This is a genomic window from Polaribacter glomeratus (assembly GCF_002954665.1).
Lineage (GTDB): Bacteria > Bacteroidota > Bacteroidia > Flavobacteriales > Flavobacteriaceae > Polaribacter > Polaribacter glomeratus.
In genome coordinates this window covers 344,767-402,437 of record NZ_MSCM01000002.1, presented here as the reverse complement: position 1 = coordinate 402,437, position 57,671 = coordinate 344,767, and the positions used below count along the sequence as shown (strand labels likewise).

Annotated in this window: 40 protein-coding genes (1 of these 40 running past the window's edge); 35 read left to right on the top strand and 5 right to left on the bottom strand. The window is 30.9% G+C overall.

The features are described 5' to 3' along the window. The 17 genes from BTO16_RS11825 to BTO16_RS11745 form a co-directional block, all read left to right on the top strand. Positions 1 to 509: the end of a SusC/RagA family TonB-linked outer membrane protein gene (locus BTO16_RS11825; RefSeq protein WP_170064463.1), read on the top strand. 2,617 nt of this gene lie to the left of the window's left edge; only the last 509 of its 3,126 coding nucleotides appear in the window; the start codon falls outside the window, past its left edge; the stop codon is at positions 507 to 509. Positions 510 to 538: 29 nt separating this feature from the next. After that, a complete protein-coding gene (locus BTO16_RS11820) occupies positions 539 to 2,044 on the top strand; it encodes a RagB/SusD family nutrient uptake outer membrane protein (RefSeq protein WP_170064462.1) in 1,506 nt (501 codons plus the stop codon). Between the two features lie 13 nt (positions 2,045 to 2,057). Next, on the top strand, positions 2,058 to 2,714 hold the full coding sequence (locus BTO16_RS11815) for a fasciclin domain-containing protein (RefSeq protein ID WP_146105399.1): 657 nt from the start codon (positions 2,058 to 2,060) through the stop codon (positions 2,712 to 2,714). A 139-nt stretch (positions 2,715 to 2,853) separates the two neighbouring features. Next, positions 2,854 to 4,218 carry a 3-keto-disaccharide hydrolase gene (locus BTO16_RS11810; protein ID WP_105021886.1) on the top strand — a complete coding sequence of 455 codons (1,365 nt, stop codon included), beginning with the start codon at positions 2,854 to 2,856 and terminating at the stop codon, positions 4,216 to 4,218. Positions 4,219 to 4,224: 6 nt separating this feature from the next. Continuing rightward, positions 4,225 to 5,559, top strand: coding sequence for a Gfo/Idh/MocA family protein (locus tag BTO16_RS11805; protein WP_105021885.1), 1,335 nt, complete (start codon positions 4,225 to 4,227; stop codon positions 5,557 to 5,559). A gap of 28 nt (positions 5,560 to 5,587) precedes the next feature. Next, entirely contained in the window at positions 5,588 to 6,775 is a 1,188-nt protein-coding gene (locus BTO16_RS11800; protein ID WP_105021884.1) for a Gfo/Idh/MocA family protein, read from the top strand. Between the two features lie 23 nt (positions 6,776 to 6,798). Further along, on the top strand, positions 6,799 to 8,517 hold the full coding sequence (locus BTO16_RS11795) for a sulfatase family protein (RefSeq protein WP_105021883.1): 1,719 nt from the start codon (positions 6,799 to 6,801) through the stop codon (positions 8,515 to 8,517). Between the two features lie 85 nt (positions 8,518 to 8,602). Then, positions 8,603 to 9,916: a family 43 glycosylhydrolase gene (locus BTO16_RS11790; protein ID WP_105021882.1), complete on the top strand. Its 1,314-nt coding sequence runs from the start codon at positions 8,603 to 8,605 to the stop codon at positions 9,914 to 9,916. Positions 9,917 to 10,016: 100 nt separating this feature from the next. Next, positions 10,017 to 12,569 carry a GH39 family glycosyl hydrolase gene (locus BTO16_RS11785; RefSeq protein ID WP_105021881.1) on the top strand — a complete coding sequence of 851 codons (2,553 nt, stop codon included), beginning with the start codon at positions 10,017 to 10,019 and terminating at the stop codon, positions 12,567 to 12,569. 7 nt (positions 12,570 to 12,576) lie between these two features. Further along, on the top strand, positions 12,577 to 14,922 hold the full coding sequence (locus BTO16_RS11780; protein WP_105021880.1) for an alpha-L-rhamnosidase-related protein: 2,346 nt from the start codon (positions 12,577 to 12,579) through the stop codon (positions 14,920 to 14,922). Positions 14,923 to 15,142: 220 nt separating this feature from the next. Then, the gene (locus BTO16_RS11775) at positions 15,143 to 16,522 is read left to right on the top strand and encodes a cellulase family glycosylhydrolase (protein ID WP_105021879.1); all 1,380 of its coding nucleotides are present in this window, start codon (positions 15,143 to 15,145) and stop codon (positions 16,520 to 16,522) included. 7 nt (positions 16,523 to 16,529) lie between these two features. Next, on the top strand, positions 16,530 to 17,837 hold the full coding sequence (locus tag BTO16_RS11770; protein WP_105022895.1) for a family 43 glycosylhydrolase: 1,308 nt from the start codon (positions 16,530 to 16,532) through the stop codon (positions 17,835 to 17,837). Positions 17,838 to 18,289: 452 nt separating this feature from the next. After that, positions 18,290 to 20,431 (top strand): beta-xylosidase, encoded by a 2,142-nt coding sequence (locus tag BTO16_RS11765; protein WP_105021878.1) that lies wholly within the window; start codon positions 18,290 to 18,292, stop codon positions 20,429 to 20,431. 11 nt (positions 20,432 to 20,442) lie between these two features. Beyond that, entirely contained in the window at positions 20,443 to 22,956 is a 2,514-nt protein-coding gene (locus BTO16_RS11760; RefSeq protein ID WP_105021877.1) for a carbohydrate-binding protein, read from the top strand. Positions 22,957 to 22,975: 19 nt separating this feature from the next. Next, complete coding sequence (locus BTO16_RS11755; RefSeq protein ID WP_105021876.1) at positions 22,976 to 24,166, top strand: outer membrane beta-barrel protein; 1,191 nt, start codon at positions 22,976 to 22,978, stop codon at positions 24,164 to 24,166. Between the two features lie 152 nt (positions 24,167 to 24,318). Next, complete coding sequence (locus tag BTO16_RS11750; protein ID WP_170064461.1) at positions 24,319 to 27,288, top strand: carbohydrate-binding protein; 2,970 nt, start codon at positions 24,319 to 24,321, stop codon at positions 27,286 to 27,288. A gap of 195 nt (positions 27,289 to 27,483) precedes the next feature. Further along, positions 27,484 to 31,011: a sulfatase-like hydrolase/transferase gene (locus BTO16_RS11745; RefSeq protein WP_105021874.1), complete on the top strand. Its 3,528-nt coding sequence runs from the start codon at positions 27,484 to 27,486 to the stop codon at positions 31,009 to 31,011. 217 nt (positions 31,012 to 31,228) lie between these two features. Here the strand turns inward: BTO16_RS11745 and BTO16_RS11740 are convergent, their stop codons facing one another. Further along, positions 31,229 to 31,927: a hypothetical protein gene (locus tag BTO16_RS11740; RefSeq protein WP_105021873.1), complete on the bottom strand. Its 699-nt coding sequence runs from the start codon at positions 31,925 to 31,927 to the stop codon at positions 31,229 to 31,231. A 575-nt stretch (positions 31,928 to 32,502) separates the two neighbouring features. Here BTO16_RS11740 and BTO16_RS11735 point away from each other — a divergent pair. The 3 genes from BTO16_RS11735 (at position 32,503) to BTO16_RS11730 (ending at position 35,913) form a co-directional block, all read left to right on the top strand. After that, entirely contained in the window at positions 32,503 to 34,959 is a 2,457-nt protein-coding gene (locus BTO16_RS11735; RefSeq protein ID WP_105021872.1) for a BNR-4 repeat-containing protein, read from the top strand. A gap of 105 nt (positions 34,960 to 35,064) precedes the next feature. After that, a complete protein-coding gene (locus tag BTO16_RS17740) occupies positions 35,065 to 35,301 on the top strand; it encodes a hypothetical protein (protein ID WP_211298231.1) in 237 nt (78 codons plus the stop codon). Between the two features lie 30 nt (positions 35,302 to 35,331). Further along, complete coding sequence (locus BTO16_RS11730; protein ID WP_211298230.1) at positions 35,332 to 35,913, top strand: hypothetical protein; 582 nt, start codon at positions 35,332 to 35,334, stop codon at positions 35,911 to 35,913. A gap of 34 nt (positions 35,914 to 35,947) precedes the next feature. Here BTO16_RS11730 and BTO16_RS11725 read toward each other — a convergent pair whose 3' ends face one another. Next, positions 35,948 to 36,988 carry a GntR family transcriptional regulator gene (locus BTO16_RS11725; RefSeq protein ID WP_105021871.1) on the bottom strand — a complete coding sequence of 347 codons (1,041 nt, stop codon included), beginning with the start codon at positions 36,986 to 36,988 and terminating at the stop codon, positions 35,948 to 35,950. Positions 36,989 to 37,374: 386 nt separating this feature from the next. Here BTO16_RS11725 and BTO16_RS11720 point away from each other — a divergent pair, with 386 nt between their 5' ends. The 8 genes from BTO16_RS11720 to BTO16_RS11685 all read left to right on the top strand — a co-directional run bounded on the left by BTO16_RS11720 (position 37,375) and on the right by BTO16_RS11685 (position 48,353). Next, positions 37,375 to 39,480 (top strand): bifunctional aldolase/short-chain dehydrogenase, encoded by a 2,106-nt coding sequence (locus tag BTO16_RS11720; RefSeq protein ID WP_105021870.1) that lies wholly within the window; start codon positions 37,375 to 37,377, stop codon positions 39,478 to 39,480. 115 nt (positions 39,481 to 39,595) lie between these two features. Continuing rightward, entirely contained in the window at positions 39,596 to 40,876 is a 1,281-nt protein-coding gene (locus BTO16_RS11715; RefSeq protein WP_105021869.1) for a sugar isomerase, read from the top strand. 8 nt (positions 40,877 to 40,884) lie between these two features. Then, positions 40,885 to 42,258: an FGGY-family carbohydrate kinase gene (locus BTO16_RS11710; RefSeq protein ID WP_105021868.1), complete on the top strand. Its 1,374-nt coding sequence runs from the start codon at positions 40,885 to 40,887 to the stop codon at positions 42,256 to 42,258. 3 nt (positions 42,259 to 42,261) lie between these two features. Beyond that, positions 42,262 to 43,407, top strand: coding sequence for an alpha-hydroxy acid oxidase (locus BTO16_RS11705; protein WP_105021867.1), 1,146 nt, complete (start codon positions 42,262 to 42,264; stop codon positions 43,405 to 43,407). Positions 43,408 to 43,429: 22 nt separating this feature from the next. Beyond that, a complete protein-coding gene (locus BTO16_RS11700) occupies positions 43,430 to 44,839 on the top strand; it encodes a purine-cytosine permease family protein (RefSeq protein WP_105021866.1) in 1,410 nt (469 codons plus the stop codon). Between the two features lie 206 nt (positions 44,840 to 45,045). Next, the gene (locus BTO16_RS11695) at positions 45,046 to 45,801 is read left to right on the top strand and encodes a hypothetical protein (protein ID WP_146105398.1); all 756 of its coding nucleotides are present in this window, start codon (positions 45,046 to 45,048) and stop codon (positions 45,799 to 45,801) included. Between the two features lie 79 nt (positions 45,802 to 45,880). Beyond that, positions 45,881 to 46,615: a hypothetical protein gene (locus tag BTO16_RS11690; protein ID WP_105021864.1), complete on the top strand. Its 735-nt coding sequence runs from the start codon at positions 45,881 to 45,883 to the stop codon at positions 46,613 to 46,615. A 151-nt stretch (positions 46,616 to 46,766) separates the two neighbouring features. Further along, positions 46,767 to 48,353 carry an anti-phage dCTP deaminase gene (locus BTO16_RS11685; protein WP_146105397.1) on the top strand — a complete coding sequence of 529 codons (1,587 nt, stop codon included), beginning with the start codon at positions 46,767 to 46,769 and terminating at the stop codon, positions 48,351 to 48,353. 292 nt (positions 48,354 to 48,645) lie between these two features. Here BTO16_RS11685 and BTO16_RS11675 read toward each other — a convergent pair whose 3' ends face one another. Genes BTO16_RS11675 through BTO16_RS11665 form a run of 3 tightly spaced genes read right to left on the bottom strand, consistent with a single transcriptional unit; the run spans position 48,646 to position 51,320 of the window. Further along, the gene (locus BTO16_RS11675) at positions 48,646 to 48,993 is read right to left on the bottom strand and encodes a DUF6527 family protein (RefSeq protein WP_105021861.1); all 348 of its coding nucleotides are present in this window, start codon (positions 48,991 to 48,993) and stop codon (positions 48,646 to 48,648) included. Beyond that, the gene (locus BTO16_RS11670; protein ID WP_105021860.1) at positions 48,971 to 50,374 is read right to left on the bottom strand and encodes a ThiF family adenylyltransferase; all 1,404 of its coding nucleotides are present in this window, start codon (positions 50,372 to 50,374) and stop codon (positions 48,971 to 48,973) included. Before BTO16_RS11670 ends, BTO16_RS11675 begins: the two co-directional genes overlap by 23 nt. Beyond that, entirely contained in the window at positions 50,361 to 51,320 is a 960-nt protein-coding gene (locus BTO16_RS11665; protein WP_105021859.1) for an E2/UBC family protein, read from the bottom strand. The genes BTO16_RS11670 and BTO16_RS11665 overlap by 14 nt, the downstream gene beginning before the upstream one ends. Before the next feature lie 437 nt (positions 51,321 to 51,757). On the opposite strand from BTO16_RS11665, the gene BTO16_RS11660 reads away from it, so the two are divergent. The 7 genes from BTO16_RS11660 (at position 51,758) to BTO16_RS11630 (ending at position 57,563) form a co-directional block, all read left to right on the top strand. Next, positions 51,758 to 52,132 (top strand): helix-turn-helix domain-containing protein, encoded by a 375-nt coding sequence (locus BTO16_RS11660; protein WP_105021858.1) that lies wholly within the window; start codon positions 51,758 to 51,760, stop codon positions 52,130 to 52,132. Next, positions 52,122 to 52,649 carry an ImmA/IrrE family metallo-endopeptidase gene (locus tag BTO16_RS11655; protein WP_105021857.1) on the top strand — a complete coding sequence of 176 codons (528 nt, stop codon included), beginning with the start codon at positions 52,122 to 52,124 and terminating at the stop codon, positions 52,647 to 52,649. Before BTO16_RS11660 ends, BTO16_RS11655 begins: the two co-directional genes overlap by 11 nt. Before the next feature lie 84 nt (positions 52,650 to 52,733). Next, on the top strand, positions 52,734 to 53,222 hold the full coding sequence (locus BTO16_RS11650) for an XF1762 family protein (RefSeq protein WP_105021856.1): 489 nt from the start codon (positions 52,734 to 52,736) through the stop codon (positions 53,220 to 53,222). Positions 53,223 to 53,228: 6 nt separating this feature from the next. Next, positions 53,229 to 54,254, top strand: a complete 1,026-nt coding sequence (locus BTO16_RS11645) for a hypothetical protein (RefSeq protein WP_146105396.1) — start codon at positions 53,229 to 53,231, stop codon at positions 54,252 to 54,254. A gap of 147 nt (positions 54,255 to 54,401) precedes the next feature. Further along, positions 54,402 to 55,085: a recombinase family protein gene (locus BTO16_RS11640; RefSeq protein ID WP_105022894.1), complete on the top strand. Its 684-nt coding sequence runs from the start codon at positions 54,402 to 54,404 to the stop codon at positions 55,083 to 55,085. A gap of 291 nt (positions 55,086 to 55,376) precedes the next feature. After that, positions 55,377 to 56,600 (top strand): OB-fold protein, encoded by a 1,224-nt coding sequence (locus tag BTO16_RS11635; RefSeq protein WP_105021854.1) that lies wholly within the window; start codon positions 55,377 to 55,379, stop codon positions 56,598 to 56,600. Positions 56,601 to 56,774: 174 nt separating this feature from the next. After that, a complete protein-coding gene (locus BTO16_RS11630) occupies positions 56,775 to 57,563 on the top strand; it encodes a hypothetical protein (protein ID WP_105021853.1) in 789 nt (262 codons plus the stop codon). The last annotated feature ends 108 nt before the right edge of the window (positions 57,564 to 57,671 follow it).

Here is a 57,671-nt window from a genome sequence, read left to right as displayed (position 1 = left end):
TAGCCGAATTTGTAGGTGGATGGAATAATAATTTTAGCTACAGAGATATATCGCTATCATTCTTATTTAATTTTTCTTTTGGGAACGATATTTATAGAGGATATGACCACACAAGAAACAAGGCAAGCAACTCTGTATACACACCAGGACCAGATAGAATTGAAGATGCTTGGGTTAAACAAGGGGATATAACTAGATTCCCAAGTTTAGAGTCTTCTAGAATTCAAAATAGAACAGGTTTTGATTCTGATTATGTAAGCAAAGGAGATTTTATAAGACTTCAAACGATTAGATTAAACTATAATTTTCCTAAAAAAGTTTTAGAGAAAGTAAAAATATTTAACGACCTTTCATTAAGTGTTGTTGCAAATGATGTTTTAACTTTTACGAATTACGAAGGTTATAATCCAGAATTAGGTAACAGAGGAAACCCTTTAGAACCAGGTTGGGATAATTTAAGGTACCCAAATAAAACAAGTATAATTTTTAGTTTGAACGCTCAATTTTAAAAGCTATGTTGTCAATAAAAAACAAAAAAATGAAAAAAAGTAAATATATTTTATCATCATTAGTAGCTGTCTTTTTGCTTTTAGCAAGTTCATGTGAGAATGTTTTAGATCTTGAACCTATAAGTCAAATTCCAGATTCTAAATTTTGGAAAACAAATGCAGATGCAGAGTTAGGAGTAATAGCTATATATGATGCAATGCAAAGTACTTACAGGGTTAAACACTTTCTATGGGGAGATTTTAGATCAGATAATTATGTCTCATCAACGCAACCAAATGCAGATACAGAATCTTTAATTTTGAATCAGTTAGATCCAGAACAATCAGATTATGCAAGCTGGGGTGATTTATATAGAATGATTTTTAGAGCAAATTTAGCCATTGCAAAAATTCCAGAGATTCCACTATATAATAAGAATTTGTTAGGAGAAGCTTATGCGTTACGTGCCTATGCCTATTTTGATGCGTATAGAATTTGGGGTGGTGTTCCACTTTTTAAAGATGCAGCTTTAACTTTTGATGAAAGCTCTTTTAAGGCAAGATCTACAGCCAAAGAAGTATTAGACTTAGCACTTGCAGATTTAGCTGAGGCAGAAAAGTTAATAAATTCGCAATCAGGACCAAATGCAACAAGATTTTCAGTAGGAGCTATGCTTGCATTTAAAGCAAAAGTATTAATGTTTTTAAATAAGCCAGCAGAGGCAAATATTGTACTTCAAGAATTAATAGATACAAAATTATATTCGCTTACGATAGATAGAACATCTTGGGGAGATTTATTTTTAAATGATATTGCTTTTCCAGATAGAGGTCAAAAAGGAACAGAATTAATTATGTCTCTTAGATATGAGCAAGCAGAAGACGGTAATAGAGCTTCTGGTGTATATCAATTACATTTTCCAGGTGTTCCAGGATATTGGATATCTCCTAAAGTTCAACAAAAATGGGTGCAAAAATTTCCAACAAACGAATTAAGTTGGAGCGAAAAATACCCAGGTGTACCACCACCAATAAAGGATGTAGACCCAATAACTGGGCTTCCACTCATTTATGGAGATTACAGATATTATGAAACAATTACACAAGTTGGTAGCGTGCAAGATTTAAGAGTTTCTAAATATGCCAAAACAAACTATAGCCCAAGAGATGACGATACTAATATTGTTTTATTTCGTTACGCAGATATGTTATTGTTAAAAGCAGAAGCAGAAAATCAACTAGATAACCCACAAGGTGCTGTAGATTTATTAGATAGAGTTAGAGTTGCACGTGGATTGCCAAAAGTAAATTCTGGTACTTTTCCAGATATTGTAAACATTAACGATAAAGCGGCTTTAGAAAATTTTATTTTAGATGAAAGACAACTAGAATTATTTGCAGAAGGAACTCGTTGGTGGGATCTAGTTAGAACAGGTAAAGCTGTAGAAGTTATGGGTCCAATTAATGGGCAAACAGAAGCTAGAATAACTTGGCCAATTTATTTCATTCATTTAATAGATAATCCTAAGTTAGAACAAAATGAAGCTTATAAATAAAATCATGAAAAAAATGAAAAAAACAATAAAACAAAGTATCTATACTTTTTTATTAATATGCACCACTTTAGTGTTTACAGGGTGCGATTTAGAAGTTCAAGAATCTTTTGTATTTGACCCGCAAACAAAACCTCAATTTACTTTTGGCGCAACAACGCCATGGGAATGGTTGCAAACAAATCCTAAAGGAGAGTATAGTTATATGATTAAAGCTATAAAACATGCAGGTTTAGAAGCAGAGTTTAGCAATACAACAGATAAAAGAACCTATTTTTTGCTTAAGGATTCAGGTTGGTCTGATGCAAGTAAAGTAAATACTGTTTTAAACAGAGAATTTGGGAGCCAAACAATTTTGATAGAAGATACAGACCCAGTAAAACTAAGAAATATTTTAATGTATTATATTTTACCAGTTTATGTAGATCAAGGCCCAGGTAATTTGAAAACTTTAGATGCCTTTTATGAATTTAAAACTTTATCGAGTGATCCAGGAAATACATATTTGACTTTAGATAGAGACTGGAATTATTCAATTGGTATTAACTATGCACCAGGTTTATCCCCAAATGCACTAGGAACTCGTTGTAAATTGCACAACTATATTTTTTCTAATGGAAATTCTGTAGCACATATAATCGAAACTCACACAAGATTAGAGATTTTTAAATAACATAAACTAAATAATTAAAAAACTTCTCTAGAAAAATGTTTTAGAGAAGTTTTTTTGTTTGTAAACTATACTATAATGCAGTATAGTGCAGGACAGAGAAATCAATAAAAAAGGGTTTATTTGAGTTAAAATATATTTTATGATTAAAAATTCAATCATTCTTATTTTTGCTACAATTATATCTTTAAGTTGTAAAAAAACACATAACGATAAAGTTCCTTGGGAATCTTTAATTGAAGGTAATTCTTTAAAAGGCTGGTCTGTAAAAGGAGGAGAAGCCACATTTAGTATTTTAAATGGAGTTATTACGGGAGCAACTGTAAAAAATACGCCCAATACTTTTTTAACTACAGACAAAAATTATAGTAATTTTATACTAGAACTCGATTTTAAAGTAGATTCGAGTATGAATTCTGGAATTCAAATACGAAGCAACAGTTTTCCCTATTACAGAAATGGTCGGGTTCATGGATATCAAATAGAAATAGATCCTTCTAAACGAGCTTGGAGCGCTGGTATTTATGATGAATCTAGACGCAAATGGTTGTATCCTATTGCAGATGAAAATGCACCATCAAAAAAAGTATTTAATCAAAATAATTGGAACCATTATAGAATTGAAGTAATAAAAGATACCATTAAAACTTGGATTAACGGAGTTGCTGCAGCCAATTTAATTGATGATAAAACAGCATCTGGCTTTATTGGCTTGCAAGTACATAGTATTCATAGCGATCAAAAAGAAGGAACTACTATTTCTTGGAAGAATATTAAAATCCTTACACAAGAATTAGAAAAGTATACTAAAAAAACGACAGCGAAACCTGTTCATACTAAAAATACTCTTACTGATGATGAAACGAAACAAGGTTGGAAAATGCTTTGGGATGGTAATACAACTAATGGATGGAGAGGCGCAAAATTAGATAAGTTTCCAGAAAAAGGTTGGGAAATTAATGATGGAGAATTAGTTGTATTGTCTTCTGGAGGTGCAGAAGCTGCAACTGGTGGAGATATTGTAACTGAAGAATTATATGGAGATTTTGAGTTAAAAGTCGATTTTAAATTAACAGCAGGCGCAAATAGTGGAATTAAATATTATGTTGACACTAATATTAACAAAGGCGAAGGTTCATCGATAGGGTTAGAATATCAAATTTTAGATGATGCGCTTCATCCTGATGCAAAATTAGGAAACCATAAAGGAAGCAGAACGGTGTGTTCTTTATATGATTTAATTGAAGCAAATACAGCAAAACCAATGAAGGTAATTGGCGAATGGAATTCGGCATACATCATCTCAAAAAACAACCATGTAGAACATTGGTTAAATGATATGAAAGTATTAGAATATGAAAGAGGAAGTAAAGATTTCTTGAAAATTGTTTCAGAAAGCAAATATGCGAAATGGCCAAATTTTGGATTGCTAGAAAAAGGACAAATTCTTTTACAAGATCATGGAGATAAAGTCTCATTTAAAAACATTAAAATTAAAGAACTTTAAAAGATAATGACTTCTAGAAGAAATTTTATAAAAAAAACAGCTTTAGCTGGTGCAGGTATAACAGTGGCAAGTTCAGCTATGGCAATGTCTGCAAAGAGTTATAATAATATAATTGGTTCAAATGATCGTTTAAATGTTGCAATAGCTGGTTTAGGGAGAAGATTAGGTGCTTTTAAAGATCCAATTGCAACAAAAGAAAGCAATGTAAAATTGTTGTATTTATGTGATGTAATGGAAAGTCAGCGTTTAAAAGGCTTAAAGGAATTTAGACAACATATTAATTACAATCCAAATTTGGAGAATGATATCAGAAAAGTTTTGGATGATAAAAATGTAGATGTTTTAATTAATGCTACACCAGATCATTGGCATACTCCTGGTTCAATTATGGCCATGAAAGCGGGTAAGCATGTTTATGTAGAAAAACCATGTAGCCATAATATGTATGAAAACGAGCAACTTGTAAAAGCATCAAAAGCCTACAGTAAAGTGGTGCAAATGGGAAATCAGCAACGTTCTTCTGGGCATACAATAGAAATTATTAATGAAATTCATAACGGAATAATTGGTACTCCGTATAAAGCTGTAGCTTTTTACAGTAACGGAAGAGGTGAAGCGCCTTTGCAAAAAAGTGCTCCAATTCCTGCTGGTTTAGATTGGGATTTATGGCAAGGTCCAGCACCAAGAAGAGCCTACACTTCTGAAACTTGGAACTATAACTGGCATTGGTATGGCTGGGATTATGGAACGGCAGAAGCTGGTAATAATGGTACACATGAATTAGATGTTGCAAGATGGGCACTACAAGTAAATTATCCAAAGCAGGTGTATGTTGAAGCAGAAAAGCGTCAATTTTTAAATGACGGTTGGGAAATGTATGATGATATGGAAGCTACCTTTAAATTTGCAGATAATAAAGTAATTAAATGGAATGGAAAATCACGTAATAACTACACTACTTATGGAGCAGGAAGAGGTACAATTATTTATGGATCAGAAGGTTCTGTATTTGTAGATAGAGGGAAGTATATTTTATATGATCGAAATGGAAAACTAATTAGAGATAGTAAAACTACTTCAAACGAATCTGGAACCGCACTTGGCGGTGGTGGGGATACATCAACCAAACATGTACAGAATCTTTTTGACACCATTCGTGGTAAAGCCGTTTTAACAGCACCAATTGATGATGCTAGCAAAAGTATGGCAATGGTTCATTATGCTAATATTGCTTTCAGAATAAATAGTGGTTTTGATGTTGATGATACAACGGGCGTGATTTATAATCGTGAAGCCATGAAATTATGGTCACGTACGTATGAACCAGGTTGGGAAATATAAAAAATTGATAACCATTAATTAAACAATATTGAAAAGAAGAGAATTTATAAAAAAAAGTAGTTTGGCAACAGGAATCTTAGCTTCTTCTTCTGTTCTGGGTAGTGTTGGATACAATCTATTAAAAGATAAAATTATAAATATTGGTATTATTGGTACTGGTGTTCGTGGCAAAGGATTATTAAATATCATAAAAAATATTGAAGGCTTGCAAGTTGTGGCGTGTTGTGATAACATTCCGTTTCGATTAGAAGAAGGGATAAAATTAAGCAATAGTCTTGCTAAAGGGCATGATAATTATTTAGAATTATTAAAAGATAAAACAATAGACGCTGTTATAATTACAGTTCCTTTTTATTTACATGCGCAAGTTGCCATTGATGCTTTAGAAGCAGGCAAACACGTGTATTGCGAAAAAACTTTGGCAAAGGGATATGAAGGAATACAAACGTTAGTAAACAAAGTAAAAAATACGAACAAAATCTTTCAGGTTGGTCATCAATACCATAGTTCTAGATTGTATAGACATGTTGTAGAATTGATTAAAGAAAGAAAAGTAGGAACTATTTCTGCTTTTGAATGCCAATGGAATAGACATGGAAACTGGAGAAAACCAGTTCCAGATCCTGCTTTAGAACGACAAATAAATTGGAGAATGTACAAGGAATATTCTGGCGGATTATTAGCAGAATTATCTTCACATCAAATAGAATTTGTAAATTGGGTTTTAGAGGCAAATCCAGATCAAGTAATGGGAATGGGAGGCGTAAATTATTGGAAAGATGGTAGAGAAACCTTTGACAATATTCATCTTATATACAGTTATCCTAATGGCGTAAAAGCAAAATTTACCTGTTTAACAAACAATGCAAATGAAGGATATCAAATTAAAGTAATTGGTGATAAGGGTACTATTTTAATTGATTATGATGAAGTTTGGTTTTATCCTGAAGGAAAGAAAAAAATAATGGATACGGATGTAGACGGAGTTTCTGGCGCCACAGCAAAAGCAAATTATAATAACGGAGAAGAAATTAAAATTACCCACGCCGATCCAACGAAACAAGCTTTAATTGATTTTAAAATAAATATTTTAGATAATAAAGAACCAGAATCTAATATTTATACAGGAGCAAGAGCCGCAATTGCAATACAAATGGGATTAGATGCCTTGTACAATAATGAAATAGTAAGTTGGAATCCAGGGTTTGATATTTAAATTGAATACTTTAAAAAAGAATAATGATTAAGTTTATAAAAATAGCACATCAAAAAATAAAACAAGTATTAATTTTAAGTTTTGCAACTCTTTTGCTCTTCGGATGTTCAAATAAACCAGTAATAGAAATATCACAGAAAAAACCAAATATCATTTTTATTTTAACAGATGATCAACGTTGGGATGCCATTGGTTATGCTGGTAATAAATTAGCCTACACCCCAGAAATGGATCAACTTGCAGAGAAGGCTGTGTTCTTTAAAAACACCATTGCAACTACGCCAATTTGTGCTGCAAGTAGAGCAAGTATTATTAGTGGCTTGCAAGAACGCACACATAATTATAGTTTTACAACTGGCGAAATGAAAGAAGAATATATGCAAAATGCATATCCAAGAATTCTTAAAAAAGCGGGTTATTATACAGGTTTATATGGGAAATTCGGAGTCAAGTATAAACACTTAGATTCACTGTATAACGTTTCTGAAAACTACGATTTACGCTATGATAAAAAAGACATTACAAGTTATTACTACAAAACTTTAGGAAAAGATACCGTTCATTTAACGCGATATACAGGAGAAAAAGCGATAGATTTTATCAAAAAAGCACCATCAGACAAACCTTTTTGTTTACAACTTAGTTTTTCTGCACCTCATGCAAGTGATAATACGGTTGAGCAATATTTTTGGGATGAGAAATACAATCACATTTTAGAAAATACTACAATTCCGGATGCAAATAATTCATCTGATGAAGATTATAATAAATTACCACAACGTGTAAAAGATGGTTTTAATCGTTTGCGTTGGTTTTGGAGAAATGACACACCAGAAAAATATCAACATAGTGTAAAAGGATATTACAGAATGATTGCAGGAATTGATGATGAAATTTCTAAAATCAGAAAGGAATTAGAACAAAAAGGAATTGCAGATAATACCATAATAATTTTAATGGGAGATAATGGTTTTTTCTTAGGAGAAAGACAAATTTCTGGAAAATGGTTGATGTATGAAAATTCCATCAAAGTACCTTTAATTATTTATGACCCAAGAAATAAAAACCATAAAGATGTTGATGAAATGGCTTTGAATATTGATGTTCCTGCAACAATTTTAGATTTTGCAGGTGTACAAGCTCCGGCAACTTGGCACGGAAAAAGTTTAAAGCCTTTTGTAGATACTGATAAAGTTGATTTAAAAAGAGATACCATTTTAATTGAGCATTTATGGGATTTCAAAAACATTGCGCCAAGTGAAGGTGTTAGAACAAAAGATTGGAAATATTTTAGATATGTTGATGATAAATCAATTGAAGAATTATACAATTTAAAAGAAGACCCAAGAGAAACAAACAATCTTATTAAGGATGAAAAACATCAAGAGGTTTCAAATAAATTACGAAATAAATTAGAAGCTTTAATTTTGGAATATAGAGATCCTTTTGAGTTTAATCCTATAAACGTAACCTTCAATAAAAATCAGTTTAGTTGGGAAGTTTCTAACAATTCTCAAAAGCAAACTGGGTATCAAATATTGGTTTCTTCATCCAAAGAAAATAATGATAATAATATTGGTGATGTTTGGAATAGCGACAAGGTAGAAAGTGATGCAAAACAAGGAATAAAGTTTGTTGGAAATAAATTAGAATCTCAAAAAACCTATTTCTATAAAATGCGTATTTATGATGAACTCAATAGAACGGGTAGATATTCTGCGCCACAAAAATTTACAAACTAAAACTTTTATTTAAAGTTTTAAAAGCTCGAAAATCAGAAAATTTTCGAGCTTTTTTTTAACAACAATTAATATAAAATATTTTAAAATGAATTCTTTAAAACTCATATTTACATTAATTATTTTCTGTATTTCTCCTCAAATAATCGCCCAAAATCCTATTGTAAAAGATTTTGGGATGGCAGATCCGCATATTTATATTTTTAACAACAAGGCATATTTGTACACAACGCGTGATGAAGATAGAAATGCAAATCAATTTATAATGCCCGATTGGCATATTTGGTCATCAGAAGATTTGGTAAATTGGACCTATGAATTGAAGATTGATCCTTCTGAAACCTATATGGGAAAAGGTTCTAAAAGTTGTTGGGCAACAGAAACCGTAACTAAAAACGGTAAATATTATTTCTATTTTTCTGATGGTAATAAATCAACCGGAGTTTTGGTTGCAGATAATCCGGAAGGTCCTTACAACGATGTTTTAGGAAAACCCATGTTAGATGAAAATTTAACACCAGGTAAAGAATATGATCCTACGGTTTTAATTGAAGAGGATGGACGTGCTTATATTATTTTTGGGCATCATTCTTCTAAAATAGAAGGTTTGCGATATTACATCGCAGAACTTGCAGAAGATATGATTTCTTTAAAAGAAATACCAAAACCTATGGTTGTTAATAAGGAAAATGGGTTTTCTAATGATAAACCAAACTTACACAAACACAATGGAAAATATTATTTATCTGCCGGATCTTTATATGCTGTTTCTAATACTATTTATGGACCGTATAATTTTGTAGGAAATTCGGGCGATGGTACTTATGGATTAACGGGTCAAGCGCATGGTAATTATTTTACTTGGAATAATCAATGGTTTCATACCTGGTGTAAATTTGTTACTGACAAAAAAATTCGATTTAGAGAATCTTACATAACTTACGTGCATTATAAAGATAATGGAGAAATGGTGGATGATACTAATTTCTTAAAAAATCATTTTGCAACAGGTATTGGTAGATACGATGCAAATTGGGATAAAATAGAAGCGGAATGGTACATGAAATCAGAAAAAGTAGAGAAAAAAGAATCTCCAAATGGTGGATTTGAAATTCAGAATATTAAAAACAATGCAAAACTTTATTTCCCTAATATTAAAAATATTGCTGATAAAAAATCAATAAGTTTCTTTGTATCATCTGTCAATGAAGGAATTATAGAAATACAAGACACGAGTGGAAAAGTAGTAGGTTCTTGTAAAATTACATCAACAGGAAATAGCAACTCTTACGCTACTTTTACAGCACACTTAAAAAACACAAAAGCGGTTAGCGATATTTGTATAGTATTTAAAGGAATATCAACAGATATTTTACATTTAGATTGGTTTAGTTTTCAATAAAACTTTAACGTTTTAATAGTGTGAAATTCAGTACAGCACAGGATAGTTTTGTTTTTTCTATAAAGTAAGTTTATAAAAATTATTTATTGAAATATAACACATGAAAAAAACATTTACTTTTATCTTTTCTGTATTTGCATTCTTAATAGTGCAAGCACAAGTATCAATTTCTACAGATTTTACAGACCAAACCAAAGAAAAAGAAGAACTTCATAACATTTGGAGAGTTGCCAATCGTATTTCTCCAGAAAACGGCGTTGTTGTGAGAAATGGAGTTGATGTGAATACAGTAAGAATGATTGGTGGAATTAACAAAACTGTAAATGGAAAACGAGTGCCAGACTATGACTATGATCCAGTTAGATATGATTCTGTAAATAATAAATATGTCTATAATTTCACGGCTTTATTGTCTAGAATTAATACAATTCGTAATTCTAACACTAAACTTTTTCAAATTGTTTTAGACCAGCCTTCTTGGGCTTTTCAGCACGGATATACCTTTATTCCTAATGGGCAATCTTATAATGGAACCGATTTTAAAGAGAGTGAAAGAATAACAATTTATGGTAATTCTTTACCACCAAAAGATAGAGTTGCTTTTAGAGATTTTGTAAAGGCAATGGTGCAAGAGTTGATTGATACTTATGGAGAAACAGAAGTGCTTTCTTGGCGTTTTAGAGTGGGTTCAGAAATAGAAACACCCGATCATTGGCGAGGAACAAAACAAGATTTTATAGCTCATTTTCAAGATATAGAACAATCTGTTAGAGCTATATTACCAGAAGCAAAAATTGGTTTACACACTAGAGAACCCAATTTCTTTTATAAAAATGGCAGCGAAACAAATTACAAAGGAGAACCTTTTGCTTCTTTTGCAGATGGCTTAATTGAGTATTGTTTTAATAATAATCTACGTTATGATTTTTGGGGTATTTCTGATTATATAATTGTTAACAATAGTAGATCTTTAAAGTTATCAGAAAAATTTGATCAACTTTTTGCTCCGCTAACAAATCATTCAAAATGGAATGCAAATGCCAAATTAGATGTTATGGAGTATGCGCCAATAATTTCTATAGCACCACCAGAGGAAGATGGAGGTAGTTTTTTAAGAGCTGCTACAACGCATGCAGAACTTGTAGACCTTACTTTTTCGCACATGTTTTATAAAAATCAGAATAAGGGTTTAGACCAAATTTATAGATGGGGAATTAGAACAGGAAGAAATGACGGAGTTATTGCAGTCGTAAATAATATGGTTGGTAAAAAAAGATATGAAACAACTGTATCTGGAACACCAAAAGTTAGTTCAAATAAGTTAGATGCTATTTTTGCGAAAGGAGATGCTAATAATAAATTTGATGTTTTGGTATATAATTATAATGATAGTTCTTTAAATTATAGAGATTCTGAAGCGGTAGAAGTTTCATTTAATTTAGAGGTGCCAGTTGGAACAAAAATTTACTATAGAAATGCATTGTATGGTAAAGAACAAAATAAATTTCAAGCTTTTTTAGAAAATGAACCTGCTTCTGGTTGGATAAAAAATAGATGGGATAGAAAAGGAACACCAGAACGTGTTTTAAATGCAGCTGGTTTGGCGGCTTGGGCAGTTTACGATCACAAAACTCCTTACACATTTAGTAAATGGATAAACATAATTACAGAAGCAAGAGTTACAAGTGGTTCTGGATCAATGATAACTTTGTCAACTGAAATTCCTTCTTTTGGATATAGAAAGTTTGAGTTTCAAATAGAACCAGATTTTGTGCAAGAATTAAGTCCTGCAAAAGTTATTTGGACAACTACAGAAGATTTTCAACCTTTTAAACCTGCAAGTGCAGGAATGGTAATTGATACTGAAAACGATTTGTTAACTTTAAATTTTGTAGAGTCTGGTTGGGGTTTTCCAATGGCAGAAATTACAAATTTAAAAATCAATTCAGATAATTACGATACTTTACGATTAAGAGCAAGAAATACAACAGATAATGTAGGCATACAAATGGTTGCTAATGTGCCTGGTCAAGATTTTTCATCTGGTAGAAAAGTAGTAAATATACCTTTAAATCAGGGGTTTGAAAATTTTGAAATTGATATTTCTGATTGGAGTCTTTGGCAAGGTATTATCAATCAATTTAAAATCTATAGCAGAACAAAAACAGGAAGTTTAATTATAGATTCAATAGAATTTGTGCCTCGTACAGATGCTACGGTTTTAAATGTAACTTTAACTCAAGAAGGAGAAGGATTGCTGAATTATAAAAGTGGAACTTGTTTTGCTGGTCGCGAATTAAAATTACTGGCAATTCCTGATGAAGGTTGGGAGTTTGCAGGATGGACAGGAGCTATTGTAAGTATGGATAATCCAATAGATATTACGGTTGAAACTGATTTGAATATCAAAGCAACTTTTTCTAAAGTTTTAAGTATTAATGATGTTATTTTTAATAAAAAAACAACTGTATTTCCAAATCCAAGTGAAACGGGAATCTTTAGACTAAGTAGTGAAGAAATTTGGGAAGTGTATGCCATTTCTGGAGTAAAAATTTTAAGCGGAAAGGGAAATCAAATAGATTTATCAAACTTTAAACAAGGAATTTATCTTCTTAAAACAGAAAATAAATCATTTAAATTATTGAAATTATAAGTCCGTAATGAAAAAGATTCAACTTGTATTTTTGTTTTTTTTATTCAATTCTTTCTTTATAGATGCACAGAATTGGAAGAATGCTCAGTGGATTTGGAACCAAGAGGATGGCGCCCTAAATAGTTGGATTGCCTTTCGAAAAACTGTTGTTATTAAAACCATACCAGAAAAAGCACTTGCAAATATTGCAGTAGATAGCAGATTCTGGTTGTGGATAAACGGAGAAATGGTCGTTTTTGAAGGAGGTTCTTCAAGAGGTTCAAGTCAAGCAGGAGAATGGAATCGAAAAGAAAAAATTACACCAACAAATACGTGGTATGAAGAAGTGGATATCAAAAAATATCTAAAAAAAGGAAAAAACACGATTGCCGTTTTAGCTTGGTATTGGGGCAGAGAAACCCATAAAGGAACTTATATAGATAGTAATAAAGGAGGGTTTTTATTTGAATGTGATTTAGGAGATACCACAATTACTTCTGATGTTTCTTGGAAAGTAAAAAAGCATCCTGCGTATGATTCAAATACAATTGAAAACGGAAATTCAGTTGTGCAATATCCTGTTAAATATGATGCAAGAAAAGATTTAAATGATTGGTCTAAATATGCTTGGTACTCAGAAAATTATAATGATAATAATTGGTCTTTTGCTGCAGAAAAAGGGAAAGTTCCAACTGCTCCTTGGTATCATTTAGAAAAAAACTATACAGAACCTTTAGTAAATCACGGATTAAAAAACTACGAGAATAACAGTGCATTAAACTTTCCTTTTATTAGTGACGGAAAAACGATAATTTGTAAACTGCCTTTTAACATGCAAATAACTCCGTATTTTGAAGTTGAAGGAGATTCTGGAGAAATTATAGAAATAACTACGGATAATCGATTAAATAAAATATCAACCAATTACACTACTAAAGCAGGTAATCAAATCTTTGAGTCTTTTTCTTGGATGAATGGCCATACCGTAAATTACACGATTCCCGCAGGAATAAGAGTAAAATCGCTTAAATATAGATGGATGAGTGTTGGTGAAATGGTAGGTAGTTTTGAAACGAATGATCCTTTTTATCAACGCTTATGGTGGATGGGAAGAAACACATTATTTGTTTGTGCAAGAGATAATTTTATGGATTGCCCAGATAGAGAAAGAGCTTTATGGATTGGTGACGTGGCAGATCAAACAGGATATATTTTTTATTCGATGGATAATGCAGGTCGTTTGTTGTTGAAAAAAGCCATTTTAAACACGATTAATTTTAGTGAAAATAAAGTAATTGGAGCTTTAGGGCCACTTCGGGTTCGTGAATTACCAGGCCAAAGTTTGCAATTTATTGCGCAAACAATTTGGCCTTATTATTTTAATACAGCAGATTTAGAAACACTTCAAAAAGCCAATCCTTATGTATTTGATTACCTCTCTTTGTTTGAAATGAAAGCAAATGGATTGCCAAAATATAGAGTGCGTGCAAGTCCAGATAGTTGGGATTGGAATGATTGGGGCGTAAAAGAAACAGTAGACCCAGAACCCATTCAGGCTGCATTTTATTATATGGCATTAATTAGCGCAAAAAAAATAGCAGAAGAGTTGGGGGAAATAACTCAAATTACTTGGTATACTAAAAGGATAAAAACAATCAAAGAATCTTTTGATACAGCCTTTTGGAAAGATGGTTTTTATAGCAGTGATATTTTAAAATTTAAGGATGATAGAGCAAACGCATTGGCGATTCTTTCTGGTCTTGCAAACCCAAATAACTATAATCAGATTGTAAAGAATGTATTAATTCCTAATAAATTTTCGAGTCCGCATTTTGAGTGGATGGTCGAAGAAGCAATGTGTATGGCCGGAAATTATGAAGCATCTTTAAATAGAATGAAAGAACAATATCAATCGCAAGTAAATCAAAAAAACCTTACAACATTGTACGAAATGTTTCCGCGAGGCGGAAGTTACAATCATGCTTGGAACGCATCAAACACTGTTTTAAGTAAACATATTGCGGGTATAGAACCCACAAAAGTAGGATGGAGTCAATTTAAAGTTTGTCCTAACATGGCACATCTTACTACTATAAAGCAAATTGTTCCAAGTGTGCAAGGAGAAATAATAGTTGCTATTTCTAAAAAAGAAAATGTTTTTAAATTGGATTTAGAAAATCCTGAAGGAACGACTGCAATTATTGGAATCCCTAAAAAAGATTTCAATATTAGCAAAGTTAAACTTGGAAATACCATAATTTGGAACAAAGGAAAATTTGTAGATGGAACTTTTGGAGTCACTTGGATTGGTGAAAATTCAGATTTCATCAAATTTGAGGTTATATCAGGAAAATGGAATTTTGAAACTGAATAAAAAATCTTTTATTTAAATTAAGCTCATTAATTTTTCACTAAAATCTTTGAGGTTTTTAGGGTTTAAACTCAACGATTAAAATGGTTCGCTTTTTTTGTGGTTTTTTACTGAAAATATTTTTTTGTATCGCTTAATCAAAATAAGACATCTCAGGACAGAACAGGATGCTTTTTATAAGTACAAAAAGTAGGTTTGATAAGAAACTCTTAATTCTTATTACATGAAAAATACTTTATATCTTTTACTCCTTTTTTTAGCAACAAATACTTTAGAATCCCAAATAAAACATGGACTTCGTGATGATTTAGGAAGACATGTAATTCCTAGAGGTTTTGTAATTATTACCGATGCTGGCGATTTTAAAAGTGAAGATTTTGTACGAATGGTAAGAATGGGCGCAAATTACCAAGTTGTGCGTCTAGAATTAGGAAGATTAAGTAATTTTCCTGGCGCAAAATTAGAGGAAAGTTATTTGAACCAATTAGAAGAGTTAGTAACTTTAGGAAAAAAAGTAGGTATTAAAACAGTTTTTAAAATGACTGTTTATGGAGTTGATAAATTTTCTTGGGAAGAGTTTTGGTTAAATAAAAAAGACGAACATTCAACGTATATAAATGCTTGGAAAGAAGTTTGGAATCGTTTTAAAAACGAGGAATTTGTGGTTGGTTATGATGTGGTAAATGAGCCAAGAAAATTAACAATGGATATTTCTTACAACGAATTAACTTCAAACTATTTGATTCCTGTTTATCAAAAAATTATTGATGAAAGTCATAAAATTAATCCTGATAAAAAAATCTTAATTCAGTCTATTTTTATGAATAAGGGTGAAGGAATTGACAATAATCAATATGCAGAAATTACAAAGTCAGTAAACAGAGAAAATATTGTTTTCTCTCCGCATATTTATCAGAATAAAGAAGATTTAGTAGCACCTGTTATGAATCGTTTCGACAAAGAATCTGCTATGTTAAACGCTCCAATTTTAATTGGTGAATGGGGTTTTCCAACATTTGCAACTACAGATACCACTTTAGTTGGTAATTTAGGGCAGTATAAATATAGAGAACTGTACATAAAAACAGCAGAAGTTTTTGATAAAATGGGCGTTGGAAGCATAAAAGCATGGTTTTCTGGCAATTCAAAAATGCAGAATTTTATGGCTGGTGGTCCATCAACTTGGGCAATTTTTTCTGATAAAAATGCAGTAGGAACTACCGAAAGAAAATATATTACAGATATTATTGCAAGACCTTATCCGCAAATAATTGCAGGAACAATTAATTCATTTATGTTTGATTTTGCAACCAGAACTTTAGATGTTCATCTTAAAACGGATAACAGTAAAGGAGCTTCACAAATTTTTATTGGCGCCAACAGACATTATCCAGACGGATTTTCTATACTTTGTGGTGAAGATGTTGTATTAGTTTATAATCCGCTTAAAAATGTTGGTTTAGAATTGGTAAAGGGAATTGAAAATACGAGTATTTCTAATTTTATTTGGAACGAAAATTATCAGCAATTAACCATTTTAAAATGGCCAGAAAATAATGCAAATTTGAACTTAAAAATTGTTCCCGGAATTTATAAAAATTAAAAAGGCCATGTTAAAATTAAAAATTAGCTCTTTCTTTTTTTCGTTGTTTTTAATGACGCAAATGATTTTTTCGCAAAACCCAATTACAAATGCAAAAGGAGTTTCAGATCCTCATATTCGTGTTTTTAATGATACCATTTATTTGTATTCTGGTCATGACTCAAGTCCGAATGATAAATTATGGGATATGAAAGATTGGCGTGTATTCTCGTCTACTAATTTATTAGATTGGAAGTTAGAACAAACTATTTCACCAAAAGATAATTACATGGATAACAATAGTATAGATTGTTGGGCAAGTGATGCATCGGCCAGAAATGGCAAGTATTATTTTTATTTTTCTGATAAAAAAAGAGGAATTGGAGTGATGTCTTCTAATTCTCCAACAGGTCCTTTTAAAGATGCTTTGGGTAAACCTTTAGTTGCACCAATGCACGATCCAACCATTTTTATAGATGATGATAAAAATAAAACACCTTATATTATTTATGGCGATAAATCGGATTCTTATTATATAGCAGAGTTAAATGAAGATATGATTTCTACAGCAGAAACTCCAAAACCAATTGCTGTAAATGGTAATTTATGGGACAAAGCACCAAAGTGGATGGATAAAAATTATGTATTTAAACATAATGATACTTATTATTTAAGTTGGGGAAGAGATTATGCAATATCAAAAAATATTTATGGCCCTTATGAGTCTGCAGGTTCTTTTGGAACAGGGCACAAATTAGATGAATTTGCACACGGAAGTTTCTTTTATTGGAAAGGACAATATTACCATGTTTGGTGTTATTATTTAAAAAATGGACTCAAATTTAGAGAAACTATTATAACCTATTGTCATGTTGGCGATGATGGGAAAATAGTATCGGATACCGCTTTTTTAGACAAGCATTTTAAAAACGGCGTTGGCCAATATGATGCTTCTTGGGAGGTTATTGAAGCAGAATGGTTTTATGAAAAATCATCAGAAATTGAAAAAAAAGGAATTCAAAAAGAAGGTTTCAAATTAACGAATGTTCAAAATAAAAGTTGGGTAAAGTTTGCAAACATTAATTTTAATCAGCAATCAAAAATTGAAGTTTCTTTAAAAAATATCCAAGGAAAAGGAAAATTAGAAATACGAGAAGGCAGTATTTCTGGTAAAATTTTGGGTAGTATTTCTGTTAAATCCTTAAATCTAAAAGAAGAATCTCAAAAATTTATAGCAACTATAAAAGAAGTTGTAGGGAAAAAAGACATCTATTTAGTTTTTAAAGGAAATAGAAAATTTAAAACTGAATTTGATTCTTTCAGTTTTCATAAATAAAAAATAAGTAACTAATGAGAAACTTTGCCGTAAGCATCGTTTATGTTTTATATTGATTACTGTTTCTGCGCAAGAGCTAACAAAACAAAAACTAAAATATCTCCATTTATCATTAGATTTCGAAACACGATCATTAGATATAGAACGGCAAATGTCTTTGGGTGAGAAATTTTTTTAATTAGTAAATAAATCTCCTGCAATTAAACTTTTACGTAATTAAAATAGAGCAGCAACAGTGTCTACAACTTTCTATACAGCTACAAATGAACTTCTTTTTTAAATTCAGATAGTAGCTTCTATTAAGGGATATTAGAATAGCGTAAATTATACATGTCGATTAAAGATATTATTCTGGTCTTTAAGTTGATAAAATCAGGATAGTACAGGACAATTTAAAACAGTAACCAAAGTAATTTAGTGCCAAATAGAGAATCATCAAATAAAGACCAAATATGTATAAAATAGCTCTTAAAGTTTTACTAGTTTTAGTAATCGTAAGCTGTCAAAATAATTTAACATCAACTTCAAAGAATGATGATATTGATGATAAAGTTTCATCCCTTATTGGTAAAATGACACTTGAAGAAAAGATAGCAGAATTAACGCAAGACGCTCCCGCCAACGAACGTTTAGGAATCCCTATTATGAAATACAGTGAGTGTTTGCATGGTCTTTGGTTAGAAGGCGCAACCGTATATCCGCAGGCAATTGCGTTGGGTTCTACTTGGGATCCAGAATTGCTTAGAGAAATGACTACAGAAATTGCAAAAGAAGCAAGAGCTGCAAATTTAACACACTGTTATTCACCTAATTTAGATGTCATTTCTGGCGATGCGCGTTATGGTAGAGTAGAAGAATCTTATGGAGAAGATCCTTATTTAGTTTCTAGAATGGGCGTTGCTTTTATTGAAGGCTTGCAAGGAACCGGAGATGAATATTTAGACCAAAACCATATTTTAGCAACTGCAAAACATTTTGTGGGATATCCAGAAAATAGAAGAGGTATTAATGGCGGATTTAGTGATATGTCTGAACGCAGATTAAGAGAAGTTTTTTTACCGCCTTTTGAGGCTGCTGTTAGAGAAGCAAAAGTAGGTTCTATTATGCCAGGACATCAAGATTTTAACGGGGTTCCTTGTCATATGAATACCTGGTTGCTTCAAGACATTTTGAGAGGAGAACTTGGTTTTGATGGTTTTATTGTTTCTGATAATAATGATGTTTTACGTTTAAACACCATGCATTTTATTGCAAAAACTAAAACAGAAGCTGCAATTTTAGGCTTAAAAGCAGGCGTAGATATGGATTTAGTAATTGGTAAAAGTCCAGATTTCTCTGCATATATAAATCACGTTTTATTAGATACGTTAAAAACGAATTCATCTTTGGTGAAATATGTAGATCAAAGTGTGTCAAGAATTTTAAAAGCAAAATACAAATTAGGTTTATTTGATACGATGGATAAAACCTATCCTGATGTAATTGTTAGTAAAAAAGAAAGTCAAGATGTGGCTTTAAAAATTGCAAAAAAGGCAATTACTTTATTAAAAAATGATGGCAATCTATTACCATTAGATAAAAACAAGGTTAAAAGTATTGCTGTTATCGGTCCTAATGCTGCTGAGGTTCGTTTTCCAAACGGAAAATATCCGCAGTTAGGCGGTTATGCAGGAATCCCGCCTTATTATATTTCTGTTTTAGAAGGAATTCAAGCCAAAGTAGGAAAAGATATTACCATAAATTATGCAGAAGGTTCACCTTTAAAAAGTATGTCTAAAGATGGTTTTGCAGCAGCAATTGCTGCAGCAAAAAAATCGGATGTAGTTATTTTAGCAATTGGCGGTTCTACAGAAACTTGTGGAGAAGGGTTAGATAGAGATAATGTTGATTTATTTGGAGTGCAAAACGAATTAGTAGAAGCAATTCACAAAACAGGAAAACCTATTGTAGTTGTTTTAATTAACGGTAGACCTTTATCTATAAATTATATAGCAGAAAATATTCCAGCAATTTTAGAAACTTGGTATTTGGGCATGAATTCTGGTGAAGCAATTGCAGAAACTATTTTTGGAGACAACAATCCTGGAGGTAAATTAACAGTCTCTTTTCCGCGCTCTGTTGGGCAGATTCCTGTTACGTATTTAGAAAAGCCAGATTTTATTGGGTCAGGAAAAGGCTTGTATAAGTTTTCGGATAAAACACCACTATTCCCTTTCGGATTTGGGTTAAGCTACACCTCTTTTAAATATGATAATTTAAGATTAGAAAACACATCCATCGCAATTGATGGTAAAACAAAAGTTTCTGTGGATGTTACAAATATAGGAAATTATGATGGCGATGAAGTTGTACAAATGTACATAAGAGACGATTTTGCCACTGTTGGTAGATATAATAAAATGCTAAAAGGTTTTGAGCGTATTTCTTTAAAAATTGGAGAAACAAAAACAGTTTCTTTTGAGCTCAATTTCGAGAATTTATCGCTCTATAATCAAGCAATGAAGAAGGTTGTAGAACCTGGTGATTTTACAATTTCTGTAGGAAGTTCTTCTTTAATTAAAGATTTACAAACGATTAAATTAAAAGTAAAATAAGTTTATTTAATATGAATAAATTACAAACTATAGTGGCTATTTTTCTAAGAAAAAACAGCCATTTTCTATTTCTATTTGTTTTTACCTTTTATCAAGCACAAGACTATCCTTTTGTTATTGATGATAATATTACGGCAACTTTAGATGTGCAAACAAACACTACAGAAGAATTTAGAAATGCACTTTTGGGCTACAATATTTTTGGTTTTAATTCGGATCTAAATAAAGACTTCATCAGAAAATTTAACCCAACAACAATTCGTTTTCCTCATGGATTATTTGCAAATTGGTATGATTGGAGAGAAGATAAAACAAGAGTTTTTGGCGATGAAACATTTAATTATATCCACAGGGATGGAGCTCCAAAAGAAACAACGATTGGGGAGTTATTTGCTATAAAATTTTCAGACAGAAACAACATAAAAGTAGGTATTGATGGCCTTGAACAATTAAACAAAGAACGAAATTTAGCACAAGGTAAAAAGTTTGATGTTATCTGGACTTTTAACATGAGTGCAGACGCTGAAGCTGGCGCAGACACCTCCGAAAGTCCAGAAACGGTTGCTCATTATCAAGATTTAATTTCACGTGGTTTTGAAGTAAATGATATTGAGTTTGGAAACGAAAATTTTTATCCAGGTCAACGAAGTTCTTTTACTCCAAATGCATCAGATTATATTGCAAGAGCAAAATCGATGTACAAAGACTTAAAAGCAATAAATCCAAACATTCAAGTTTCTGTTCCTTTATTAAGAAGAGGTTCATTTGTTGATCCAGACTGGAATTCAAAATTAACAGAAGATATTTCTTATTTTGATGCCATAACTGTGCACACGTATATTGGTGCAGATCCAGATAATTCTAGTAATAGCGATGATGCCTATAGCACGGCTTTAACCGCAAGAAAAAGTTTAGAGAGTTCTACAAATAACTTTGCTTTAAAAAATTATCATAACCATGGCGGTAACAGTAATCCTCTACAAAAACCTGTTTGGTTAACAGAATGGGGTGTAAAATCTGGCGGTTTTAATGGCGCATCTGCTTTAGGAATGGCAGATTGTTATCTATTTATGTCAGAAAATCAAAATGTGTATCATAGAGCTAACTGGTTTAGTGTAAACGGAAAAGCAAATTCATTTGTAACTTTTGATGGCAATAGTGTAAAGTATCCTTTAGAAAAAACAGCTTACGGCTTAACGCACGAAATTTTAAAATCGGTATTTGAAAATAGTACACTACTGCAAAGTACTATGACCACTTTAAATTTAGTAGATGACGTAAAAGCGGTAACTGCGAGAGCTGTTACTAAAAACGGTAAAACGACGGTATTTGTGCTTAATTTAACAGATAAGCCAGTTCCTTTTACCTTAAATATGGATGGAAACTTATACGCTGATGCTTTTATTCATAAAGCAATGCAGTTTAATTCTGTAAGCCATGAACCTCAAATACCTATTGATCAAGACCCATTAAGCCTTATAAAAAATGGTACAGGTGCTATTAGTTTACCACCACTTTCTGTAAATGTTATTTATTTAGGTTCTGATGATGGTTCTCAAAATCCAAAAGTAGAGTTAACTTCTCCTTTGCCATTTTCTACGCATCTTTTAGGAGAAGTAATTCCGATATCTGCAAATGCATCAGATACAAATGGAACCATCACAAAAGTTCAATTTAAGATAAATAATGTGCTTCTAAATGTTGCGGATACGACTATTCCTTACCTAGAATCTTTTATTCCTACGGAAGTTGGAACTTATAAAGTTTCTGCATTAGCAACTGATACTGATGCAAAAGAAACAGAGGTTTACACTTTAATTTATGTTACAAAACAAGAACCCTATTCAGGAACACCAATTCAAATTCCAGGAATAGTAGAAGCGGAAGATTATGATAAAGGCGGACAAGGAATTGCTTATAATGATGCTGATACAGAAAATAGAGGAGGACAATATAGAACATCAGAGGGTGTAGATATTGGTGCTGTTGATGCAGGAGGTTTTAGTGTTGGTTATATTTCTGCAAATGAATGGATTGAATATACCGTAAATGTGCAAGAAGCGGGTAATTATAATGTTAATATAAACTATTCATCAGGTAGAAGTGGCGGAGGGAAATTTAGTTTAGCTACCAATGAAAACAGTCTATTTGATAATTTTTCTTTAACACAAACTGACGGTTGGGGTGAGTATGAAATAATAACAAAAGAGAATGTAAGTTTAGAAAAAGGAATTCAAACTTTAAGATTGACTACAAATTCTGGTGCTTATAATGTAGATAATTTAGAGTTTGTAAAAAATACTTTATCACTTGAAAACACTGAATTAAAAAAGCTTTTAATTTATCCTAATCCGAGTAAAAAAGGTATTTTTAAAATAAATAAACCCCAAGATTGGGAAGTGTATAGTGTAACCGGAGTAAAAGTATTGAGTGGTAAAAAAAACAGTATAGATTTATCTAAGTTTTCAAAAGGTATGTATATTTTGAAAACAAAAACGAAGATTGCTAAGTTAATATATCAATAAAAGAAGCATCAAAATCAAAATGAAAAAGCAAATTCTAGTTATTTTAATAACTATTTCAAGTACTTTTTGTTATACACAAATTACTTTCGATAAAGGATATTTTATCAATAATGCTGATAAAAAAATAGAATGCTATATAAAGAATTTAGATTGGAAAAACAATCCAACTTCTTTTGAATATCGTTTATCTGAAAATTCAGATAAAAAGGGACTTACTATAAAAGAGGTTAAAGAATTTGGTGTTTACAACTACTCAAAATATATAAGACAAACTGTAAATATTGATAGGTCTAGCGAAAATATTAATGTTTTAAGTAGCGAAAGAAATCCTGTTTTTGAAGAAGAAGAACTTTTTTTAGAAGTTTTGGTAGAAGGAAAATCTATGCTATATACTTATGAAAACGGAAGTTTGATACGTTTTTTTTATAAAGAAGAAAATACCGAAATTAAACAGTTAATTTTTAAAAGCTATAAAACAGATAAGCTCGAAATTAAAACAAACAATGAGTTTAGGCAACAATTATTACTCGATTTAAAATGCAAAAGCATCACAATAAATGATATTAAAATTTTAGAATATACTCAAAAGGAATTGGTAGATTTTTTTGTGCTAAAGAATAAATGCAATAATTCTGATGTTATAAATTTTGATGAAAAACAAAAAAAGGATTTTTTCAACTTCACTTTAAGACCAGGCCTAAATTTTTCATCAATTACAAATCCTGATTTAATTTCAAGTTCTATAGATGCGGATTATGGAAATAAACTAAACCTAAGAGCGGGCCTAGAATTTGAATTTATAATGGGTTTTCATAAAAATAAATGGGCAGTAATTGTAGAACCAACTTTTCAATACTATAACTCCGAAAAAGAATCATCAACAATAAAATCAAATATTAAGTATACATCCATAGAAATTCCTGTAGGAATAAGACATTATTTCTTTTTAAATGAGAATTCTAAAATTTTTATTAATGGTTCTTATGTTTATGATATTAATGGAAATTCAACGTTAAGTTATAACGATAAAAAAGAGTATAAAGTTACATCAGAACAAAATAATTTTGCTTTTGGATTAGGATATAAATTAAGAAATAAATTTAGTTTAGAACTAAGATATCAAACAACAAGAGATTTGTATAATGAGTTTTTTGTTCTAGATTTAGAATATAATACTACTTCTTTTATATTTGGTTATACCATTTTTTAAAACCTACTTTATTTTCGTTGGTAATTCTATATTATTAAACTGTTTTACAGTACAGTGCAGGATGCTATAATTTTTTTTCAGTTCTATTTTTACCTATTAAAACATCTTTTTTGTAGATATTCTCAAAATAAGATATGATAAAATTTAAAAATATGATGAAAATTACATTTTCTAAGAAGCAATCTTTAAACTTCATTCAATTGATTTTTTTAGTGCTTTCTTTGCTTGTTTTTAACTTAAAAATACAAGCACAAGAGTATCCTTTTAACTTGCCAAATACAATTACTGCCACCTTAAACGTGGAAACAACAAGTTCAGAACTTTTTAATAATAAACTGTTAGGTTATAATATTGAAGGTTTTAATACGAGTCTTCAAAAAAGCTTCATCAAATTAGTAGACCCAGTTACCATTCGTTTTCCGCATGGAGTTTGGGCAAATTTTTATGAATGGCAAACAGATGGTTATCAGCAAGATAGTTATGATAATGGAACCCATCAAAATGTGTTAAATACATATGTAAGCAGCGTTAAAGGTCATATTGCAGGGGTAGCTTCTTTAAACAATGATAAAAAAGACAGCAATGGCGGCAAAGGGTATGATATGATGTGGACCTATACTATTAACTTTGATGATGGCCCAAGTAGTGTTGCTAGAATAAAAAAAGATTTAGGATTAGGTTTAGAAGTAAAAGCTATAGAATTAGGAAATGAACATTTTTGGACGAATCAACGTTCATATAGAACTTCTACACCGGCAAAATATTTAGCAGAAGCTTCTGCTGTATCATCAGCTATAAAAGCAGAGTTTCCAGATATTCAGTTATCAATTCCGCTTGGTTGGCGAAGAAATCAAGGTAATTATAACAATTCTATTATTGGCAATGGCACTTATTTTGATGCAATTACAATTCATAAATATCTAGGCGCAGATCCAGATCAGCCAGGAGAAAGCAACAGTGCATATACTTCACTCTTAACCGCAAAATTAGAATTAGAAGAAGATGTAAATTGGGTTAGAAATAATTATGCACCAGGAAAACCGGTTTGGTTAACAGAATGGGGCGTTTCTGCAGGTTCGGATGTTCATGGAGGCGCGTGTTTAGGAATGGCAGATGCGTATTTGTTTATGTCAGAAAATCAGCAAATTTTTGATAGAGCAAATTGGTTTAGTTTTAATAGAGTTTTAAACGCAATGGTCGAAGTAGGTTCTAATAGAGAACCTGTTTATCCCTTAAAGAAAAGAGGATATTTTTCTACTTATCAAATTCTTCAAGACGTACTTAGAGATGCTACTATGCTAAAAAGTACGGTAACTTCATCGGCTCAATTAACAACTTCTAGAGGCTCTGTAAATGCTGTAAATGCAAGAGCAACAACCAAAGATGGTAAAACAAGTGTCCTTGCAATTAACCTCACGGATAAACCTGTAGTTTTTGAATTAAAATTTAATAATATTGTGTATGCGGGTGGTTTTAAACACGAAGCTTTAGTTTTTAATAATGTAGGTGTGGTAGCTGCAATCGACTTTTATGCAGATCCATTAACACTTATAAAACAAGGTGGAGGTACTATTACTTTACCAGCGCTGTCAGTAAGTAAAATAACTAATATTTCATTAGACCCTGCTATTAAAATTATAGAAGGTACAATTGAAGCGGAGGAGTATAAAGATGGCGGGCAAGATGTTGGTTATTTTGATACTACTGCCGACAATACGTTAAGTGCTGCGGATGATACAGATGGTGTAGATGTTGGTTTAGAAAACGGTATTACCTACGTTGGCGATACTCAAAATGGAGAATGGTTAAAATATGATGTAAATATTTTAAATACGGGTAACTACGATTTTGAATTTGTATATGCAGCACTAACTGCTGGTTCTTTGGTTAGTATTGAAATTGATGAGGTTGTTCTTTTTGATAATTTTTCACTACCACAAACAAGTTCATTAACAGACTTTCAAAATGCTGTAAAAAAAGATATTGAATTAACTCAAGGTTTACATGTTTTAAAACTAAATATTCAAAACGGAGGATTTAATTTAGATAAAGTAAATATTAATTTTGTAAGACCTTTAGAGTCTCCAATTTTTGTAACTCCTAGCGAAGGAAGTTCTATTGTTCCAGGAGGAAATATTGAAGTAGAAGCAACTGCAAAATTAGAGGCAACAAATATTGTTAGTATGCAACTTTTTATTGATGATGTTGCAGTTCGTACAATTACAAATGCTCCTTTTAAATGGGGATATAACGGGCAAAACGATGTGTTGTTAGCAAATAAAAGTGAAGGTACTTATTTGTTAAAAATAGTTTTAACAGATGATAGAAATAGAACGTCAGAATCTAGTATAACTGTTTTGGTTAGTAACACACCAACACAACCTTATGGCGGAATAGCGCATACGGTTCCTGGAATTATTCAAATAGAAGATTATGATATTGGCGGAGAAGGATTTGCTTTTCATGATTCAACAGTTGGTAATTCTGGAGGAGAATATAGAACGGCAGAAGGAGAAGATGTAGATATTTCTGCAGCAGGAACTGGTTTTGTTTCTGGTGCTTTGTCTGGCAATGAATATACAAGATATACTATAAATGTAACGCAAGCAGGAAGCTATGAAATGCTTGTAAATTATAAAACATTTTCTACAGTTTCAAAACCTTTTTCGGCCAGATTATTGCCGCCAAACTTATTAACTTCTAGAGAATTATTTTTTGCAGAAGCAGGTTCAACAAATTCGGGTATCATTGTAATAGGAGCAGGTGTTTTTGGAGATTATACTTCACCAACATTCGATTTACAAGCAGGAAATTGGGTTTTAGAACTTCTAATTCCTTCTGGTGGTGCAGGCCCAAGTTATGATTATGTTACATTAAATAGACTTGGTGCATTAAGCACAAATAATGTAAATATAAACGAAGAAACTTTAAATGTTTTTCCGATTCCTAGTAGAAATGGAAAGTTTCATTTAAACAAATCTCATCAATGGGAAGTGTACTCTATTCTGGGAACTTTAGTTAAAAAAGGAGAAGGAAAAAGTATCGATATAGCTGCTTTTTCTAAAGGAATGTATATTTTGAAAACAGCATCAGGTAAAACGAAAAGAATAATCTATAATTAAATATTGTTTCTTTTAAATCCATTACAAGAAATCCTTATCAATTTTGATAAGGATTTCTTATTTTTATAGTCAGGATAGCACAGGACAGGATTTGTTTTTATCTAATCTAATTTTAGTAGCTCTAATTCTAAGGCTAAAATCACCCTTTAAATTAGTTTCATAATTGAAATATAGAAGTATCAAAGAAATTTTTTTATGCAAAAACAAACGTTTTTAGTAGTTTTAGTACTGGTTTTTAATAGTTATAAAACGCTGTATTCTCAGCAAAAGAACACAACTGCAAATAGGCCCAACATTATCTTTATTTTAACAGACGATCAGCGTTTTGACGCTATTGGTTATGTGGGCAATAAATATGTGCAAACTCCAGAAATGGATAAATTAGCAAATGCTGGAACCTATTTTAAAAATGCCATTGTAACCACGCCAATTTGTGCAGCAAGTAGAGCAAGTATTTTAACAGGATTGCATGAGCGTTCGCATAATTTTAATTTTCAAACAGGTAATGTACGAGAAGAATATATGGCAAATTCGTATCCTACATTGCTAAAAAATAGTGGTTATTATACAGGTTTTTTTGGAAAATATGGTGTAAGATATGATGATTTAGACAAACAGTTTAATGAATTTGAATCGTATGATAGAAACCATAGTTATAAAGACAAAAGAAGTTATTTTTATAAAACGATTGGTAAAGACACTGTTCATTTAACGCGTTACACTGGCCAGCAAGCATTAGATTTTATTGATAAAACATCGGCAGAAAAACCATTTTGTTTATCGTTAAGTTTTAGTGCACCTCATGCACACGACAGTGCACCAGATCAATATTTTTGGCAAGCAGAAACCGATAAATTATTGCAAGATATTACGATTCCTGGTCCAGATTTGGGTGATGATTCATACTTTAATGCACAGCCAGAAATTGTAAAAAAAGGCTTTAATAGATTACGTTGGACGTGGAGATTTGACACACCAGAAAAATATCAGCATAGTTTAAAAGGATATTATAGAATGATTTCTGGAATTGATTTAGAAATTGCTAAAATCCGTAAAAAACTAGCAGAAAAAGGCTTGGATAAAAACACAATTATCATTGTGATGGGTGATAATGGCTACTTTTTAGGCGAACGTCAATTAGCAGGAAAATGGTTAATGTATGACAATTCTATTCGTGTTCCTTTAATTGTTTTTGATCCAAGAGTGAACAAGCATCAAGATATTGAAGAAATGGTTTTAAATATTGATGTTACCCAAACCATTGCAGATTATGCAGGCGTAAAAGCGCCAACATCTTGGCAAGGAAAAAGTTTAAAAGCATTGGTAGATAAAGAAACAATCACTATTGCTAGAGATACAATCTTAATAGAACATATTTGGGATTTTAGCGAAATTCCGCCAAGTGAAGGCGTAAGAACTAAAGAATGGAAATATTTTAGATATGTAAATGATAAAAGAATTGAGGAATTATACAATTTAGAAAAAGATCCAAAAGAGATAGATAACCTAGTTGGTAAAAAGAAATACAGACAAATTTTAGCAAATTTAAGAGCTAAAACAGATGCGCTTATCAAAAGAAATAGCAATAAATATAGAAATCCGCCAACAGATTTAACGGTCGAATTAATTAGAGATCCAGGAACGGATGTTCAGATTTTTGATACAAAACCAGAGTTTGGTTGGACGGTTCCTATTGAATCGAAGTTTCAATCTGCATATCAAATTTTAGTAGCTTCATCTCTAGAGAACATCAAAAATAATTATGGCGATGTTTGGGATAGTCAACAAGTAAGATCAAGCGAATCCACAAATGTTGAGTATCAAGGAAAGCTTTTAGAAATAGGAAAAACCTATTTTTGGAAAGTTAGAATTTGGGAAGAAGAAAACCGATTGGTAGATTATGCAGAAGCGCAAAAATTTACAGTTGGTAAAAGTGATAACTATATTATATCCACAGAAAATAAATTTCAAATTGATAAAATTAAACCTGTAAAATTCGAAAAAAGAGGAGATTTCTTCTTTATAGATTTTGGCAAAGCTGCATTTGCAACCATCAATTTCACCTACAATGCAAAAACACCGCACACCTTAACTTTTAGAGTTGGAGAAATGCTAGATGATAAAGGAAATGTAAATAGAAGTCCGCCAGAAAAAAGCACTATACGGTATCAAGAAATAAAGGTTGATGTAAAACCTGGACAAAAAGAGTATCAAATTTTAGTACAAACAGATGAAAGAAATACAAAAATAAATAAAGCAATTCCGTTGCCAAAAGGATTTCCACCTTTGGTGCCTTTTAGATATGCAGAAGTAGAAGGAAATCAAGAAACAATTACAGCAAATAATTTTACACAATTAGCGTATCATACCTTTTGGGATGAAAAAGCAAGTAGTTTTGAAAGCAACAATGATATCTTAAATCAGGTTTGGGATTTATCAAAATACTCCATAAAAGCCACCACTTTTAATGGTTTATATGTAGATGGTGACCGAGAACGAATTCCGTATGAAGCAGACGCGTATTTAAATCAGTTAAGCCATTATACAACAGACAGAGAATATGCAATGGCAAGACGTACGATTGAGTATTTTATGAAAAATCCTACATGGCCAACAGAATGGCAGCAACATGTGGCATTGCTTATTTATGCGGATTATATGTACACAGGAAATACGGAACTGATAGCACGTTATTACGAAGCTTTAAAGCATAAAACTTTGTATGAATTATCTAATGAAGACGGATTAATTACATCTACAAAAGTGGATAAAGAGTTTATGCGTAAACTGGGTTTTCAAGATGATTATAAAAAACCATTAACGGATATTGTTGATTGGCCATCCGCTAATTTTAATGGAAGCAAAACCAAAGGAGAAAGAGATGGTTTTGTATTTAAAGAGTATAGTACTGTTATTAATGCGTTCTTTTTTGAGAATATGAAAATCATGTCAGTTTTTGCTAAAATCTTAGGGAAAACCCAAGAAGTTTTAGATTTTGAGTTAAGAGCAGCAAAAGTAAAAAAAGCACTAAACGAACAAATGTTTGATAAAAAACTAGGAATTTATGTTGACGGAATTGGCACAGACCACGCCTCCTTACACGCAAATATGATGCCTTTAGCTTTTGGTCTAGTGCCAGACGAACATTTAAAATCGGTAGTAGAATTTGTGAAATCTAGAGGAATGGCATGTAGTGTTTACGGTTCTCAGTTTTTAATGGATGGTTTATACAATGCAGGCGAAGAAGATTATGCGTTAGAATTATTAGCAAGTAAAGCAGAAAGAAGTTGGTATAATATGATTAGAATTGGTTCTAGTATAACTTTAGAAGCTTGGGACTACAAATTTAAAAACAATTTAGATTGGAATCATGCTTGGGGCGCAGTTCCGGCAAACGCAATTCCTAGAGGATTATGGGGCATTAAACCAAAAACGGCAGGATTTGGTATTGCTGCAATTAAGCCACAAATGAGCAAATTAAAATCGAGTTCTATTGAAGTGCCAACAGTTAGAGGAACTATAAAAGCATCCTACACATTTAACGGACCAAGATTACAAACCTATGAAATTGAAATTCCTGCAAATATGGTTGCAGAGTTTTCATTAAATAATTTAGATGGCAAAGATTTACTTCATAATGGCGCAAAAGTACCAGCTGCCTTTGAATTAATTAGATTATCGCCTGGAAAACACATAATTGAGCTAAAAATAAATTCGTTTTAATAAGCCTTTGTAAGTTAAAAACTATGTTTTAATACTATCGGTTATCAATTAAATTACAATACAAAAAGAGTTTCCTGTTAGCTTTATGTTTTTGCCAAACATTGTAGCAAATTAATTTTACTGATTAATAATTAAATTAATTTTAAAATAAAAATAATGAAAAAAGAGACTTTCTAATAAACGAAGAAAGTCTCTTTTTTTTAATTTTAGATATCATTTAATTTCTACATAAGTTAATATCTTTAAACTGAATGTGTGCAGTTACATCGCCAGTATCACTTGTGCCATATGCGCCATATCTTGTATATACCCTTTGTGTAGTGTGATTGTGAGTTATTGATCTTTCTGTGCCGCCTACTTTTATAAACGAAAAAGCGGTATTAGAAGAGTTGTATCCTGTTTCATACCTAAAGGTGTATTCTTGACCGTAATTAATAGTTTTTAGTTGCAATGCAGTTCTACTGCCGCCAGAATCTGTAGTATATGGATTTGTAGTAACATGAGTTTCTAATACAATTTGACTGCCGCTCTTTCTTGCATAAAGCAAAAACTGTGCACTACGATTTGTCTTACCGGCTTCTACCCCTTTCATGATTTGCCCTCCAGCGTGAGATTGAATGATACAAGTGTTACCATCACTTAAATCGTAGATTCTAAACCTACCAGTAAGAATTGTGTTGGTATTGTTTTCTTGAGAAAGCTTGTTAAAGAAGCGTTCTACTCTAGTTTTTGTGCCATTGTATCTTGTTGATCCACCCCTTATTTTGTATTTTCCCCATGAGGCACCAATATTATCGTACCCTCCATAACTTTCACTTGTTCTGCAATCTAATTTTCCGTTGTTGTTTGGGGTTGAAACATCAGAACATGATTGTGGTGCATCAGGGCCAAGTGCAGGAAATGTTGAGTCGCACACTAGTGCTCTGGCTGCTGTACCTATGGATTGAGATACTTTTTTTGATTGTAATGATTTATCTAAAACAGATTCATAAAATAACGGTTCAATTTCGTCATTATTAGAGCAAGAAAATGCAAAACCCGTTAATAGGATTAAGCTTAATTTTATAACTAAAGTTAAGTCTAATTTTTTTTTTCATTTTTTATTATTTAGTTTATTTGTGATCAATCTACTTGTTAAATAAATATTAATTTTATCAAAAAGAATAAATTTATTTTTTCTTATCATCCTGTACTAACCCGTTTAAATTTTATGATACTAAACGCGTTCTAATTGTGTAATAAATTGACGAATGCGATTAAAACTAAACCAATAAAACAATGATGGCAATTATAATTATTTACAAAACAGATATATTATTAATTCTTTATGAGTTGAAAAATGATTAATTAAATTAAAATTGAACATTTTCTTAGTTATAGTTAAAAGGTTTAATTGGATGTAGCAGGATGCCTCAGGATAGTTTCTGTTAGATTTTTAGACAAATTGCATTTTAAAATGCATTATTTTTAATAAAAGCAAATTAATAGTAGATGAAAAAAAGTATAACAATTAAATTTCTTAAAATTAAAAGCAAAAAACGTATTGCATTATTTTGCTTTTTCTTAAGTTTAAATGCTATTGTGAGCGCACAAGTAACTTTAGAAAAAGAGGTTAAAATTTCTGATTTTGGTTTGCATTTTAATGGGTCTAAAGTTGATAATGATGCCGCTAATACAGGCGTAGATGCTCCTTATGATTATGTTTTTGGAAACATTATTACACCACATGGAGATTGTATAAAAACCTATAAAGAATTTGTTTTTATGACTTGGTATAAAGGAGGTAAAGAAAATCGCCATGTAATGTTAACGCGTTATAATACGATTACAGGAACTTTAAAAACTATTGAATTTCCACATCAACACAGTGGTTTTCAAAATAATTGGTGGTTAGGAGAATCTCACAATACAATCGCTGTTGCCATAAGTCCGTTAGATGGCACAATCCATTTACTGTATGATATGCACGCTTATGGAAGAACAAAGCCGGCAAATGGTAGTTTAAGTAATGATTATTTTAGATATTCTTTTTCTGTTAAAAATGCTGCGTCCGCTTCTGATGAAGATTTTAGCCTGAATCAGTTTGTAAAAAACACTAATGATGGATACAAGCATTTAAGTTTAAATAGGGCAGAGAATTATGCTGCTTTTTCCGAATTAACATATCCGCAGTTTTTTCTAAACGACTCTGGAGACCTTTTTATGTACATGCGAGAAGGTGGTAATAATAATGGTGCATATAAGTTTTCTAAATATACTGCAAGTACTTCTTCTTGGTCAGGTTTTACACATTTTAATATTTTAAATGCTAAAAACAGAGGCGAAGATTACAATTGGGGTTTGTATGGAAATATGAAATATGTAAACGGTAAGATTAGAGTTGGTTTTCAACGCAGATCATCAAATAATAATGATAAATATGAATATCAAAACGGAATTTATTACGCCTATTCAGACAATCAAGACGGTACAGGTAGTTGGAATAATTACAGAGGAGACAGTTTTGCGTTGCCACTAGTTTTTGCTGATTTGGTAAAAGTATCAGAACCCGGAGATTTAGTTGCAACTACTGCAGCAAATCAAGTTTATATTGTTGGTGGTTTTGATTGGACAGTAACTGATAATGGAGATGTACATCTTATAAGTCAAGTAAAAGACAATGAAAATAATGAAACGAAGCAAGTACATACTTATAAAAAAGCAGGCAATCCAGATTTTATAACCACTACTGATTTTTCTGGTGCAGAATCGATTTATACCACAGGAAGTGATATTTATATTATTGGTTTAACTAATAATGGGCGCGTATTTGTTGAGAAAGCAGAAGGAGGAACCAATAATTTTACGAGAATTTATCAAGCAAATAGTGGTAAATATTTTAATCATGGCCAAGTGCATATTGCAGACGGAAAGTTGTATTATTATTTAATGGAGAAAAAAACTGGAGATGCACAACCTATCTATTTACAGGTTATTGATTTAGATATTGTACAACAACCCTTTAATGTCTCTCTGTCATCTCCATTTAATAATCAAACTTTTAATACTGGCGAAACTGTAGCGCTTTCTGCAAATGCTTCTACAGATACTGGTGTTATTTCTAAAGTAGATTTTAAAATTGATGGTTCATCATTTGAAGAAGACACTACTGCTCCATATTCAGTAAACTGGATACCAGTTACAGCAGGTCTATATATTATTCAAGCAGTTGCTTACAATGATAAAAACGAAAGTATTTCTTCTTCAGAAATAACAGTCACTATTCAAAATAAAGATTATACAGATTTAACAGGAGAAATATATAGGATAAAGAATCTAGAAACTGGCAGATATTTGGATTCTGAAGAAACAGCAGTTATTGCAAGCATTTCTGGTGTTGGCGCAGATAAAGAATGGGAGTTTGTAAAAGCTGGCGATTATTTTAATATCAATAGTACCACTAATAGAGGAATATTAAGAGCAGCAGGAAGCCCAGTTGGAGCAATAATAAACACAAGTTTTGCAGCACCAAGAGAAGATAGTGACAAACAATGGACTGTTATTTATGAAGGAGATGGAATCTATCGTTTTGAAATTAGAAATGCTGTAAGATATTTATACAATCAAACAGATAATACAATTATACACTCAGAAAACACAGATAACAGAAGTAAATGGCAAGTAGAATTAGCAAGTACGCCACTTAGTTTAGATGATGAAAAACTTGAATTAACATCCGTAAAAGTATATCCTAATCCTGCCAATAATAGGTTTACAATAGCATTAAATGGTTTTAATAAAGCAATTATTATTGTTACGGATACTTTAGGGAAAACTATTTATCGAACTGCTACTACCTTAGGAAAAATAAAAATAAATAATGATGGTAAGTTTAAACCAGGGGTTTATTTTATAAAAGTTATTGGAGATAATCAAAACACATATGTCAATAAATTAATTATGAGATAAATATTTTATATTCAAATTAAAAATACTGATAGTAATAATTAAAAACCTTCTATAATTTAGAAGGTTTTTAATTATATTTATTTGGTGCTAAAAATAAGACGTATCATGTTAAAAATAAAATGGTTGTTTGTAGCTTTATTTTCAATAGCCACTGCAATATCCGCACAAATTATAAACCCGCCAAAAGGGAGAATTGCCATTGTTGCTGATGGTAATTCTGCAGATCCAGACGATTTAGGCGGAACCGCAATATCTTTAGCTTTACTAAGATCTTCTGGTCTTGAAAAAAGATTGGTGCATTATTCTCATAGTTGTGATTTAATTCGGGGAGAGAAAATATAAGAAAAAGCAGAAAAAGAAAGACATGCTTTAATGCAAAGTGCTTGCGATGTAACAGCAAGGCGATGGGGTGGTTTTGATACACTTACTTTTTTTGATGCAAAATGGCAATTAGAACAAACCATTAAAGATTTAACAAAGGCAATAAATATTTCTTCGGATGAAAATCCACTTTGGATTATAGAAGCTGGTGAGCCAGATATTATTGGTTTTGCTTTAGACGCTTCCAAAAAAGAAAAACACAAATATGTTAAAGTAATAACGCATCATCCCGCAAATGATAATGCTGGGGATTTTTATAAATGGCAACAAATTTTAGATTTCGGAATTGAAGAAGTTAGAATTCCAGATCAGAATATAAACTTAAAAGTAAATTTTGAAGATTGGGATTGGGCAAAAAACCATAAAGACGAGCGTTTACAACAAGTTTGGATTCAAGGAAAAATCGCAGAAAATGACAATGTTGTTAAATTTCAAAAAGGCAAATGGGATTGTTCCGATGCAGGTATGGTTTTATATTGGATAACTGGAGCAAACGTCAAAAATGGTTTAAAAATGGGAACTGTTGCTGATGTTAAAAAGATATTGATGAGTTTTATCAATCAAAAAGAATAATTGGTAGATTTAATAAAGATGTAATGCTTATACTTTAAAGCGATTCTCTCTCAATAAAATTAAAAGGTACTTTTACTTTACCTTTTTGTTTATTTAAAATCATTTTTGCTGCTGTTTCGCCCATAATTTTGAAATCGGTAGACATTACAGTAATGCCTAATAAACTTTTTAAAGGAGTTTCATTGTATGAGATGATACCTATTTCTTTTCCTAAAATAAACTCATCTTCACGAATTTGTTTTACTAAATTTACCAAGTCAGATTCTTCAATAGTAATAAATAAATCGCCCTTTTTTAAAATCATATCAGGATAGATTTCATTCAAAATTTCAAAATCAAGTTTATACTCGACACAAAATTTTCTAAAACCTGTTAAAATCCTTCGTGGATAAGGGTACACAGATCTCTCTGGATAGATTAACATTATTTTTTTATACTTACTAATTTTATCAATACCTTGTTTTAAAGCATCGTAAATATCATTTTCAAAATCTTGATAAATTTCGGTAAGATTATCTTCTATACCTGGTTTTGCATTGTCTAAAATTATTAATTTTTCTTGCGGAATTTTATTAATTTCTTTTATTACCTTATCCGTAAAACTTACATGTTTTAAATCTTCTGTCTTAAAATGAGGCATAATTACATAATAATCGTAAGAAGATTTATATTTACTAATTAGGTTTAAAAACAAAGATTCATCACAATGATAAATATGCAAATCTGTATGAGAATTGGTGCCTATATTTTCTAAAAAAGAAGTATAAATTCTCATTTTATAAGTACTTAATTTATTAACAAGAAATAAAATATTTACTTTAGAAATTAACTCAGTTCTACTAATATAATATCCTTTACCTCTAATTGAAGTAATTATATTTCGTTTTTTAAGAATACCATATGCTTTTTCTACGGTATCTCTAGATAGATAAAACTCCTCACTAAACATATTTATAGAGGGTATTTTTTGATCCATTGTTAATTTACCAATAGAAATATTATGAATTATAGAGTCAACAATTTGTTGATATTTAGGAATTCTAGAATTTTCATCAATAGTTATAAATTTAAACATAAAACAGTTTTATAGGTGTTATTAAACCTTAAATGATTTTATCAAATATATCTTTTTCCCTGTATTTATCAGTCTTAAATAAGGTGTAATTTAGTACACAAATATATAAAATTGCCAAGAGAATATACAATAATCCATGAAATCAACAAAATCAAATGAATAAATTTGAAAGGAAAAGAGCATCCTGTTGTACCCTGTAATTTTAAAAAAAACAACTAAATAAAATAAGTTTTTAAAAAGGTTTTTGTAACATAATATTTTAATTTTCAACTTTTAAATGCACTTTAAGTAAAAACTATCTACACTACCTTTATCTGTGCAGTACAGTACAGGATAGAAATATTTTGATAGTACTTTATTTTAGCTAAAAATATTTAAGATTCCTTATGAAAACTAGTACAAAAAAATTTAAGCATGTAGATTATTTGTGGAACGAAGAAAAGGCAACTGCTTTTGGAGATGACCAAGTTTCATTATTCTTATATAGATCAAACATTTTAGGCGCAGATTTAAGAATCACTAATTATGGTGGTGGTAATACTAGCTGTAGAACGATAGAGAAAGACCCACTTACAAATGAAGAAGTAGAGGTAATGTGGATCAAAGGTTCTGGTGGTGATATAGGTACTTTAAATAGAAGCGGAATTGCAGGAATCTACACAAAAAGATTACGTGATTTAAAAAACGTTTATGGTGGTTTAGCCGATGAAGATAGAATGGTTGGTTTATTCAATCATTGTATTTATGATTTAGACAGCAAAGCACCTTCAATAGATACTCCTTTGCACGGTCTTTTACCATTTGCACACATAGATCATCTACATCCAGATGCATTAATTGCTGTAGCTGCTGCAAAAGACAGTGAAAAAGTAACCAAAGAAATTTGGGGCGATACAATGGGCTGGGTGCCTTGGCAAAGACCAGGTTTCGATTTAGGTTTGCAAATAGAAAAATGTTTAGAAGATAATCCCGGAATTAGAGGAATTGTATTAGGTTCTCATGGTTTATTTACTTGGGGAGACACTTCTTACGAATGTTACATAAATAGTTTAGAGGTTATTGAGACTGCTTCTGAGTATATTGAGCAAAAAATTAAGGAAAAAGGAAGTGTTTTTGGAGGTCAAAAAATTGAAAGCCTTCCTAAAGAAGATCGTTTAGAAAAAGCAGCTCAAATTATGCCTCTGTTAAGGGGCTTATGTTCTTCGGAAAATAGAATGATTGGTCATTTTTCTGATACAGATGTTGTTTTAGAATTCGTCAACAGCAATGATTTGGCAAGATTAGCGCCAATGGGTACTTCTTGTCCCGATCACTTTTTAAGAACTAAAATTCAGCCTTTAGTTTTAAAGTTAGATAAAAATGAAGACCTTTCTGATGCAAATGCAGTCTTTAAAAAATTAGAGCCTGCTTTTGAAAGTTACAGACAAGAATATGTAGATTATTATAATACCTGTAAAAAAGCAAATAGTCCTGCAGTTCGTGATGCAAATCCTGTAATAATCATCTATCCTGGAGTTGGAATGTTTAGTTTTGCTAAAAACAAACAAACAACTAGAGTTGCAAACGAGTTTTATATCAATGCAATTAACGTAATGCGCGGTGCAGAAGCAATAACTTCATACACTTCATTACCAAGACAAGAAGCTTTTGATATTGAATACTGGTTATTAGAAGAGGCTAAATTATCAAGAATGCCAAAAGAACAACCCTTGTCTCGAAAAGTTGCTTTTGTAACAGGTGCTGGAGGCGGAATCGGAAAAGCAATTGCAGATAAATTAGCAGCAGAAGGAGCAAATGTTGTTTTAACAGATATTAACGAGCAAAGCTTAATTGAAGCACACGCAACTTACAAAAGAGATGTTTCTACGTACGCAATTTGCGATGTAACAGATACAGAATCTATAGCTTCTGCTTATAAAAAAGCATGTGTAGAGTTTGGAGGAGTTGATATTATTGTGCACAGTGCTGGTTTAGCAATTTCTAAAGCTTTAGAAGATACTACAGATAAAGACTGGAATATTTTACAAAGTATTTTAGTAAAAGGTCAGTTTGATTTAGCAAAACAAGCAACTGCAATTATGCGCAAACAAGGTCTTGGTGGCGATTATATTGCAATAGCAAGTAAAAACGGATTAGTAGCGGGGCCAAATAATGTAGCTTACGGAACCGCAAAAGCTGCACAACAGCATATGGTTCGTTTGTTAGCTGCAGAATTGGGTAAAGATAAAATTAGAGTAAACACCGTAAATCCTGATGGCGTAATTATAGGTAGTAAAATATGGGAAGGTGCTTGGGCAGAGGGTAGAGCAAAAGCAAACGGAATTACCGTAGCCGAATTGCCTGCTTTTTATGCAAAAAGAAATTTATTAAATGAAATTATAACACCAAATGATATTGCAAACGGCGTATTTTCTTTAGTAGGAATACTCGATAAATCTACTGGAAATATAATCAATGTAGATGGCGGGATGGCCAATGCATTTGTAAGATAATTGTTATAAAGTAGAATTAATTTAAATGTTAAACTTCCATAGATGAAACCATTATTTATGGAAGTTTTTTAAATTGAGAGAATTCTCTAATTATTAAACCAAAAGAAGAAACGTAATGAAAATAAATAAAGAACATATTCAAAATACGAACAAGAGTATTCTTGAAGATCACAACGATAATTTTGATTTCTTAGCAAATAAACTCACTAAAAATGGTCATAAAGTTGAAGAAATTATATCAAAATTATCAGAATTTCAAGTAGCAATTCCTAGTTGGGCATTAGGAGCAGGTGGAACTCGTTTTGGGCGTTTTTCTTTTTACGGAGAACCATCAACTTTAGAACAAAAATTAGAAGATGTTGGAGTTTTACATGCGTTAACTCAAACTGCAGGAGCCGTTTCTTTGCACATCCCTTGGGATGTTCCTTCGGATTATGCTGCAATTAAGCAACAAGCAGATTCGTTACATATAAAGTTCGATTCTGTAAACTCTAATACTTTTCAAGATCAAAAAAGTGCATCAGAAAGCTATAAATATGGTTCTTTAAGCAATACAAATAAGGATGTTAGAGAACAGGCAATACAACACAATTTAGAAGTTATTAAAATTGGAGACAAACTAGGTTCTAAAAGTTTAACGGTTTGGTTGGCTGATGGTTCTTGTTTTCCTGGTCAAAATAACTTTCAAACTGCTTTTCAAAATACTCAAAACAGTCTAAAAGATATCTACAAAGGTTTGCCAGAAGATTGGAAAATGTTAATAGAATACAAACCGTATGAGCCAAATTTTTACAGCACAGTTATCCAAGATTGGGGTGCTTCATTAATGTTGGCTAATGGTTGTGGCGAAAAAGCGTTTACTTTAGTAGATTTAGGACATCATTTACCAAATAGTAATATTGAACAAATTGTATCAATTTTACAATTAAAAGGTAAACTTGGTGGTTTTCACTTTAATGATAGTAAATATGGCGATGACGATTTAACAGTTGGTAGTATCAAGCCCTATGCACTTTTCTTGATTTTTAATGAATTAGTATACGGTATGCAAAACAATCCCCAAAATCCAGATTTAGCGTGGATGATTGATGCGAGTCATAATGTAAAAGATCCTTTAGAAGATTTAATTCAATCTTTAGAAGCTATTCAAGAAGCATTTGCAAAAGCTTTATTAATTGATCAAGAAGAATTAAAAGCGGCGCAATTAGACAATGATGTTGTAAAATGTCAAGAAATTTTGCAAGGTGCTTACAGAACAGACGTGCGCCCTTTAATAGAAAGAGCTCGTTTAAATTCCGGTGGGGTTATTAGTCCAATAAACGCATACAGATCTTTAGATGTTAGAAATCAATTGATAAAAGAAAGAGGAAGAAATACAGTAGCAACCGGTTTATAATATTTAGAATGAAACAAAAAGTTACTGCAGTTTTTGATATCGGAAAAACCAATAAAAAATTTTTTTTATTTGATGAAGATTTTAAACAAGTTCATAAAGAATACATACATTTTGATGAAATTGTAGATGAAGACGGTTTTCCTACAGAAAATTTACCAGCATTGCAAAAATGGTTAAAAGAAGTTTTTAGCTTGATTTTAAAAGCCGAAAAATACGATATAGAGGCCATTAATTTTTCTACCTACGGAGCAAGTTTTGTTCATATTGACGAAAATGGCGATCCTTTAACACCTTTATACAATTATATTAAACCGATAGATCAGAAATTAATAGATGATTTCTTTGCAAAATATGGTCCAAAAGTAGCGTTTTTGAAGCAAACAGTATGCTCAGATTTAAGCATGTTAAATTCAGGAATTCAATTGTATTGGTTAAAATACAGAAAGCCAGAAATCTTTAAAAAAATTAAATACTCTTTACATCTTCCGCAATATTTAAGTTATGTTTTTACAGGCATTCCTTTAAGTGAATATACAAGTATTGGTTGCCATACAGCTTTGTGGAACTATGATAAAAAAGATTATCATGACTGGGTTTATGCAGAGAATTTGCATAAAATTTTGCCACCAATTGTTTCTACGGAAACTAGTATAAACATGAATTATAATGGCAAACGTATTAAAATAGGAGTAGGAATTCATGATAGTTCTGCCGCACTTTTACCGTATGTAAGAAGTGTCAAGAAAAAATTTGCATTAGTTTCTACAGGTACTTGGAGCATTGTTTTTAATCCGTTTGCAAAAAAACCAATTGCTGATAATACTGAGGATGGAAACACTATTAATTACATGCGTATTAATGGAAAACCCGTAAAAGCAACCCGTTTATTTTTAGGAAATGAATACAAAATTCAGGTTAAAAAATTAGACAAACATTTTGGGGTTTCAGACGATTTTCATAGAAATGTATCTTTTGATTATGAGGTGTTTTTCGAAATTATGAAAGACTTTCAACCTTGTTTTAAATGGGAAAGCATTACGGTGCCTAACATGCCTAAAAAAACAAAAATCACTTATAATAAGTTTGAGCATGCGTATCATCAATTAATGATAGAACTAGTAACATTACAACTAGAGAGTATTAAAAAATGTATTGGTACAGACGATGTAAAAAGATTATACATTGATGGTGGTTTTAGTAATAATGATTTATATATTAAATTATTATCACATTATTTTAGAGGGATGAAATTACGAACTACGGATGCCTCTTTAGGGTCTGCACTTGGCGCTGCAATTTCAATTTCTGATAAAAAATTAAATTCAAAATTCTTAAAAGAAAATTATTCACTTAAAAAACATGTTCCTTTTATTCTCAAATAAATTATGGCATTAAAAATAGACACACGATATCCATCAATAGACGATTTAAGAACAAGAGCACAGCAAAAAATTCCAAAATTTGCTTTTGAATATTTAGATGGCGGTTGCAATGAAGATGTGAATTTACGCAGAAACACATCAGAATTAAGAGAAGTACAATTAAAGCCTAATTATTTAAGAAATCACGGAGGCTCATCAACAAAAACAAAATTATTCGGCATAGAATACGATGCTCCCTTTGGCATTTCTCCAATTGGTCTGCAAGGATTAATTTGGCCAAATTCGCCAGAAATTTTAGCAAAAGCAGCTTTTGATCATAATATTCCGTTTATTTTAAGTACCGTAACAACCACAAGTATAGAAAGAGCTTCAGAGTTAACAGAAGGAAAATCTTGGTTTCAATTATATCATCCAACAGAAGATAGATTAAGAGACGATATTATTAGAAGGGCAGAAGCTGCACATTGCCCGGTTTTAGTTATTTTGTGCGATGTGCCAAGTTTTGGTTTCAGGCCAAGAGACATTAGAAATGGTTTGGCGATGCCGCCTAAAATGAATTTAAATAATATTTTGCAGGCTTTTGGAAGACCACATTGGAGCTTACAAACGTTAAAACACGGCATACCTGGTTTTGCAAATTTATTACCATACATGCCAAAAGGTCTAGATTTAAATCAATTGGGTAAATTTATGGATCAAACGTTTTCTGGTAGATTAAACGAAGATAAAATTAAGCCGATTCGTGATATGTGGAAAGGCAAATTGGTGTTAAAAGGAGTTGCTTCTCATTATGATGCAGAACAAGCTATACGCTTAGGCATAGATGGTATTATAGTTTCTAATCATGGTGGAAGACAGTTAGATGCAGGAGAATCATCTATTAAACCATTAAAATCTATTGCAGAAAAATATGGCGATCAAATAGAAGTAATGATGGATAGTGGAATTCGTTCCGGACCAGACGTTGCAAGGGCTTTGGCATCTGGCGCAAAATTTACTTTTATGGGACGTTCTTTTATGTACGGAGTTTCGGCACTCGGTAATAAAGGGGGAGATCATACAATTTCATTATTAAAAACAGAATTACAACAGGTAATGGAACAGATTTGTTGTGAACGAGTAGAAGATTTTCCAAATCACCTAATATAATCAACCAAACGAACACAAATATATGAGTCAAGTTAGCATAGAGTCAGATCAAATTGAAGAAATTGCTGGAGGAGAATTTGAAAGAGAACCAGTGCCAAAATCAAAATTAAAAGGTTGGAAAAGCTTTTTGGGTATGTATGCAGGCGAACATGCTGCAGGTACAGAGTTTATGATTGGCCCTCTGTTTTTAACGGCCGGTGTTAGTGCGTTCGATTTAATTATTGGGTTGTTATTAGGAAATCTTTTAGCGGTTTTAAGTTGGCGTTTTTTAACGGCAGAAATTGCTGTTAAAAATAGATTGACTTTATATTTTCAACTAGAAAAAATTTGTGGTAGAAAATTAGTGACGGGTTATAATTTAGCAAACGGAATTTTATTTTGCTTTTTAGCAGGTTCTATGATTACCGTTTCTGCAACGGCTGTTGGTATTCCTTTTGATATGCCAATGCCAAAATTATCAGATACGTTACCAAATGGATTTACGTGGGTTATTATAGTTGTTTTAATAGGCACTGTAATTTCTATTATTGCAGCACGTGGTTATGACACAGTTACAAAAGCTGCCAATTGGATGTCTCCAATTATTGTAGTTGCTTTTTTAGCCTGTGGTGTTGTAGCTCTAAATCAATTAGGAGTTGCTAGCTTTTCTGATTTTTGGAATATTTGGGGAGAAGGTTCAGAACCTTTTCCAGGACAATTAAAATTTACTTTTTGGCATGTTGTAATATGGTCTTGGTTTGCAAATGGCGCTATGCATATTGGTATGTCTGATTTATCAGTATTTAGATTTGCAAAAGAAGCAAAAGCAGGATGGACAACGGCTGCAGGAATGTATGTTGGCCATTATATGGCTTGGATTGCTGCCGCCTTATTGTATGCAGTATATTTAAAATCACCCGAAGCATTAGCCTTTTTAAATAATGGAGAAGCACCACCTGTTGCTCCTGGACCTTTGGCACACAATGCTATTGGTGTTTTTGGAATCATCGCTGTAGTTTTAGCTGGATGGACCACTGCAAACCCAACAATTTATAGAGCAGGTTTAGCTTTTCAAGCAATTTTACCAAAATTATCTACAGCAAAGGTTACTATTCTAGCAGGTGCTTTGGCAACGGTTGCAGGCTTATTTCCTGCATTTGCAATGAAACTTTTAGGTTTCGTGGCCCTTTACGGATTTATCTTAGCACCTTTTGGAGCCGTTATTGTTTTTGAACATTTCTTTGCAGAAAAACTTGGGATAAAGAAAAACTATGCGGAATTTGCTAACTTATCTTTTAATAAAGCTGTTTTTTGGGCTTGGGCAATTAGTTTTGGTGTATTTTACTATATATCTATACAGTTTGATGTTTTCTTGTCTTTTGTAACACTACCAGCTTGGTTATTATGTGGTATTTTGTTTTTGGTATTTAGTAAACGTCTTCAAAGAATATAGTTCTTAAAAGCCTTTTGAGCATACTTTTAAAACATAAAAAAACCTCAACAAGTAAATGTTGAGGTTTTCTCTTTAGTACACGGAACGAAACTACTTTCGAACCAAGTATACTTAGATTTTAAAAAATTATATGATTTAAAGCCAGTTTTAGAAGAAGCTGGTTTATACTATTTAATGAATAATAATGTTCAAAATCAGATACAGATTTGAAACCTATTTATTCATCCATACCTATCTCCCTTTGCAAATATGCTCTATTAAATGGTAAAGTCAACCATTTAAAACTCTATGTGTATTTTAAACAAATTTCAAGTGGTCACGTGAAATATGAAACCACTGGGGTATCAGCATGGTCTTCTGACATAGAAATGTCAGAAAAATGGACAAGAGGTGCTGTAAAATGGTTAATAAAAAAACGATGGATTACTGTCAACACAAAGAAAAAATATTATAGAATAATTAGCTACAAACAATTATGCAAAAAATTAAAATTAGAGCCTCTTGCGGCAGTATTATTTGAGAATGATGATTATACAGATTTCAAACAGTTTCTTTCGGCTACGCTAATTACAGATTGTCTAAAAATTAAAAAGTTAATGAATAGAAAAAACCAATCGGTGTCAAGGATGGCTGATACCAATATGAATTGGCATTTTTATTCTAAAGACTTTCATCCTTTAGCGATAAGTTATATAGCAAAGCGTTTGGGAATATGCAATTCTAGAGCTAATAAAATAAAGAAATGGGCAATTGAATCTAAAATGGTTTTTGTTAAGAAAAACATTCCATTCCTAATTAATAGTCAGGGGAAAAAAATAGGTATTGAGCACCTACAAGCAATTAAATTGTCTAGTCCTTTGATAGCTGGAAGATTGAGAACAAATGGGAAATATATAAAAATAGTAGAATCAGACTTATTACAATCATTTATAATAACAAGGAAAAAACACTATAAACATTAGGAAAAAAAGTAAAAGGTAGCTATGGCTACATACAGCAGTAGAACGATTTATTTATTCCAATATATAAAAAACAGTAAATATGAATGATATAACAGAGATAATAACTTCTAACTTTTCAGAGTTAGATAAACTATTAGAGAATTATTACATTCCTATAAGTATTGTAGGGAAAGTATATGGCAATTACAGTAGTAAAGACAAAGTAGAGCGAATAAGAGGATTAAATACTTTTAGAAACTTTTACAATGAAAAGGCAGGAGACTACAAATCCTGCTACTTACTTTACCAAAATAATCTAGAGAGAATTGGACTTGAAAGAATAACCTCAACCTTCAATAACTTATGCAAAACTCATAGTAAGACTAAAATAGCCTTATGTGGTCATGGTAAGGAGCAAGAGTTTTGCTACAGACATATTTTAAAGAATTTTTTAGCTGAAAATAATATTAATGTAGTTAATAATGAAAAAGTTGATATGAGCCTCCAGAAAAAACTCTGGAAATACGATGAATACAAAACAAGAGGACACTTTAATCTTGATGATGAAATTATTGGAAGAAAACTACAAGGGAGTAAATGGATAGTTGCTAAAACTATGCCTAAAAACCCGCATAGTTACACTTTACGCAAGGACATGGGAGATGACAATCTTTTTCTAAAAATAGCTTCACATATAAGATATTTTGGTAAAATTGAAATTTTTGAAGGTGTAGCTTACAGAGTTTTTTACCATAATGGATATAAGTACTGGGATCATCCTTGTGATTTACTAAACAATAACGTTGACTTAATAAATCGAGCAATTGTTAATTAGTGAAAATCCTACAAAATCCGACACAATAAAAAAGAGAAATCTTACAAATTCTGACACAATAAAAAAGAGTAAACCTTAAAAATAAGCAGTATTCGAAATTTGAAGATTTTATAATTTAGTTAAAGTATAATTTAAATTTAAATCTTAAATTGTGAAAAAAAAATTAATGGAGGCAGTAGAATTAAATAGTAGCAAAAAATCGATTCAAGAAAAGAAAGGACAAACTACAAGAGAAAAAGTAAGAAATACACTTACAGAAGAATTATTTTTTGGAATTTGTGCTCCTATTGGCTCTCTTAAACCTACTGTAATTAATTCTCTAGAGAAAATAATGAAGGAAAAGTTTAACTATGAAGTTGAAATTATTAAATTAAGTGGTAAAATAGAGGATTTTAAGTTAAATGAATATAAACAGATACCAACTAAAACCCCAGCCTTTTCAAAATTGGTTTATAAAATAGAAGAAGGTAATGAAATCAGAAAAAAATATAATAACAATTCTATTCTTGTTGAATTAGCAATAAAAGATATCCTATATTCTCGTACGCAAGGTTTAGGTGAAGAGGAGGCTTTAAATCATGAAAATATTAAGAGTAGAAGAAAGTGTTATATTTTTGACTCAATAAAAAATAAAGAAGAATTATTGCTTTTAAGGAGAATTTACACAAAAAATTTCTATTTATTTAGTATTTTTTCCCCTGTTAACGAAAGAGAAAATAATTTATCTAAAAAAGATTTAGCTCCCTCAGAAATTGCTGAAATTGTTGGTAAAGATGAGTTTGAAAACAATGATTTTGGACAGAATGTTAGAGGTACGTTTACAGATGGAGATTTTATTTTAAGGGTCTCAAAAAACAATAAAATAAATATTGATACGAGAATTGAGAGATTTTTGCATCTAATTTTTGAAAGTGATATTATAACTCCTACAAATGAAGAAAAAGCTATGTATTCGGCAAAATCAGCAGCTGGTAATTCGGCTTGTTTATCAAGGCAAGTAGGTGCCTCAATTATAAGTGAAAGTGGAGAATTAATTTCTAATGGATGGAATGATGTACCAAAATTTGGAGGGAATTTATATAATGAAAGTGATACGAATGATGATAGATGTAAAAATAATGGCTACTGTAGTAATGATTCTCATAAAGATAAATTAGTTGAAAGTTTATTAGAATCTTTGAAAAATGATAATAGTACAAAAGGCGTTTTTTTAGATAATGAAGGGTTTCACGATATAACTCTTTACGATAATGTTAAAAAAAATCTAAAAAAGTCAAACATAAAAAACTTGATTGAATTTTCTCGAAGTGTTCATGCAGAAATGCATGCTATAATTTCTGGAAGTCAATTATCTGGTTCAAAAATGATAAATGGTAAACTTTTTTGTACTACTTATCCTTGTCATAATTGTGCAAGGCACATTATAGTTGCAGGAATTAAAGAAGTTTACTATATTGAACCATATATAAAAAGTTTGTGCTTAACTTTACATAGTGATGCTATTACCGAAGATGAAAATTGTTTAGATAAAGTAAGAATATTAGTTTTTGATGGTGTTGCACCAAGAAATTATTTAACTTTTTTCACTAAATTTGCATCAAGAAAAGAAAATGGAAAAATAGTGAAGGTAGATTTTAAAACAATCAAACCTAAAACAGCTAAATCAATACAATCATTACCAACATTAGAGCAGCAAGCAATTCATTCATTAAAAGAATGTGGTTTATTACAAGATTAGATGAAAAATAAAAATACAGATACCCAATTATCTTTAACTTTTCCTAAAGTTACTTATCAAAATAAAAATGTGTTCAGTCAAAAAACGTGTGATGTCATCAAATTATATGGAGATAATAATTCTAATAAAAATAAATCTAATTATATAAATTTAGTATTAAAAAGAACAAAATCTTTTTAAGAATTAAACCTCTCTATTAAAAACCGCAATCAGTGTATTTTTTAATCAGAATAAAAGTAGATAATTAAAAAAGCACAGTAAACATAAATGTCTTCTGTGCTTTAATTAAAGATTATACCCAATCTACAATTCCTCTTTTAAGCCAAAAATGACTTTTACAATTTTTTGTTCTCCAGATGGAAGGAGATACAGAAACTATATTATTTTCAAAGTTAACACTCCAACATGGTCTCACATCATCAATAAGATTCAAAGTAAGTTTTTGTTTACATCCACAAGGGCAAATCATTAAAGCATACCAATAATCGTTATTTTTTTCATCTCCCTCAATGTAAAAAACATTATTTTTAGGACTAAAAGGTAGTTCTTTTACGATTTTATATATGTATTTAGGTTTTTGCTTTCTAGATTTACCAAATACAAAACTTTTTAACCAGTTAAATGTTTTTTTCAGTAACATAAAGATTGAAATTAGATTCAATATTTCCTATACCAATATTTTGGTAATGCATTTTTTCTTTAGTTTCTGATACACTGTAAGAATTAATATCCCAATCAGTCAAGTTAACTACCGTCTTTGAGTACTTATTGTTATCTTGAAACCTGTATGGATGTATTCTGCCAAGCATATCATTTACAGCTAAAGAAGAACAAAGGGTATTCACGCTAATAACTGCTGGACTATCTACCACAGCATTGTTAAAATATACTTGTCTATTTTCGTGTTCTTCTGGTGAAATTCTTTTAAGACTTTCTTCCGCAAGTTGATTTGATGTATAGACACCTCTTTCTAGTAAAGTTTCTGAACCAGCATAAACATAGTGAATGTTTCCTACTATTGAATTTACTCCACCTTTTCCATCAGCCATCAATTTTACCCCAATGTCAGTTAGTGGAATAAGATAATTGGTAGATATTAAGTTTAAATAATGTCTACCTTCTAAAGAGTCCATGCAACCAAAAACGAAATCACAACTAGCTAAATCGTCTACTACTTGCCTTGATTCTTGTAATAGATAAGGATAACTAGTAATTCTTGTTCCAATATCTACACTTTGAATATGATCTTTTATCACGTCAACTTTTAACCTTTTATTTGTTGCATCAGATTTTTTTGATGAAATTATCCTGTTTAAATTTTCAACCCCAACATGATCTGAATCTACAAGAACTAAATGACCTACTCCCAAACGATATAGCTGTTCAATTAATGGACTACCAGTACCAGAACAACCAATAACCCCAACTTTCATCGAGTTAAGTTGATTTATAGTTTTTTCTCCAAAGGTCTGTGCATTTCTTATAAATGAATTTGCAATTTGGAATTGAGAATTATAGCTGTAAGATTTAACAGTTTCTCCTACAACGGTTATCTTATCCACCGATTTGAAATTCAAATTAGGAGTAATGATTCTACCTTTCATTGAGCCATTAGGATACATTACTACACTAGCGTGTGGTTTATTTTCATTTATCCAGCTATAGATTGTATCAAAAACAGAAGTATCAGAATTGTCATCTAGTTTTGAAAATTCAGAATCTTGGACAAAATGTGAATGAAACTTAACAATACCTAAATTTTTCTCTGCTGCTTCTTCTAAAAAAGGTTCTAAATCTATAGTCTTCCAAGATACTCTATCTTCCTCCCTAATACATCTATCATAACTTATTGGAAGTATTTTATGTACTAACAAAAATTCTTTTCCTTGAAATGAATGTCGTCCACATAATGCAAAAGCAATCGCTTCCAAACCATCTCCACAGTGAAGATGGTTTTTCAGCTCATGATGCATTTTTTCTGAAATTTTAATATGCATATCGAAAAAATTAACGTTTATCAAATTCAGCTTTTAGACAATTCATCATCAAATCCAAATGTGACTCTATATCATCAATTTCTGAATTCCATTTATTAGATGGTTTCCTATGTCTAGACCATTGTTGATAGACTTTTCCTTCAATGTTACGCGGAGTCAAAGCACCTATTGGTTTTTTATCTGTTCTCATTAAAGCAGGATAAAAATAAATCATATCCAACTGTGCAGTTGGGTATTGAGGATGAATTAAGATAGCTATATCAGCTTTTTTTTCATTATAGCCATTTGGCAATAAAAAATCCCTGATTATTATCCAGTTTAAATTTCTCTCATTGACTATATTGACTTCATTAGGCAACTTTGATAAGAAGTCTTTATCTGATTGTGTAATCAGATTTAAATCTGTTTTCAGAAAACCTTCTGTACAATCAATTTCCTCATAAACGAATCTTTCTACTCCACATTCCGTTAGGTCAATAATTTGATCCTTTTCTATGATTTGCTTACCGTTTTTAGTAAACATCCTTAAACGGTGCGTTTTTGGGTCTTTGCTTGCAAGTTGAAGAATTTCCTCTCTAGAGAGTTTTTCTTTCACAGTAGAATACTTTTCTCTATTGATTTTTAATAGATACTTGTAACTAATCACTGGCTTTACACCTTTACAAAAACAATCTTCTAAATCAATTTCGAGTTGTTGGTATGGAAGAATTATAAATCTTTCAATACCACATTCTGTCAAATCAACTTCGGTAATTGGACCAATATCAATTTTTCCGTTTTTAGTAACCATTTTAATAAAATGTGTATCGGAACTCGTTCCTTCAATTTTATGTAAATCATTACCCGTTATTGTTTGTGTTTTGTTTGAATATTTATTTTCATTTAAGTAAATAATGTATTCGTATGCTATCGTTGGTTTTATACCTCTGCAATAGCAATCCTTTAAATCTGTCTGTTTATTTTGTGACATATTCTTGGTTTTTTATGTTTATAAAATTTATTACATCACTCATTACGTAGAAACTTCTCAATGAGTTAGAGTGTGAAATTCAGTTGCTTTTAGCAATAAGTTCACTATAAGTATTAAAAAACTATACCGAGAATTGTTTGATTTGTTTTAAAAATTATTATGAAAATCAGATAGAAAAAAAGATTTGTGCAGTAAAAGAAGAGTTTGTACCTTTGTAGCTCGACACATACAAAGTTTTTCTTTGGGTCTCGTAACCCATTGAATGCTTTTTTACAACTTAAATCAGATAGTTTCTATCTGATTTTTTTATTTTATATCAGATAAAATTTCTGTTTTAGAAATATTAATTACAAAGATAATGCTTTTTTCTAATTATAAGCAAATATATTAAAAAAATAAATATTGTTTATATTATAAACATTTTGTATTATATTTTTATGTATATTTACAGAGTAGATACAACTATGAGCGACATTAGTAATAATTTATATTTATCTATTGGACATAAGATTAAAGAAATGCGTAAATCCAGAGGTCTTGGACAAGAAGAACTGGCTAATATGATTTCTTTAAGCAGGTCTTCCATTTCTAATATCGAGTCTGGCAAGCACCAACCGTCAGTATTCGTTATCTATGAAATTGCATTGGCGTTAGATTGTGAATTGAACAATCTTCTTCCTTCTATTAAAACATACAGGGCTAATAATAGTTCAATAGGAGGTAAATATTTTGAGCTTATCAACTCAAAATACAATGGTATGAGTACTAAAAGTTTAAATTTTCTTAAAGAAATACTTCACGATGATGAATAACAATCAGATAGAAAAAATTACATCTGAAATTCTTATCAATCTTAATTTCCTAAAAGTTCCAGTTAATGTTGAGAAAATTTCTTCTCTTCTTAATGTTGAAATTGTTAGACAAAATTTACAAGATGATATTTCAGGTTTTTTAGTTAGAAAAAATAATAAAGATGTTATTGGGCTAAATCAGAGTCAACATGATGTTAGGCAAAGATTTACCATTGCTCATGAATTAGGTCACTTTATTTTACATAAAGACCAACCTTTATTCGTCGACTACTATAGGGGTTCTAAGTTATTTAGAAGTAATCAGAGAGGTTCAAATTATATAGTGGAGAAGCAAGCTAATTTTTTTGCAGCCTCTTTATTGATGCCAAAAAAACTAATAAACTCTGAATTGAAAAAACTTTCAGAGGATATGGACTATGATTCAAAGGTTGACGTTCTAAGCACAAAATTTAAAGTTAGTTTTCAAGCAATGGATTTTAGGTTAAAGTATTTAGGGAATTATGATTATGGTTTTTAATTTTTAAAGTTAATCGTTAAAACTCACAAACGTCCCTTTAAGAAACGTTACATATTTTTTTAAGTACATTTAACAAAAAAATATATGGCAAAAAGTTTAAGAACTAAACCTACAACAATAAAAAAAGCAAATCAATTTGTAGAAGAATTTCATAGGCATCATAGACCAACAACTAGAAACTCTGGTAAATGGGCTATTTCTGCTATTGATATAAAAAGTAATAAAGTCGTTGGTGTTGCAATTGTTGGTAATCCAGTGTCAGCAACTTTAATGGATGGATACACATTAGAAATTACAAGATTGTGTATTGCGGAAAATTCTCCAAAAGGTACAGCCAGTTTTTTAATTTCTAATTGCAGTAAAATATGGAAGTTAATGGGAGGCAATAAGATGATTACTTACACTCTTTGTTCGGAGTCTGGTGCGTCAATGAAAGGTGCTGGATGGGAGAAAGTAGCAGAGGTAAAGCCCCACAATAACTGGAAGAACAAATCTAAGATGGATGGTTTATCGAGAGATTTATTAGAAATCTATAAGATAAAAAAATTTAGATGGGAGTCTGTGTTAAATTAACTAAATATGAGTAAGTATTTATGCGCTTTTAGTTCTAATTATAGGCAGTTGTATATTGGGGACATATATAAGGTTCTTTCTATGCCTAAAGGTTTTACAGTACATTTTAGATACAAAAAAAAATATGTAAGCAATGATATTTTAGAAAATCAAAAAAAATATATAGGCAAAGAGTTGTTAATTTTCTTTACTGATATTAATAGAGAGACTAACAAGGTTAAGGGTAATTATGCGATTAGATCCTCTACTTTGAAATTGATAGAAACAACAGAAGAGACAGAATTAGTTCACATTTATTTTCAATTAGGTAATTTTGTTGACGCAACAATTAGTGAAACAAATTCTACTAATGAATTACCTTCTGTAAAATATTTAAATGAATTGGATTGTGTGATTAGTAAGCCTAATGAATCATGGATCAATAAAATATCATTAATAAAAAGTTTTTTTTCAGATTTTTCTTTTTTCCATCTTAAAAGTTTAAAATCAATAGATGGAAAGGTAGTAGATGTTAAGTCTAGTGCGAATAAAAAAAGTAGTCACTACAAAATTTCACAAGGAAGGAAATATCTTTTGGATATATCTTTAGCAAATCCAAATGAGAAAAAATGTCAAATTGCAATAGAATCGTCTTCAACTGATGTGTCGTTTAATACAACTAATCCAATATCTATAAATGCTCATTTTGATGACCAAACCGTGCCAATGTATGCTAAATCTCTAAATGTATCTTCTGAATCTTCTTTTATGTCTTTTTTTCCAGTAGTTGATAAGGAAAGTGAGTTTAAAGATTTAAGTGTTACAGAATATGCATGTAATATTGAATTGGAAAAAAGTATTGGCTGGTGGAAGGCTATTAAATTTGGAATTGCAACAGTTTTAGCTGTCTTATCTATTTGGATGATTAAAGATAATTCTAAATATTTGAATGAATTTAGTACAGATTTACCTTTGGAGTGGAGGCTGATAGTTCCTTGCGTTATATTAATTTTAATGTCTTCTTATTTATTTTTGAGATTTAATAAAAAATAACCATTAATTCAATTTTAATATACTTTTTAGATTATGTTAATATAGTACACAATTAAGAGTCTTTTCCTTTGCTTATTACCAAGTATTTTTGTAAATTTATTAGATAAGTCGCTTATAAATAGAGTCTTGTCTAATAAATTTATTTTGATGAGAAAATACATAAGCTACTATAGGGTTAGCACTTTAAAGCAAGGAATTACACAATTAGGTTTAAAAGCGCAAAGAACGTCTGTAAAGGCTTTTTTAAGCGAGAAAGATAAGTTAGTTGCAGAATATGAGGAAACAGAGAGCGGAAAGAAAAATAATCGCTTAGAACTACTAAAAGCAATTGAACATTGTAAGACCACAAACTCAATTCTACTAATAGCTAAGTTAGATCGACTTTCTAGAAATGTACAATTTATTTATACTTTACGAGATAGCAATGTTTCCTTTGTTTGTTGTGACATGCCAGATGCAAATTCAGTTACTATAGGGATTTTAGCAGTATTAGCACAAGAGGAACGTGAGAGAACAAGTTTGAGAACAAAAAAGGCTTTAGATGAGCTAAGGAAAAAAGGTGTAAAATTAGGCTCTCCTAAAAATTTAACTCCAGAAGCTAGAAGAAAGGGGACGCTTAAAATTATTGAGAACGCTAAAGAGAACCCAAATAACAAAAAAGCTACATCTTTGATAGTACTTTTAAGAAAAGAAAAATTGAGTTTTCGAAAAATTGCAACAAAATTAAATTTAGACGGATTTAAAACTAGAAGAGGTAAAGATTTTTCTGCTTCACAAGTTTTAATTTTATACGATAGGTACATAAATAAAAAAGAAATTAATATTTATTAATTTTGTATCAAACAAAAATTTATTTTTACACAAAACAAAATTTTAAAAATGAAAAAATAGAGTAATTTTTACATAAAATATATTAGAGTTAGCTATTTATTCTCGTAGTTGGAAACTGGTAATTTATAACGGTACAGAAATAAATAAGACTAATGCTCACGTTTGGCGTGGGCTGTTCTTATTTGTGCCGTGGGTATACCAGTACCTCAACTACTTTAAGTTACAGTACCCACGCTTTTTTAATTTTCAATAATCACTTCTTGGGTCTGGAGGTGCAAAACATTCAGTTCTATGAAAATTATTAAGTACATTTTATCCATTTTCTTTCTTTTAGGAGGATTTGGATTTTTAGCAAAATCTCAAATTCTATCTGGAATTTGTTTAGTTATTTTAGGGATTATTCTCTTCCCAATGTTTACAGATAAGTTAAAAGAAAGTATCAATCTCTGGAGTAAAAAAGGATTTCGTTATGGTTCATATATTTTGCTTTTTATTTTGGCTTTATTTTTAAGTAAGGAGATAGAAGGAATTTCTCCTTCAAAGACTAAAGAAAGTGCAGAAGTTAGTAATTATAAACCCTATTTAGCTAAGGTTAATAAGAATGTAAACCTACTAACAGATGACAGGAAAGAATCACGCCAAAATATTATTGATAAGTTAGAGGAAACGAATACATATAAAATTTTGGTTAAAAACAAAGAAGTTTCTGCTGACTATATTCCGCTTATTACAGCAATCAATAATGGTTTACGACATATTTATAAAGAAAACAACGAAGAGTTATTTGCCATAGACCAAACACTTGATGATAGTGTTAAAAACTCTACTTTAGGTGCAGATAAACTTAGCTTTGTTATTAAAGCTATTGTGCTATCAACCCCCAATAAAGGAGGTTATACTAAAGAATTAGTTGAAGTATTCGAACAATATAGAAAGAAGTTTAATTTATATGGTTTACCAAGTGTAAGCTATTCAATGAATGAAAATAGTAAGACAAACATTGACGCTCCATACAATATGACGTCTATATTTTATCATATCGAGCCTAACAATAATAATCTAAATGCGATTTATGAAGCAAATAGCAAAGGAGCAGGAAGATGGTTTGACTATAGCAAAGGGCAAGATTACGTGTATGAACATTTAGCCACTAAAAAAGGTTACTTATCACATGCTAAAAGAGTAAATCCAAACAGTCCATACATTTTAAAAGTTGATTATGAGGTATCAGCAAAAAAACTTTTTAGGGATTATCAAGACAATGAAATTGCGGCAGATGAAATTTATAAGGGCAAGAAGTTAGCAGTTACTGGACTTATAGATGATATTGGCAATGATGTTCTCGACGATAGCTATATTAATCTTAAAACTGGATATATTATGGGTAGCGTTCAATGCTATTTAGACAAAAAGATAGTTGCTAAACTAAAAAAAGGACAAAAAGTTGTTGTTATAGGAAGATGTAATGGACTATTTGGAAATGTTGGTTTAAAAGATTGTAGCCTATTTGAATAAAAAAGTACCTATCAATAGGTACTTTTTCAGAAAGTTCCTATCCATAGTATACTTTTTCAAAAAGTCCCTATGGATAGTATATTATTTTGTCTTCTAAGTAAATAATAAAGTAAAATAAAAATAATTTTGTTACGTAAGATGTAAAATTTTATATTTGCATAAATATTTTATACTATGAATCAAGAACTTTATACAGATAAATTTTCACAAGAGTTAACTAAAAGAGCAATTGAAGAGACTCTTGGATTTGCAAATGATACTTTTTTACAATTTGTAAACTCAAAGCTAATTAATTATGTTTTAATTAAACATAAAACAGGTTTAAGAGCTGATGTAAAACCTAGAGTAATGAATAATTGGATTACTTCTGGAGCTGTAATTATTTCTAACGAGGACAAAGGAAAAATTAACAGATTTAATATAGCTGAGAATATATGGTTGGACATTTTTATTGATTTAAAAAGCTATGGACTATCTCTAGAAAAACTTAAATATATTAGGGAGCAATTAAATATTGGTGTAAAGAATTTTACATATTTAAAACTTAATATACTTCTATCTGTATTTGGTGCAGAAAACTATATGGAGGTATTTTCGAATGGAAAAATTAGCTTTATCAATAAAGAATTGTCGGATTCCTTAACAAGAAAAAAAGGTGCAAAAATAAGTATGAGTTTAAACTTCACAACTTATGTAAAGGAGGGTTTTAATAACTTCTTTAATAGTAAAGAATTTGATGTTTTGTTAGACTATAATGATTCTAAAAAACTAAAACTATTATTTTGTTTGAAGACAAATTTTTATAAGAAACTTTCTATAAAATTATCCGATGGAGATGTAAGACTTATTTCAGACACTAATGAACTATTATCAAATCAAAACTTGTTAGAGAAAATTTTGAAAATGGAGTTTGAATCTATTAGAGTTGATATAGATGATGATGTTTATGATATAATTAAATAATTTGGTTTATGAGTTCAGCGAATAAATCAATAAAAAGAATTATAGAGCCAGAAGAAGAATTAACTCTGGCAGAAATAAAAGAGTTAAAAACTTTTTTAAGGATGCATG

What these genes read in the sequence shown, in the direction of transcription:
- BTO16_RS11770 (WP_105022895.1), top strand. Translation starts at nt 16,530, where the DNA reads ATGTTAAAATTAAAAATTAGCTCTTTCTTTTTTTCGTTGTTTTTAATG.
- BTO16_RS11675 (WP_105021861.1), bottom strand. Translation starts at nt 48,993, where the DNA reads ATGTTACTGAAAAAAACATTTAACTGGTTAAAAAGTTTTGTATTTGGT.
- BTO16_RS11810 (WP_105021886.1), top strand. Translation starts at nt 2,854, where the DNA reads ATGATTAAAAATTCAATCATTCTTATTTTTGCTACAATTATATCTTTA.
- BTO16_RS11635 (WP_105021854.1), top strand. Translation starts at nt 55,377, where the DNA reads ATGAAAATTATTAAGTACATTTTATCCATTTTCTTTCTTTTAGGAGGA.
- BTO16_RS11660 (WP_105021858.1), top strand. Translation starts at nt 51,758, where the DNA reads ATGTATATTTACAGAGTAGATACAACTATGAGCGACATTAGTAATAAT.
- BTO16_RS11655 (WP_105021857.1), top strand. Translation starts at nt 52,122, where the DNA reads ATGATGAATAACAATCAGATAGAAAAAATTACATCTGAAATTCTTATC.
- BTO16_RS11750 (WP_170064461.1), top strand. Translation starts at nt 24,319, where the DNA reads ATGATGAAAATTACATTTTCTAAGAAGCAATCTTTAAACTTCATTCAA.
- BTO16_RS11715 (WP_105021869.1), top strand. Translation starts at nt 39,596, where the DNA reads ATGAAAATAAATAAAGAACATATTCAAAATACGAACAAGAGTATTCTT.
- BTO16_RS17740 (WP_211298231.1), top strand. Translation starts at nt 35,065, where the DNA reads ATGTTAAAAATAAAATGGTTGTTTGTAGCTTTATTTTCAATAGCCACT.
- BTO16_RS11720 (WP_105021870.1), top strand. Translation starts at nt 37,375, where the DNA reads ATGAAAACTAGTACAAAAAAATTTAAGCATGTAGATTATTTGTGGAAC.
- BTO16_RS11785 (WP_105021881.1), top strand. Translation starts at nt 10,017, where the DNA reads ATGAAAAAAACATTTACTTTTATCTTTTCTGTATTTGCATTCTTAATA.
- BTO16_RS11665 (WP_105021859.1), bottom strand. Translation starts at nt 51,320, where the DNA reads ATGTCACAAAATAAACAGACAGATTTAAAGGATTGCTATTGCAGAGGT.
- BTO16_RS11760 (WP_105021877.1), top strand. Translation starts at nt 20,443, where the DNA reads ATGAATAAATTACAAACTATAGTGGCTATTTTTCTAAGAAAAAACAGC.
- BTO16_RS11640 (WP_105022894.1), top strand. Translation starts at nt 54,402, where the DNA reads ATGAGAAAATACATAAGCTACTATAGGGTTAGCACTTTAAAGCAAGGA.
- BTO16_RS11710 (WP_105021868.1), top strand. Translation starts at nt 40,885, where the DNA reads ATGAAACAAAAAGTTACTGCAGTTTTTGATATCGGAAAAACCAATAAA.
- BTO16_RS11745 (WP_105021874.1), top strand. Translation starts at nt 27,484, where the DNA reads ATGCAAAAACAAACGTTTTTAGTAGTTTTAGTACTGGTTTTTAATAGT.
- BTO16_RS11790 (WP_105021882.1), top strand. Translation starts at nt 8,603, where the DNA reads ATGAATTCTTTAAAACTCATATTTACATTAATTATTTTCTGTATTTCT.
- BTO16_RS11820 (WP_170064462.1), top strand. Translation starts at nt 539, where the DNA reads ATGAAAAAAAGTAAATATATTTTATCATCATTAGTAGCTGTCTTTTTG.
- BTO16_RS11645 (WP_146105396.1), top strand. Translation starts at nt 53,229, where the DNA reads ATGAGTAAGTATTTATGCGCTTTTAGTTCTAATTATAGGCAGTTGTAT.
- BTO16_RS11795 (WP_105021883.1), top strand. Translation starts at nt 6,799, where the DNA reads ATGATTAAGTTTATAAAAATAGCACATCAAAAAATAAAACAAGTATTA.
- BTO16_RS11725 (WP_105021871.1), bottom strand. Translation starts at nt 36,988, where the DNA reads ATGTTTAAATTTATAACTATTGATGAAAATTCTAGAATTCCTAAATAT.
- BTO16_RS11765 (WP_105021878.1), top strand. Translation starts at nt 18,290, where the DNA reads ATGTATAAAATAGCTCTTAAAGTTTTACTAGTTTTAGTAATCGTAAGC.
- BTO16_RS11650 (WP_105021856.1), top strand. Translation starts at nt 52,734, where the DNA reads ATGGCAAAAAGTTTAAGAACTAAACCTACAACAATAAAAAAAGCAAAT.
- BTO16_RS11630 (WP_105021853.1), top strand. Translation starts at nt 56,775, where the DNA reads ATGAATCAAGAACTTTATACAGATAAATTTTCACAAGAGTTAACTAAA.
- BTO16_RS11775 (WP_105021879.1), top strand. Translation starts at nt 15,143, where the DNA reads ATGAAAAATACTTTATATCTTTTACTCCTTTTTTTAGCAACAAATACT.
- BTO16_RS11705 (WP_105021867.1), top strand. Translation starts at nt 42,262, where the DNA reads ATGGCATTAAAAATAGACACACGATATCCATCAATAGACGATTTAAGA.
- BTO16_RS11815 (WP_146105399.1), top strand. Translation starts at nt 2,058, where the DNA reads ATGAAAAAAACAATAAAACAAAGTATCTATACTTTTTTATTAATATGC.
- BTO16_RS11780 (WP_105021880.1), top strand. Translation starts at nt 12,577, where the DNA reads ATGAAAAAGATTCAACTTGTATTTTTGTTTTTTTTATTCAATTCTTTC.
- BTO16_RS11690 (WP_105021864.1), top strand. Translation starts at nt 45,881, where the DNA reads ATGAATGATATAACAGAGATAATAACTTCTAACTTTTCAGAGTTAGAT.
- BTO16_RS11730 (WP_211298230.1), top strand. Translation starts at nt 35,332, where the DNA reads ATGCAAAGTGCTTGCGATGTAACAGCAAGGCGATGGGGTGGTTTTGAT.
- BTO16_RS11735 (WP_105021872.1), top strand. Translation starts at nt 32,503, where the DNA reads ATGAAAAAAAGTATAACAATTAAATTTCTTAAAATTAAAAGCAAAAAA.
- BTO16_RS11805 (WP_105021885.1), top strand. Translation starts at nt 4,225, where the DNA reads ATGACTTCTAGAAGAAATTTTATAAAAAAAACAGCTTTAGCTGGTGCA.
- BTO16_RS11755 (WP_105021876.1), top strand. Translation starts at nt 22,976, where the DNA reads ATGAAAAAGCAAATTCTAGTTATTTTAATAACTATTTCAAGTACTTTT.
- BTO16_RS11700 (WP_105021866.1), top strand. Translation starts at nt 43,430, where the DNA reads ATGAGTCAAGTTAGCATAGAGTCAGATCAAATTGAAGAAATTGCTGGA.